The organism is Bradyrhizobium sp. CCBAU 11430 (genome assembly GCF_028128855.1).
GTDB classification, from domain to species: Bacteria; Pseudomonadota; Alphaproteobacteria; order Rhizobiales; family Xanthobacteraceae; genus Bradyrhizobium; species Bradyrhizobium ottawaense.
The window spans coordinates 1-55,276 of the sequence record NZ_LBJV01000069.1 but is presented as its reverse complement, the minus strand read 5'-3'; the positions used below and the strand labels follow the sequence as shown (position 1 = coordinate 55,276).

Annotated in this window: 54 protein-coding genes and 2 tRNA genes; 34 read left to right on the top strand and 22 right to left on the bottom strand. The window is 65.2% G+C overall.

The genetic code is table 11. The annotated features are described in order from the left end of the window. Positions 1 to 100 precede the first annotated feature (100 nt). Entirely contained in the window at positions 101 to 1,270 is a 1,170-nt protein-coding gene (locus XI04_RS28645) for a DNA topoisomerase IB (RefSeq protein ID WP_028139326.1), read from the top strand. Between the two features lie 108 nt (positions 1,271 to 1,378). Here XI04_RS28645 and XI04_RS28640 read toward each other — a convergent pair whose 3' ends face one another. Next, positions 1,379 to 1,834, bottom strand: coding sequence for an SRPBCC family protein (locus XI04_RS28640; protein ID WP_028139325.1), 456 nt, complete (start codon positions 1,832 to 1,834; stop codon positions 1,379 to 1,381). Between the two features lie 101 nt (positions 1,835 to 1,935). Between XI04_RS28640 and XI04_RS28635 the strand changes: the two genes are divergently transcribed. Further along, positions 1,936 to 3,015 (top strand): adenylate/guanylate cyclase domain-containing protein, encoded by a 1,080-nt coding sequence (locus tag XI04_RS28635; RefSeq protein WP_028139324.1) that lies wholly within the window; start codon positions 1,936 to 1,938, stop codon positions 3,013 to 3,015. Between the two features lie 218 nt (positions 3,016 to 3,233). Here the strand turns inward: XI04_RS28635 and XI04_RS28630 are convergent, their stop codons facing one another. The 3 genes from XI04_RS28630 to tsaD form a co-directional block, all read right to left on the bottom strand. Further along, on the bottom strand, positions 3,234 to 3,647 hold the full coding sequence (locus XI04_RS28630) for an EVE domain-containing protein (RefSeq protein ID WP_028139323.1): 414 nt from the start codon (positions 3,645 to 3,647) through the stop codon (positions 3,234 to 3,236). A 117-nt stretch (positions 3,648 to 3,764) separates the two neighbouring features. Next, on the bottom strand, positions 3,765 to 4,745 hold the full coding sequence (locus XI04_RS28625) for an NAD(P)H-dependent glycerol-3-phosphate dehydrogenase (protein ID WP_271610602.1): 981 nt from the start codon (positions 4,743 to 4,745) through the stop codon (positions 3,765 to 3,767). A gap of 2 nt (positions 4,746 to 4,747) precedes the next feature. Beyond that, positions 4,748 to 5,821, bottom strand: coding sequence for a tRNA (adenosine(37)-N6)-threonylcarbamoyltransferase complex transferase subunit TsaD (tsaD, locus tag XI04_RS28620; protein ID WP_271610603.1), 1,074 nt, complete (start codon positions 5,819 to 5,821; stop codon positions 4,748 to 4,750). Between the two features lie 150 nt (positions 5,822 to 5,971). On the opposite strand from tsaD, the gene XI04_RS28615 reads away from it, so the two are divergent. The 6 genes from XI04_RS28615 to XI04_RS28590 all read left to right on the top strand — a co-directional run bounded on the left by XI04_RS28615 (position 5,972) and on the right by XI04_RS28590 (position 12,240). Then, positions 5,972 to 6,718, top strand: a complete 747-nt coding sequence (locus XI04_RS28615; protein ID WP_038972985.1) for a uroporphyrinogen-III synthase — start codon at positions 5,972 to 5,974, stop codon at positions 6,716 to 6,718. Positions 6,719 to 6,783: 65 nt separating this feature from the next. Next, a complete protein-coding gene (locus XI04_RS28610; protein ID WP_271610604.1) occupies positions 6,784 to 8,019 on the top strand; it encodes a COG4223 family protein in 1,236 nt (411 codons plus the stop codon). Positions 8,020 to 8,055: 36 nt separating this feature from the next. Further along, entirely contained in the window at positions 8,056 to 9,816 is a 1,761-nt protein-coding gene (locus XI04_RS28605) for a heme biosynthesis protein HemY (protein WP_271610605.1), read from the top strand. A 96-nt stretch (positions 9,817 to 9,912) separates the two neighbouring features. After that, a tRNA-Thr gene (locus XI04_RS28600) sits at positions 9,913 to 9,988 on the top strand. 104 nt (positions 9,989 to 10,092) lie between these two features. Further along, complete coding sequence (locus XI04_RS28595) at positions 10,093 to 11,739, top strand: hypothetical protein (RefSeq protein ID WP_271610606.1); 1,647 nt, start codon at positions 10,093 to 10,095, stop codon at positions 11,737 to 11,739. A gap of 108 nt (positions 11,740 to 11,847) precedes the next feature. Beyond that, positions 11,848 to 12,240, top strand: coding sequence for a hypothetical protein (locus XI04_RS28590; RefSeq protein WP_038950923.1), 393 nt, complete (start codon positions 11,848 to 11,850; stop codon positions 12,238 to 12,240). Between the two features lie 74 nt (positions 12,241 to 12,314). Here the strand turns inward: XI04_RS28590 and XI04_RS28585 are convergent, their stop codons facing one another. Next, positions 12,315 to 13,370 (bottom strand): polysaccharide deacetylase family protein, encoded by a 1,056-nt coding sequence (locus XI04_RS28585; RefSeq protein ID WP_271610607.1) that lies wholly within the window; start codon positions 13,368 to 13,370, stop codon positions 12,315 to 12,317. 253 nt (positions 13,371 to 13,623) lie between these two features. Here XI04_RS28585 and XI04_RS28580 point away from each other — a divergent pair, with 253 nt between their 5' ends. Both XI04_RS28580 and XI04_RS28575 read left to right on the top strand, forming a co-directional pair. After that, complete coding sequence (locus tag XI04_RS28580) at positions 13,624 to 13,947, top strand: hypothetical protein (RefSeq protein ID WP_038972981.1); 324 nt, start codon at positions 13,624 to 13,626, stop codon at positions 13,945 to 13,947. Positions 13,948 to 14,116: 169 nt separating this feature from the next. Continuing rightward, positions 14,117 to 14,332: a hypothetical protein gene (locus XI04_RS28575; protein WP_028139313.1), complete on the top strand. Its 216-nt coding sequence runs from the start codon at positions 14,117 to 14,119 to the stop codon at positions 14,330 to 14,332. 32 nt (positions 14,333 to 14,364) lie between these two features. Here XI04_RS28575 and XI04_RS28570 read toward each other — a convergent pair whose 3' ends face one another. After that, positions 14,365 to 16,053 carry an MFS transporter gene (locus XI04_RS28570; RefSeq protein WP_271610608.1) on the bottom strand — a complete coding sequence of 563 codons (1,689 nt, stop codon included), beginning with the start codon at positions 16,051 to 16,053 and terminating at the stop codon, positions 14,365 to 14,367. Positions 16,054 to 16,199: 146 nt separating this feature from the next. On the opposite strand from XI04_RS28570, the gene XI04_RS28565 reads away from it, so the two are divergent. The 7 genes from XI04_RS28565 to XI04_RS28535 all read left to right on the top strand — a co-directional run bounded on the left by XI04_RS28565 (position 16,200) and on the right by XI04_RS28535 (position 24,002). Then, positions 16,200 to 17,573, top strand: a complete 1,374-nt coding sequence (locus XI04_RS28565) for a hydrolase (RefSeq protein ID WP_028139311.1) — start codon at positions 16,200 to 16,202, stop codon at positions 17,571 to 17,573. Between the two features lie 36 nt (positions 17,574 to 17,609). Next, on the top strand, positions 17,610 to 18,980 hold the full coding sequence (locus tag XI04_RS28560) for a cytochrome P450 (protein WP_028139310.1): 1,371 nt from the start codon (positions 17,610 to 17,612) through the stop codon (positions 18,978 to 18,980). Positions 18,981 to 19,028: 48 nt separating this feature from the next. Continuing rightward, positions 19,029 to 20,438, top strand: coding sequence for an adenylate/guanylate cyclase domain-containing protein (locus tag XI04_RS28555; protein ID WP_028139309.1), 1,410 nt, complete (start codon positions 19,029 to 19,031; stop codon positions 20,436 to 20,438). A 210-nt stretch (positions 20,439 to 20,648) separates the two neighbouring features. Next, positions 20,649 to 21,137: a tellurite resistance TerB family protein gene (locus XI04_RS28550; RefSeq protein ID WP_018318970.1), complete on the top strand. Its 489-nt coding sequence runs from the start codon at positions 20,649 to 20,651 to the stop codon at positions 21,135 to 21,137. Positions 21,138 to 21,362: 225 nt separating this feature from the next. Further along, the gene (locus XI04_RS28545; RefSeq protein ID WP_212428966.1) at positions 21,363 to 22,142 is read left to right on the top strand and encodes an SDR family NAD(P)-dependent oxidoreductase; all 780 of its coding nucleotides are present in this window, start codon (positions 21,363 to 21,365) and stop codon (positions 22,140 to 22,142) included. Between the two features lie 121 nt (positions 22,143 to 22,263). Further along, on the top strand, positions 22,264 to 23,058 hold the full coding sequence (locus XI04_RS28540) for a glutamine amidotransferase (RefSeq protein WP_028139307.1): 795 nt from the start codon (positions 22,264 to 22,266) through the stop codon (positions 23,056 to 23,058). Between the two features lie 131 nt (positions 23,059 to 23,189). After that, positions 23,190 to 24,002: an enoyl-CoA hydratase gene (locus XI04_RS28535; protein ID WP_028139306.1), complete on the top strand. Its 813-nt coding sequence runs from the start codon at positions 23,190 to 23,192 to the stop codon at positions 24,000 to 24,002. Positions 24,003 to 24,122: 120 nt separating this feature from the next. Here the strand turns inward: XI04_RS28535 and XI04_RS28530 are convergent. Then, positions 24,123 to 24,198: transfer RNA gene (locus XI04_RS28530), tRNA-Ala, on the bottom strand. Positions 24,199 to 24,402: 204 nt separating this feature from the next. Here XI04_RS28530 and XI04_RS28525 point away from each other — a divergent pair. The 3 genes from XI04_RS28525 to folD are packed head-to-tail and all read left to right on the top strand — an operon-like array spanning position 24,403 to position 25,948. Beyond that, a complete protein-coding gene (locus XI04_RS28525; protein WP_007598721.1) occupies positions 24,403 to 24,693 on the top strand; it encodes a YggT family protein in 291 nt (96 codons plus the stop codon). Positions 24,694 to 24,711: 18 nt separating this feature from the next. Next, positions 24,712 to 25,053, top strand: coding sequence for a DUF167 domain-containing protein (locus XI04_RS28520; protein WP_028139305.1), 342 nt, complete (start codon positions 24,712 to 24,714; stop codon positions 25,051 to 25,053). Between the two features lie 10 nt (positions 25,054 to 25,063). Continuing rightward, positions 25,064 to 25,948, top strand: a complete 885-nt coding sequence (folD, locus tag XI04_RS28515) for a bifunctional methylenetetrahydrofolate dehydrogenase/methenyltetrahydrofolate cyclohydrolase FolD (protein WP_028139304.1) — start codon at positions 25,064 to 25,066, stop codon at positions 25,946 to 25,948. A 154-nt stretch (positions 25,949 to 26,102) separates the two neighbouring features. On the opposite strand, the gene ppa is transcribed toward folD, so the two are convergent. Next, positions 26,103 to 26,642 carry an inorganic diphosphatase gene (gene ppa / locus XI04_RS28510; protein WP_038972974.1) on the bottom strand — a complete coding sequence of 180 codons (540 nt, stop codon included), beginning with the start codon at positions 26,640 to 26,642 and terminating at the stop codon, positions 26,103 to 26,105. Positions 26,643 to 26,817: 175 nt separating this feature from the next. Then, on the bottom strand, positions 26,818 to 27,327 hold the full coding sequence (locus XI04_RS28505; RefSeq protein WP_018318962.1) for a GNAT family N-acetyltransferase: 510 nt from the start codon (positions 27,325 to 27,327) through the stop codon (positions 26,818 to 26,820). Positions 27,328 to 27,594: 267 nt separating this feature from the next. Between XI04_RS28505 and XI04_RS28500 the strand changes: the two genes are divergently transcribed. The 4 genes from XI04_RS28500 to XI04_RS28485 are packed head-to-tail and all read left to right on the top strand — an operon-like array spanning position 27,595 to position 30,693. After that, a complete protein-coding gene (locus XI04_RS28500; protein ID WP_271610609.1) occupies positions 27,595 to 28,494 on the top strand; it encodes a dienelactone hydrolase family protein in 900 nt (299 codons plus the stop codon). After that, positions 28,491 to 28,958, top strand: a complete 468-nt coding sequence (locus XI04_RS28495; RefSeq protein WP_095424597.1) for a DUF2269 family protein — start codon at positions 28,491 to 28,493, stop codon at positions 28,956 to 28,958. Before XI04_RS28500 ends, XI04_RS28495 begins: the two co-directional genes overlap by 4 nt. Before the next feature lie 8 nt (positions 28,959 to 28,966). Next, the gene (locus XI04_RS28490; RefSeq protein WP_038950933.1) at positions 28,967 to 30,286 is read left to right on the top strand and encodes an SDR family oxidoreductase; all 1,320 of its coding nucleotides are present in this window, start codon (positions 28,967 to 28,969) and stop codon (positions 30,284 to 30,286) included. Continuing rightward, positions 30,286 to 30,693 (top strand): thiol-disulfide oxidoreductase DCC family protein, encoded by a 408-nt coding sequence (locus XI04_RS28485; RefSeq protein ID WP_038950934.1) that lies wholly within the window; start codon positions 30,286 to 30,288, stop codon positions 30,691 to 30,693. Before XI04_RS28490 ends, XI04_RS28485 begins: the two co-directional genes overlap by 1 nt. Before the next feature lie 178 nt (positions 30,694 to 30,871). On the opposite strand, the gene XI04_RS28480 is transcribed toward XI04_RS28485, so the two are convergent. The 7 genes from XI04_RS28480 to XI04_RS28450 form a co-directional block, all read right to left on the bottom strand. Beyond that, positions 30,872 to 32,119 carry a flavin monoamine oxidase family protein gene (locus tag XI04_RS28480; RefSeq protein ID WP_271610610.1) on the bottom strand — a complete coding sequence of 416 codons (1,248 nt, stop codon included), beginning with the start codon at positions 32,117 to 32,119 and terminating at the stop codon, positions 30,872 to 30,874. A gap of 156 nt (positions 32,120 to 32,275) precedes the next feature. After that, positions 32,276 to 34,102: a translational GTPase TypA gene (gene typA / locus XI04_RS28475; protein ID WP_038950936.1), complete on the bottom strand. Its 1,827-nt coding sequence runs from the start codon at positions 34,100 to 34,102 to the stop codon at positions 32,276 to 32,278. Positions 34,103 to 34,339: 237 nt separating this feature from the next. Further along, a complete protein-coding gene (locus XI04_RS28470) occupies positions 34,340 to 34,621 on the bottom strand; it encodes a hypothetical protein (RefSeq protein WP_095424601.1) in 282 nt (93 codons plus the stop codon). Further along, positions 34,618 to 34,845, bottom strand: a complete 228-nt coding sequence (locus XI04_RS28465) for a DUF308 domain-containing protein (protein ID WP_038950938.1) — start codon at positions 34,843 to 34,845, stop codon at positions 34,618 to 34,620. Before XI04_RS28465 ends, XI04_RS28470 begins: the two co-directional genes overlap by 4 nt. Continuing rightward, on the bottom strand, positions 34,842 to 36,287 hold the full coding sequence (locus XI04_RS28460; protein WP_271610611.1) for a radical SAM protein: 1,446 nt from the start codon (positions 36,285 to 36,287) through the stop codon (positions 34,842 to 34,844). The genes XI04_RS28465 and XI04_RS28460 overlap by 4 nt, the downstream gene beginning before the upstream one ends. After that, a complete protein-coding gene (locus tag XI04_RS28455) occupies positions 36,268 to 36,984 on the bottom strand; it encodes a prolipoprotein diacylglyceryl transferase family protein (RefSeq protein WP_038973633.1) in 717 nt (238 codons plus the stop codon). Before XI04_RS28455 ends, XI04_RS28460 begins: the two co-directional genes overlap by 20 nt. An 81-nt stretch (positions 36,985 to 37,065) precedes the next feature. Then, complete coding sequence (locus tag XI04_RS28450; RefSeq protein WP_028139294.1) at positions 37,066 to 37,830, bottom strand: Crp/Fnr family transcriptional regulator; 765 nt, start codon at positions 37,828 to 37,830, stop codon at positions 37,066 to 37,068. Between the two features lie 178 nt (positions 37,831 to 38,008). Here XI04_RS28450 and XI04_RS28445 point away from each other — a divergent pair, with 178 nt between their 5' ends. Then, positions 38,009 to 38,392, top strand: coding sequence for a response regulator (locus XI04_RS28445; protein WP_028139293.1), 384 nt, complete (start codon positions 38,009 to 38,011; stop codon positions 38,390 to 38,392). Between the two features lie 3 nt (positions 38,393 to 38,395). On the opposite strand, the gene XI04_RS28440 is transcribed toward XI04_RS28445, so the two are convergent. Continuing rightward, positions 38,396 to 39,937, bottom strand: a complete 1,542-nt coding sequence (locus XI04_RS28440; protein ID WP_271596355.1) for an alkaline phosphatase D family protein — start codon at positions 39,935 to 39,937, stop codon at positions 38,396 to 38,398. A 181-nt stretch (positions 39,938 to 40,118) separates the two neighbouring features. Beyond that, positions 40,119 to 41,564, bottom strand: coding sequence for a TAXI family TRAP transporter solute-binding subunit (locus XI04_RS28435; protein WP_028139291.1), 1,446 nt, complete (start codon positions 41,562 to 41,564; stop codon positions 40,119 to 40,121). Positions 41,565 to 41,717: 153 nt separating this feature from the next. On the opposite strand from XI04_RS28435, the gene XI04_RS28430 reads away from it, so the two are divergent. Continuing rightward, complete coding sequence (locus XI04_RS28430) at positions 41,718 to 42,008, top strand: 4a-hydroxytetrahydrobiopterin dehydratase (protein WP_271594458.1); 291 nt, start codon at positions 41,718 to 41,720, stop codon at positions 42,006 to 42,008. A 98-nt stretch (positions 42,009 to 42,106) separates the two neighbouring features. Beyond that, a complete protein-coding gene (locus XI04_RS28425) occupies positions 42,107 to 42,496 on the top strand; it encodes a YkvA family protein (RefSeq protein WP_028139289.1) in 390 nt (129 codons plus the stop codon). A 225-nt stretch (positions 42,497 to 42,721) separates the two neighbouring features. Here XI04_RS28425 and XI04_RS28420 read toward each other — a convergent pair whose 3' ends face one another. The 3 genes from XI04_RS28420 to XI04_RS28410 form a co-directional block, all read right to left on the bottom strand. Next, complete coding sequence (locus tag XI04_RS28420; RefSeq protein ID WP_038950943.1) at positions 42,722 to 43,882, bottom strand: TAXI family TRAP transporter solute-binding subunit; 1,161 nt, start codon at positions 43,880 to 43,882, stop codon at positions 42,722 to 42,724. An 18-nt stretch (positions 43,883 to 43,900) separates the two neighbouring features. Continuing rightward, the gene (locus XI04_RS28415) at positions 43,901 to 44,761 is read right to left on the bottom strand and encodes a hypothetical protein (protein WP_271610612.1); all 861 of its coding nucleotides are present in this window, start codon (positions 44,759 to 44,761) and stop codon (positions 43,901 to 43,903) included. A gap of 316 nt (positions 44,762 to 45,077) precedes the next feature. Then, entirely contained in the window at positions 45,078 to 46,052 is a 975-nt protein-coding gene (locus tag XI04_RS28410; RefSeq protein WP_038950945.1) for an NADPH:quinone oxidoreductase family protein, read from the bottom strand. A 219-nt stretch (positions 46,053 to 46,271) separates the two neighbouring features. Between XI04_RS28410 and XI04_RS28405 the strand changes: the two genes are divergently transcribed. The 7 genes from XI04_RS28405 (at position 46,272) to XI04_RS28375 (ending at position 54,158) form a co-directional block, all read left to right on the top strand. Next, positions 46,272 to 47,111 carry an SDR family oxidoreductase gene (locus XI04_RS28405; RefSeq protein ID WP_038973629.1) on the top strand — a complete coding sequence of 280 codons (840 nt, stop codon included), beginning with the start codon at positions 46,272 to 46,274 and terminating at the stop codon, positions 47,109 to 47,111. A gap of 117 nt (positions 47,112 to 47,228) precedes the next feature. Beyond that, positions 47,229 to 47,876 carry an invasion associated locus B family protein gene (locus tag XI04_RS28400; protein ID WP_028139284.1) on the top strand — a complete coding sequence of 216 codons (648 nt, stop codon included), beginning with the start codon at positions 47,229 to 47,231 and terminating at the stop codon, positions 47,874 to 47,876. Positions 47,877 to 48,067: 191 nt separating this feature from the next. Beyond that, the gene (gene rlmN, locus XI04_RS28395; protein ID WP_271623868.1) at positions 48,068 to 49,273 is read left to right on the top strand and encodes a 23S rRNA (adenine(2503)-C(2))-methyltransferase RlmN; all 1,206 of its coding nucleotides are present in this window, start codon (positions 48,068 to 48,070) and stop codon (positions 49,271 to 49,273) included. A 166-nt stretch (positions 49,274 to 49,439) separates the two neighbouring features. Then, positions 49,440 to 49,934, top strand: a complete 495-nt coding sequence (locus tag XI04_RS28390) for a hypothetical protein (protein WP_038973626.1) — start codon at positions 49,440 to 49,442, stop codon at positions 49,932 to 49,934. A 54-nt stretch (positions 49,935 to 49,988) separates the two neighbouring features. Beyond that, positions 49,989 to 50,765 (top strand): phosphatase PAP2 family protein, encoded by a 777-nt coding sequence (locus tag XI04_RS28385; RefSeq protein WP_028139281.1) that lies wholly within the window; start codon positions 49,989 to 49,991, stop codon positions 50,763 to 50,765. A gap of 93 nt (positions 50,766 to 50,858) precedes the next feature. After that, entirely contained in the window at positions 50,859 to 52,196 is a 1,338-nt protein-coding gene (argG, locus tag XI04_RS28380) for an argininosuccinate synthase (protein WP_028139280.1), read from the top strand. Positions 52,197 to 52,400: 204 nt separating this feature from the next. Further along, a complete protein-coding gene (locus XI04_RS28375; RefSeq protein WP_038973625.1) occupies positions 52,401 to 54,158 on the top strand; it encodes an alkaline phosphatase in 1,758 nt (585 codons plus the stop codon). 64 nt (positions 54,159 to 54,222) lie between these two features. Here XI04_RS28375 and XI04_RS28370 read toward each other — a convergent pair. After that, positions 54,223 to 55,276, bottom strand: a 1,054-nt coding sequence (locus XI04_RS28370) for an OmpA family protein (protein ID WP_271623867.1), incomplete at its 5' end; no start/stop codon positions are given.

The following is a 55,276-nucleotide window of genomic DNA, read 5'->3' as shown; positions in this document are numbered from 1 at the left end:
GAACACCCTAAATGGCCAACCCGGGTCCGAAGAGACCCTTCGGAACAAAAATCAGAACAGCGGCATTGACCGGTAACAGACAGGGCTAAGGCATAAGACTATGATGGATCAGCAGAATCTCGGGACGATACGGCCCGCTTCAGCCGATCCTGCGGCCATTGCACTGGCCAAAGCCCTCGGACAATGGCCGAAACCCGCCGCTTTCAGGCGTCCTAGCCCGAAGAAGGCCTTCGACACGGCGCCCGCGGCGACGGTCGAAGCGCTTGCCAAGGAGCTCGGCCTGCGGCTCGGCGACCAGAACGAGCTGACCATCCGCCGCATCCGGCGCGGCAAGGGCTATTCCTTCGTGCGTCCCAATGGCGCACATATCCGCGACGCCCGCACCATCCGCCGGCTGCACGCCATGGCGGTGCCGCCGGCCTATCGCGAGGTGCGCTACTCCGCCGATCCGAGCTTGCATCTCCAGGCCGTGGGCCGCGATGCCGCAGGCCGGCTGCAATATCGCTATCACGCCGATTGGGAGAAGGTCCGCGAGCACCGCAAGGCGCATCGTCTGGAAAAGCTCGTCGGCGCGCTGCCAAAGATCCGGCGCAAGGTCTCGGCGTTCCTGTCGGGCGACGAGCCGACGCGTGAATTCGCGCTCTCGGCCGTGATCGAGCTGATCGCGCGCACTGCGATCCGTCCCGGCAATGAATCCTATGCCCGCCTCAACGGCACCCGCGGCGCCACCACGCTGCTGAAGTCGAACGTCACCCTTGAGGACGACAGCTTCGTGCTGACCTTCAAGGCGAAGGGCGGCAAGGCGGTGCGCAAGGAGTGCGATGCGGCCAAGCTGGTGCGCGCCATCGGCATTTTGCAGGGCGTCCCCGGCAAGCGCATGTTCCAGTATCGCGATGCCTACGGCATCGTGCGCGCGGTCAACACCACGCAGGTGAACGCGTTCTTGCGCGAGATCGCCGGCATCAAGATTTCGCTGAAGGATTTCCGTACGCTGATGGCGTCTGCCGTCGTCGTGGAATCGCTGTCGCGAATCACGCCGGCGACCAGCCAGCGCGGCCGCAAGAAGCAGGTGCTGGACGCGATCCGCGCCGCAGCCGACAAGCTCTCCAACACGCCGGCGATCTGCCGCAAGAGCTACGTCCACGACACCATCGTCACCGCGTTCGAGGACGGCATCCTCGAGCGCTTCGCCGCGACCATGAAGGGCCAGCGCTCGCAGGCGAGGCGCGAGCAGCTTCTGGCGCAGGTGGTGGCGACAGCCGCGGTGTAACGACACTGCCGTAGGGTGGGCAAAGCGAAGCGTGCCCACCATTTCTGTTGCGGTGTTGGGGTAGATGGTGGGCACGGCGCAAGTGCGCCTTTGCCCACCCTACGAGAGCTACGACTTGGGCGAGACGCCGTTGTCGGGACCGGGATCGCCGCCTGCGGCTGCGGTCGTGAGCCGTTCCATATAATGCGCCCACCCCGTCGCGTGCGCGGCGGCCTGCGCTTCGCTTGGCAGGCCGCTATGGGTCATGCGCAGCAGCGTGCCGCCGTCGCGCTCGATCAGGTCGATCTCGATCAGGCTCGAGCCGGGCGGTACCTCCTGGCCGCCTTCCCATCCGAACGTGTAGGCCAGACGATGCACCGGCACGACCTCGCGGAAGGCGCCGCGGGCGACGCCGCTGCGGGGGCCGATGCCCTTGAGCAGATAAAGCCCGCCGGGATGCGGCTCCGTGGTGGCATCGGAGCCCATCCAGCTCAGGATTTTCTCGGGGTCGGTCAGATAGGCGAAAACGGTGGCACGTGGTGCCGCGATCTGGGTCTCGCGTCGCACTATGAACGGCTCGGTCATCGGCGATCATCCCTTCGCTGCCATTGGCACATGGCGGCGCCAAAGCGGCGCGTCAAGGATTGCCCGTGACAAGGGCGGCCCGCCTTGGCCATGATCGAGCCATGCAGCTCTCCCCGACCCTCGCCTGGCTTGTCGATGCCGCTTCGGATAGCGCCGGAGCTGATCGCCTGCTTGCGGAACTCGCCGCCCATCTGGTCGCCGACGGCGTGCCGCTTGCGGGGGGCGCCCTGACGCTGGAGGTGCCGCATCCGCTGATCGCGAAGCGGACCTGGTTGTGGCGTGCAGACAGCGGCCAGGTAATCGAAGCACTCGGCTTCGCGCCGGGCGGATTGGCGCCCGATCCGCCCAACGATGCCGGTCGCCGCTGGCTGCGCGACATCGCGCGCGGCGACGTCCACGAAGACATCGCCGGACGTCCAGATGGGCCGCAGCTTTGCTGGATCGGGCCGCGTCCGTTCACCGCGGACGACATCGGGCAATTGCGCCAGGCCGCGCGTTTTGCCGCGACGCCCCTCGCCGTGCTGGCCGCGCGCGCCACGTTGCGCGCGACGTTAGATGCCTATCTCGGCAAGCGGAGCGCGGAGCGGGTGCTGGCGGCACCTCTGCGCCGCGATCTCGGCGAGACCATTCAGGCCGCGCTGCTCTATGCCGACCTCCGCAACTTCACGACGTTGTCGGAAACCTCTCCGCCTGCGCAGGTCATCGCCGCGCTCGATGCCTGGTTCGATCGCATCGCCGGCGCTGTCCACGCCTTTGGCGGCGAGGTGCTGAAATTCATCGGCGACGGCGTGCTCGCGATCTTTCCGGTGGTCGAGGCATCGCCCCGCCGCGCGTGCGATGCCGCCCTGCGTGCCGCAGGCGCGGCCGAGGCCGGCATGGTCTATCTCAACAAGGAGCGCGGCGCTCAAGGGTTGTCGCCGCTGGCATTCGGTGCCGCACTTCATCTGGGCGAGATGCTGTGGGGCAATATCGGCGCCGCCAACCGGCTCGACTTCACGGCGATCGGTCCCGCCGTCAATCTCGCCAGCCGGCTCGAGGGATTGTGCAAGTCGCTGGGGCGGACCGTGCTGGTGTCGGGCGCGCTCGCCGCCGAGACGGACATGCCGCTGATCGCGCTCGGATCGCATTCGCTGCGCGGCATTGCTGCGCCATGCGAGGTGTTTGCGCTGCCGGAGATGTGAGCGCGGGTATTGCAGGTCGTTGTGCGATGGCCGTGCCAAACTCTCGGTGTCGTCCCGGCGAGGGCCGGGACCCATAACCACCAAATTATATTGTAGCACGCGCTGGTAACCCCGAGTCCTCGCAAAACGATTGCTGCGGAGTATGGGTCCCGGATCTACGCGCGCCTAAGAGCGCGCTTGTCCGGGACGACGGCGGAGAATTAAGGCCGCACCTGCGGCTAAACCCCGCCCATCTTGCAGACGAGCTTCCACTCCTCCGCCGTCACCGGCTGCACCGACAGGCGCGAATATTTCACCAGCGCCATGTCGGCGAGCTTCTTCTCGGCCTTGATCGTCGCCATCGTCACCGGCGTCTTCAACGGCTTGTCGGCCTTGATATCGACGCAGACGAATTTCTCGGTCTTGTCGGTCGGATCGGGATAGGCCTCCTTGATGATCTCCGCGATGCCGACGATCTCCTTGCCCTCGTTGGAATGATAGAAGAATGCCTTGTCGCCCTTCTTCATGGCGACGAGGTTCTGGCGCGCGGTGTAATTGCGCACGCCGGTCCAGGCCTCGCCCTTGGCGCCCTTTTCCACCTGCTGGTCCCAGGACCACACCGACGGTTCGGATTTCACCAGCCAGTAGTTCATCGCGCGCGCCCTATCCATTCCTCATGGCCGGGCTTGTCCCGGCCATCCACGTCTCTGCCATCAATTCAATATCAAGACGTGGATGCCCGCGACAAGCGCGGGCATGACGAGAAGACGTCATTCCTCTGCCTTGAAGGGGCGCGTCATCAGTGCCGAGATTGCGGCGTCGATCGTGCTCCGGCCGCTCAGGATCGACGCGACGGCTTCTGATACCGGCATCTCGACGTTTTGCGAAGCTGCGAGTTCGATCAGCACCGGCGCGGTGAACTCGCCCTCGGCAAGCCTGCCCGCAGGCGGCTGCTCGCCGCGGCCCAAAGCAAGGCCAAGGATGAAATTGCGCGATTGCGGGCTCGAGCAGGTCAGGATCAAATCGCCGAGGCCGGACAGGCCGGTGATCGTTTCGCTGCGTGCGCCGAGCGCGCGGCCGAGGCGCGTCAGCTCGGCAAAGCCGCGGGTCGTCAGCGCGGCCTGGGCGGAGGCCCCCAGCTTGCGCCCGACCGCGATGCCGACTGCGATCGCCAGCACGTTCTTGGCTGCGCCGCCGATCTCGACGCCGCGGATGTCCGTGGAGTGATAGGGACGGAACGTCGGTGAGCCCAGGGCCTGCACCAACGCGCTCGCCAACGTCTCATCGCCTGCCGCCAGCGTCACCGCCGTCGGCAAGCCGCGCGCGACATCGTCGGCAAAGCTCGGACCCGACAGGATCGCGGGCTGGACGTGCGGCGCGGCCTCCGCGATCACGTCGGTCATGAATTTATGGGTGCCGTGCTCGATGCCCTTGGCGCAGGCGACGATCGGCACCGGCCCTGTCAGATGCGAGGCCAGCATGTTGACGGCGCCACGCAAATGCTGCGCCGGTGTTGCGATCAGCAACATGTCGGCGCGTGCGGTAAGCGCCAGATCGCTGGTCACGACGATCTCCGGCGCGATCTGTACGCCGGGCAGTCGCGGATTGTCGCGTGTCGAGGCGATCCGCGCGGCATGCTCGGCATTGCGTGCCCAGAGCGTGACGCTCCGTCCCGCCCGCGCCGCCACGGTCGCCAGCGCCGTGCCCCAGGCGCCCGCCCCGATCACCGCGACAGATTGGAACGTGGTCATGGCTAGAATCCCGCCCGGGTCTTGCCGTAGCCGGTCGGCGCCGTCGCGTTGGCGTCGAGCAACCAGCGCGCGCGGGGCTGCGCTTCCATCGTGTCGGTCAGGCCGAGTGCGAGTCGTTCGGCGCCGGCCCAGGCGATCATCGCGCCGTTGTCGGTGCAGAGCGCGGGCGGCGGCATGATCAGTTGCGTCCCGGCTTGCTGTGCGACCTCATCGAGGGCGCCGCGGATCGCCTGATTGGCCGCGACGCCGCCGGCCGCGACCAGGGCACGCGGTGCGCCGAATTTTTCGCGGAACAGTCTGAGGCCGACGCTCAGCCGGTCGGCGGTCGAATCCAGCACGGCGGCCTGAAAGCTCGCGCAGAGATCGCTGACGTCCTGCGGCGTGATCTCGACCAGCCGGCTCGCTTCAGTGCGGACTGCCGTCTTCAATCCCGACAGCGAGAAATTGGCGTCGGGGCGTCCCTGCATCGGCCGCGGAAACGCAAATCGCGTGGCATCGCCGCCTGCCGCCGCGCGCTCGACCTGCGGGCCGCCGGGATAGGGCAGGCCCAACATCTTGGCGACCTTGTCGAAGGCCTCGCCGATCGCGTCGTCGACGGTGGTGCCAAGCCGTACATACTGGCCGACGCCGGTGACCGCGACGATCTGGGTATGGCCGCCCGAGGCGAGGAACAGGCAGTAGGGAAATTCGATTCCGTCGGTGAGGCGCGGCGTCAGCGCATGCGCCTCCAGATGGTTCACCGCAACCAGCGGCGTGTCGTGCACCATCGCGATCGCCTTTGCGGTGGTGAGCCCGACGATGACGCCGCCGATCAAGCCCGGCCCCGCCGCGGCCGCGACGCCGCCAAGCTGGGCGAAGCCGACGCCGGCCTCCTGCATCGCGCGCTCGATGATGCCGTCGAGCAGATCGACATGGGCACGGGCGGCGATCTCCGGCACCACGCCGCCGAAGCGGGCGTGCTCCTCGATCTGCGACCGCACGATGTTGGACAGGATCCTGCCGCTGCCGTCAGGCGCGCGCTCGACCAGCGCCGCGGCTGTCTCGTCGCAGGTTGTTTCGATGCCCAGTACCAGCATTGGCGAATTGTTATCCAATTTGCGCCCTTGCGCTCATCCGTAAAGCAGAGTTCTGGTACGTCCGGTAGCATTCCGGGGCCAGATTGCGCAATCGCCACGCGCGGCTTCCTCACGAATGCGTGGCCGCCAATCGGTTCGGGAACACCAGCGATGTCCATTCTTGTCACACGGCCGCATCCCGACAATGAGGCGACGGCGGAAAATCTGCGCGCGCGGGGGCTTGCGGTGCTGCTTGCGCCGGTGCTCAAGTTCGAGCCGGTCGCCTTCCATGACGAGAGTGAAGCTCCCTACGGTGCCATCCTCGTCACATCGGCCAACGCGATCCGTGCCGTCGCGCCACAATTGCAGGATCTTGGTCTGTTGGAGTTGCCGTTGTTTGCGGTCGGTGAGCATACGGCTGCTGCGGCGCGCGACGCCGGCTTTGCCGAGGTGATCGTCGCCGGCGGCGATGCCGCGTCCTTGCGCGACAAGGTGATGCAGAGCGCACGCGACAAGGTGCTGAAGAAAAAGAGCACGCTGCTGTATCTCGCAGGCGCGGATCTGTCGCGCGACCTCGGCGGCGAGCTCGGTGCGGAGGGGTTTAGCGTGGTCACACAGACGACCTATCGCATGGCGCCGGTCAAGCATTTGCCGCGCGAGGTCTGCGAGGGCTTTGCCGCTCACGGCGTCGAGGCGGTGCTGCACTACTCCCGGCGCAGCGCCCGGGCGTTCCTGGATGCGGCCAGGGACGAAGGCGTCGAAATCTCGGCGCTGGCTATACCGCAATGCTGCCTGTCCGAGACTGTTGCCAGCGTGCTGCGCGATGCCGGCGCGTCGCAGGTTCTGGTGGCTGCGACACCGGACGAAAATGCCTTATTTACCACCTTGGAGCGTGCGTTGCGCACCCGTTTGGCGTAAGAGGTCGAGCCGAATCCGACGTAATCGGGTCCGTCCCGCGTATGGAAGTGTGAGGAACCGTCACGATGGCCGACGACAAGCCTGAAGACTCAGGATTGGCTCCTGAGTCCGGCCGTGCCAAGCGCACTCCGCCCACCATCGACCTCGAAGCCACCGAAGTCTCGACCCAGCCGCAGGAGGCGGCGGTCGAGCCGGAGGCTCACCTGGAGCCCGAGCGAGCCGCGCACGAGCAGACCAGGGTCGAGGAAGCCAAGTCCGAAGAGATCGAGTCCGAAGAGACCAAGTCCCAGCCGCAGTCTGAACGCGCTGAGGAACAGCCTTCCGTCGCGTCCGCGCCGATGTCGCCCTGGGTCATCGCGCCGTTCTCCGGCGCTGTCGCAGCGGCGGTCGTGATCGCGGTCGGCTGGTTGCTGGGCTGGCCCGCCGTACAGGCGCCGCCGGCCGCCCCGCAAGTCACGAGCGCGACGGTCGATGCGCTGAGCGGTCGCGTTGCGGCAGTCGAAGCCAAGGCCGGCAAGCCCGCCGCCGATCCCGCCATGGCGGCGCGGATCGACGCGCTGGAGAAATCCGCAACCGGCTTGCGCAGCGACGTCGCCAATCTGCGTGCGCAGTCCGACAAGACCGCGAGCACATTGAACGATGCGAAATCGGCGCCGCAAACTGCCGCGCCCGACCTTGCCGCTCTGAGCGACCGCATCGCCCAGCTCGAGCGCGCCAGCAAGACCGAACGTGCCGAGCTTGCGCAGCAGGGCGAGAAGATCGCCGATGCGAAGAGGATGGACGACAAGCCGCTGCGTCATGTGGTGGCGGCGGCCCTGCTCGACGTCGCCGTTCGTCACGGCGATGCTTACGAGTCGCAATTGGCCGCAGCGCGGGCGATGGCGGCAAAGCCCGATGCGCTGAAGCCGCTCGACGCCTTTGCCGCGTCCGGCATCCCGACGCCGGTGGCGCTGAGCCGCGAGCTGCTCAATATCGTGCCGAAGCTGTCGCCGCCGGCGGAAGCCCAGACCAGCGGCACGGGCATCGTCGAGCGTCTCCAGGCAGGAGCCTCAAAGCTCGTCCGCATCGAGCGCACCGACGGGGTCGGCAACGATCGCGGCGCCATCGTCGCACGGGTGACGGCAGCGGCGCTGCGCAATGATTTCGTGGAAGCGCGGCGCGAGCTCAAGACGCTGGCCGAGGCCGATCGTGCGCCGGCGCAGGCCTGGCTCGACAAGGCCGATGCCCGCGACGCTGCGCTCGCCGCTTCCCGCAAGTTCGCCGACGATGCCATGGCGGATCTCGTCAAGCCTGCTCAATAAAGCTTCGCGCAACAATCAGCGCGTATAGGGATCGCCATGCTTCGCATCGTCCTCTTCCTTGTCCTGATCGCGCTGGCGGCGGCCGGCGCGGCCTGGGTTGCCGACCAGCCCGGCGATCTCGTCCTGACCGCGGGCAGTTTCCGCGCCTCGACCACGCTTCCCAAATTCGTGTTCCTGCTTGGCCTGTTTGCCGCGGCCGTCGTGCTGGTCTGGAGCATCGTGACGACGATCTGGCGCACGCCGGGGCGTCTGCGCCGCCGCCGCCATGACAAGCGCCACGCGCGGGGCCGCCACGCCATCACCCACGGTCTGCTTGCGATCGGTCATGGTGACACCGCGCTCGCCCGCCGGCACGCGGAAACGGCGCGGCGACATGCCCCGAATGATCCGCTCGCGCTGCTCCTGCATGCGCAGTCAGCGCAGCTCGAAGGCAATCGCGACGAGGCGCAGCGCGTCTTCCGCGCCATGGCCGAGCGCGAGGACACGCGCCTGCTTGGCCTGCGCGGCCTGTTCATCGAAGCGCAGCGCGCCGACGATGCGGTCGGCGCCGTGATGATCGCGGAGGAAGCGATCAAGCTGTCGCCGTCCTCGACCTGGGCCTCGCATGCGGTGCTCGGCTTCCGCTGCGCGCGTGGCGACTGGAGCGGTGCGCTTGCGATCCTCGATTCGAATCTGTCTGCGGGGCAGATCGACAAGCAGACCTATCGCCGGCAGCGCGGCGTCCTGCTCACTGCACGCGCGCTGGAATTGGCAACCATGGACCGCGACGTCGCGCGCGAGAGCGTGATGGAGGCGATCAAGCTGGCGCCGACGCTGGTGCCGGCGGCGGTGCTCGCCGCAAAATTCGAGAGCGAGGCGCATCAGGTGCGCCGCGCCATGAAGCTGGTCGAGGCCGCCTGGATCGCCAATCCGCATCCCGATCTCGCCGATGCCTATGCCCACGTGAAGCTAGGCGATACCGCGTGGCACCGCTTGCAGCGGGTCGAGACGCTTGCGGCCAAGACGTCGGCCGACAAGCCCGGTCATGTCGAGGGCCAGCTCGCGATCGCGCGCGCCGCGATCGATGCCTCCGAGTTCGCTCGCGCGCGCGAGGTGCTCGCGCCTTATGTCAAGGATCCGACCCAGCGCGTCGCGCTGCTGATGGCCGAGATCGAGCGCACCGAGCACGGCGATGGCGGTCGCGCCCGCGCCTGGACCCTGCGCGCGGTGCGCGCCCGTCACGATCCGGCCTGGACTGCGGACGGCTACGTCAGCGACCGTTGGCGCCCGGTCTCCCCGGTCACCGGCCGGCTCGATGCGTTCCAGTGGCAGACCCCGGTCGCGAGCCTGCCTTCGGACAAGGGGACCACGATCGAATCCTCGGCCTTCGAGGAGGCCATGCTGGCGGCCCCGCCGCCGAAGCGGGTGACGGTGGCTCCCAGCGAAGGCCCGGCGGAACCGCCCGTGGCGGCACCAGCATCGGCACCAGCATCGGCACCGGCGTCAGTGCCGGCCGCGCAGGACAATTTGCCCCCGATGGGCAAGGACGAGCCGGCCGTTGCGACCGCCGAACCGGTCCAGCCGGCCCCCGAGCCCGCCGAATCACCGCCGCCCGCGGCGACCCCCGTGTTCCGGAGCCACGCCGACCTCGGCAAACCCGCGCCAGCGCCGATTCCTGCGGTCATCCCGATCGTCCGGGCCCCCGACGATCCCGGGATCGATGACGAGGGTCCGAGCGATGAATTTACGGAACAAATCGGTACACCCAAGGCCCAGGCCGGCGGCTGGCGCGGATTCTGGTCCCGCTGGGGCGCGTGAGCCGCATTTCGAATCCGGCTTGTCCTTGCCAATTCGGGCCATGCCCGATATCAGGGGCGCGCGTATCGGGGCCGGCATTTGGCCCCGGCAGGGTTCGCCGCAATAGCTCAGTTGGTAGAGCACGTCATTCGTAATGACGGGGTCGGGGGTTCGAATCCCTCTTGCGGCACCAGCACCTCAGGTTGTCCAGCCCGAAGAGATGGGTAACGCATCGTACCTAAGAGATGGGTGACAACCTCGTGCCGGCCGGGTGTGGGCAATGGGGCAGGCAGGGGCATGGCGAACGGAACGGGGTCCGCGGATCGGAGCGACTGGGTCCGGCTGCCCGGCCTCGTCATCCTTGCGGCGTTGATCACCGCCATCGTCGCCTCCAAATCGCTCGACGCGTCGCGGCTGCACAGCCGGTTGTCCGTTCCGCCGCTCTATGACGACGTCGCCTATTTCGGCGACGCGGTCAGATGGGTGAATGCCTTCGGAAGCCGCGGCGTCGCCGGCAGCGTCTGGGATTTGCTGCATCACCATGCGCCGTTTTCGACGCTGGTGGCGGCCACCGGTTTTTGGTCGTTTCCCGGAAGCTATCTCGGTCCTTATCTCGTTCATGCCGTGATCGTCTTCGGCTTCCTGCTCGGGATCATCTGGCTGGTTCGGCGACGGCCGGTCCTCGAGATCGCATCGTGTCTGATCGCAGCGGTGTGCGTGCCAGTGCTGTGGCACACGATCACGGAAGCGCGTCCCGATCTGCCCTCGGGACTTGCCATCGGTCTTGCCGCCGGTGCCATCGTCTACCGCGGCGTGCTCCGGCGCAGCGCCCGGTCGCTGGCTGGCCTCGGGGTCGCCTGTGCACTCGCCGCCTGCATCAAGCCGACGTCGTTCCCGGCTGCGCTCGCTCTGCTCGGCAGTGCGTTCGCGATCCGGCTGGTCGTCGATTGCATCCAGGCCGGCGGATTGCGCTTGTCGATCAGGACTGCGCTCGGCTCGCTCGTGTGGTTCGTGCTGCCGTTGATCGCGACCACGGCCGTGCTGATCGGACCCGCCTTGGTCGAGACCGTCACCTACATTCTCAACGTGTTCGTCGGCCAGCGCGACCTCTGGACGACGGGCGAAGGTTTCTGGCCCGGACTGCTACGCTTCTCCATCGGTGGAGAGGGACAGTTCGGCCTGCACTATTGGCTCGCCATCGGGTTGGCCTTGATGCTGCTGCGCTTCGTGCTCGCTGCGATCCAGGGCCGGGCTGCGGTGCTGGATGCCGTCGTTCTGCTCGCGACCGTGCTGATTGCCTATGCCATTCCGTCCGTTGCCGAGATCAAGACCTACTTTTTCGGCGCAATGTTCTACGGCGTGTTCATCGTCGCGATGGTCCTCAATGGCTGCGCCAGCATGGCGTCCATGGAATCGCTGCTCGCGGGCACAGCCCTTGCGACGGATATCCGTCGCCATCTGCTGACGGCGGGCCGGGTGCTTGCGCTCGCAATGGCGTTCGCGCTGTTCGTCAAGCACGTCGTGATTGGTCAGCTCAGCGTGGCGACGCCGCTGAGCGCGCAGCAGCAGGACAGCATCCGAGCATCGACCGAGCGTCTCTGGTCGCTTCTGCGCGACGTCAAACCGCCGCCCTCGGGGCCGCTTTACGTCGGCTTTTCGAGTCCCTACCCGGTCACGCCCGCGACCATTCAGTTGTATGCGGCGCAGGCGCGGATGAATCTCGTCGTCCGTGGCGAGATGCTGCATCGAACGGGAGCGGCCACCGCAGACGCGCTTCTGCAGTCGAACATCCTCGTCGTCTCGAGTTCGATCCAGCACACGCTGGTCGGACCGCGGGTCGGCGATGATCTCATCGCCCGCATGGACGCGGAAAAGGGCGTCTGCCTGCTCGACAGCATGAGCTTTCCGGATGTGACGCTGCGGGTCTATCGGCGGGCGTGTTGATCGCAGCCGGCCGGTTCGAAATTGCTCCGCGATTGTGTGAGGCCAATCACTTAACCCAGGACACCTTCCCCGTAATGTCCCGGGTACGCCAACACGGGGAGGTTTCACATGCGCAAGATCATTCTGGTTGCCGCCATGGTCCTGGCTTCTGCTTCTGCCCAGGCAGACGGCTCCCGCAGCCTGTCACTGTCCGCGGCGGGCGCTCAGGCCCCTGCTCCACAAACGACGCCGACCGCCGCCACGGCGCAGGTGAGCGAAGTCGCGCCAGCCGCGGAGGCGCCGAAATATTCCGATCGTCCGCCGGCAGTGTCGCTCTCTGCGCCGGCCGCCACGGTCACGCCGGCGGCTCCCGCGGTGACCACGCCCACGACCACCTCGGCGCCGGTCGCGACAACCAAGCCCGCCACCAAGAAAACGGCAAGGGCGGACCAGCCGAAGTCCAAGCGCTGGACCGAGCGCCGCATCATCAGCGAGCTGCACCGCCACGGCATCTATTGGTAAGCCGTTCGCCAAAAGCAAATGGCCGGGCAAAAAGCCCGGCCATGACGCTAGACTTTGGATCGGATCGCTGGCGTTTACTGCGACACCGTCTGCACCACGCTTCCGATCGGACGCGTGTTCGTGCTCGCGGTCGGCACCTTCATGTCCTTCATGATGGCTTCGTCATATTCCGGCAGCGTCTGCAGCGTCGACTTGGCCTTCATCTGCACGACCTTGTAGCCGCCGGCCTTCAAACGCGCGAGCAGCGTCGGCAGGGCCAGTCCGGTATTCTTCTGGAAATCGTGCATCAGGATGATGCCCTTGCCGAGCTTGTCGAGCCGGGTCATCACCGTCTCGATGATCTTTTCCGGCGTCGCGCCCTTGCGGAAGTCGAAGGAGTCGACGTCGGTCGAGAACATCGCGACGTTGCGGGTGCCGAAATAGCCCACGATCGCCGGATTATGCTGGAGCTGCGGAAAGCGGAAGAACGGCGCGGGGTTGGCACCCAGCGCGAACCTCACCGCGCTGATGCCCTTTTCGACCTCGTCCTTGGCCATCTGCTCCGTCATCTTCTTGCCGTTCAGATTGACGTGCGACCAAGTATGCGTGCCAACCGTATGGCCCTGGGCCAGCACCTGGCGCAGGATCTCCGGATGATAGGTCGCATGCTTGCCGACCGAGAAGAACAGGCCCTTGGTGCATTCATCCGCCAGCGCCTTCAGCACATTCGGCGTGTTCACCGGCCAGGGACCGTCGTCGAAGGTCAGCACGACTTCCTTGTCGGTGAGGAAGTCGAATTGCTTGAAATGATCGAAGCCGAAGCCGGGGCCGCCGGTGGTGTCGATCTCGACCACGCGGGCGACGCCCAGCGCGTTCGGATTGGTGCAGGTCGATTTCTGCTGAACCGGCATGGCCGGGGCGGGCGCGGGTGCCTGAGCAACTGTCGTCGGCTTGGCCGCGATCGTTGCGGTGGTCTCGACGTCATCCCTGGCGGCGAGCTTCGCCGGTGCCGGCAATTGATCGGCGGCACGGGCGGCAATTGTCTTGGGAGCGGCCTGATCGGCGCGCGAGGAATAATAAAACCAACCGCCGGCGGCGATCACGACCGCCGCAACTACACTGGCCAACATCAGGCCCAACGCATTACGCATCGCTATTCTTTCCAATTACGCAACCAAACCGGCGGAATTTCCCGCGCGACGAGCCATTAATGCGAAGTAACAGTTAACGTGACACCAACACGACGGCGGTTGTGGAGGAATTTCAGGGCGGTGCGCCAAAGTGACCGACGTCACAGTCGGGGTGCGGCCCGTGACCATCATCACAGTGGAAACTGTTTTGCTGGAGCATCGTAGCTCCCATCAACAACGGGCACCGTTGCGACGGCGCCAATGGGAGCTTCAAATGACCAAATCTCCTAACACCAAGTCTCTTAACACCAAGTCCTTCTCTGCCAGTCTCCGCGACATCAGCCTGGCGCTCGGCCTTGCCGCCATTGTCTCGCTCGTCTCGACGACCTCGAGCTTCGCCTTCTCGGCCGAGGCGCAGCAGCAGTGCACCGGCGACGCCTTCCGCCTGTGCTCGTCGGAAATCCCCAACATCCCGAAGATCACGGCCTGTATGATGAAGCATCGCTCGGACCTGAGCGTCGGCTGCCGCGCGGTGATGGACAAGGATCTCGCCAAGGGCGCGTCGCGCAAGGTCGCTGACGCCCAGGACAAGCAGTAAGAGCACGCAACACCGTCTCGTTGCGTCGGTTAGCTCCCCTCGCGATACGCCCCGGCGTCAAGCCGGGGCGACGCGGCGGCGTCATGCGGCCGCCAATAAAGCCGTTGCGGCTGAGGGATCGTCGCACTAGCTTCGCCCGCACATTCTTCCGGGTAAGAGGCATTACGCGATGACCAGATTTCTTTTCATTCTTCTCTTGCTGCTCGGCGCGTCGGTCGCATCCGCGCAGCAGCAGCCGGGCCACGATGCCTGCGCGCGCGATGTCACCCGCTTCTGCCGCGCCGTGATGAACAATGGCGATGGCGCTGTGCTCGCCTGCCTCAAGCAGAACCGCACCAAGCTGAGCAAAGGCTGCGACAAGGTGCTGACCGAGCACGGGCAGTAGTGATTCCCGTGGCCCGGATGGAGCGAAGAAACCTACGTGCTGCTCCCCGCCGCGGTCGCGACCACCGGCAGCACCTCGGCGCTCGCACGATCTGGCGTCTCATCCTTCCAGCGCACCGAGCCGAACGGACGCTCCAGCATGCGGCGGATCCGCACCGGCTCGGGACCGATATGGAAATCGATCGCCCGCTGATGCAGCGCGCGTTCGGACTGCGTCGAGCGGTTGCGCTGGCGCAGATAGTCGAACCAGGTCGGGCAATGATAGCGCTCGGTCCACAATTCGGGGTCGGCGATGTCGCGGGCGATCGACCAGCCATAGGCGCCGTTACGTTGCCGTGAGAGCTGCACGTCCTGCATCACGTTGTGGAACGCGCGCGCGTTCTCCTGTGACACGCGGTATTCGATCTCGACCACCAGAGGTCCGCTGCGCCCCGTCAGGGACAGTTTCACCTCGGGATCGGCCAGCACGTCGGCATCCTCGTTGCGGGCACCGACGCGCGGCATCGTCAGCCAGATCCCGAGCAGCGGCGAGATCAGCATCAGGCCGGCGGCGGTCAACAATGCGACCTCGACGCCGGCATAGTCGGTGAGATGGCCCCAGCCCCAAGCGCCGATGGCGATGCCGCCGGAGATCGAGGCCTGGAATGCCGCGAGCGAGCGACCGGCGACCCAGCGCGGCGCCGAGAGCTGCACGCCGATATTGAACAGCGCGATCGCGGCCATCCAGACCGCGCCGGCCAGCACCAGCGCAGTTGCCGTCAGCACCGGCTCCGTGCTCAGGGCAAGGGCAGCCATCGCGAACGCCATCGAGATGGTGCAGGCGCGGATCGCGGCCTCGCCGCTCATGCGCTTGCGCAATTCGTGGATGTTGAGCGCGCCGACCACGGCGCCCATGCCGAAGGCCCCCAGCATGATGCCGTAGGTCTGCGCACCGCCATGCAGGAGGTCGCGCGCGACCAGCGGCATCAGCGCCATGATGGCGCCGCCGATCAGGCCCATCACCAGCGTGCGCAACAGCACGATCTTGATCGGCGGCGAATTGGTGATGTAGCGGAAGCCGGAGACCATGGCGCGGTTGAGCTTTTCCCGCGGCAGGCGCGAGGGCTCGGTGTTGCGCCGCCACAGCAGCAGCACCACCAGCAGCGGCAGATAGAGGATCGCGTTGCAGGCAAACGCCGCTACCGCGCCGAGCGCCGCGACGATGACGCCACCGACTGCGGGCCCAAAACTGCGGGCGATGTTGTAGCTGATGCCGTTCAGCGCGACGGCCGAAGGCAGCGCATCGGGCGGCACCTGTTCGTTGACCGAAGACTGCCACGCCGGGCCGAACAGCGCGTTGCCGCTGCCCACCACGAAGCAGAAGGCGAGCAGCGTCTCCGGGCTGATGAGATTGAACCCGGCCAGCACCGTCAGCGCGGTTGCGCCGGTGAGTGCAATCATCAACGAGACCAGGGTGACGATGCGGCGGTCATACATGTCGGCGATGGCGCCGGCCGGCATCGAGATCAGCATGATCGGCAGCATCAAGGCGGTCTGCACCAGCGCCACCTTGTCCGCCGAGGCCGCCATCTGCGTCATCGCCCAGGCTGCACCCACGCCCTGGATCAGGAGGCCGAGATTGGAGAGCAGGCTGGCGAGCCAGATGCGCCGGAACACGGTGTACCGCAGAGGCGCGGTGATGCCGTCGGCGGCGATTCTCTGGCGGTTCGTCTGCTCGGTCATATCCCCTTCCAAACGTGCTGGCAGAATGGTCTTGGAGTGATCTTGGGCGATTCCGGCAAATTCAGTGATGCCTGCGAAAGTCCTTCGCTGTCCAGTGGTTAGGCCGCTATAAGCGGTGCAAAGAGTTGGGTTGCCGGGAGGAACATATGAAGCTGTCGCGACGGACGATCCTGCAGGGGGCAGGCAGCTTGCCTTTCGCAGTTGCGAGCTTGCGGACGGGCGCATGGGCCCAGACCGCGCCCGCCGCGGCGCCTGGCACCGAGGTGCCGCCGATCCTGTTCGTCCACGGCAATGGCGACTACGACGCGCTCTGGATGACGACCTTGTGGCGGATGGAGTCCAACGGCATCGCGCGCGATCGCATGATGGCGATCAACTTCACCGATCCCAATGCGCGCAGCGACGACACGGTCGAGCAGGCGAACCGTTCCTCGACCGAGGACCAGCGCCGCGAGCTCGCCGCTGCCATTGCCGAGTTGAAGCGCCGCACGGGCGCCTCGCGCGTGGCGCTGGTCGGCAGCTCGCGCGGCGGCTATGCGATCCGCAATGTCATCAAGAACGGCGGCGCCAGCGATGTCAGCCATGCCGTCCTGTGCGGCACACCCAATCACGGCGTGTTCGCGACCGACGACCAGCCCAACAACGAGTTCAACGGCCGTGGCGTATTCCTGCGCGGCCTGAACGAGGGCGAGAGCGAGGTGACGCCGGGTGTCGCCTTCCTCACCTTGCGCAGCGACGGCATGGACAAATACGCCCAGGCCGACGGTCGCTTTATCGGCAAGCCGGGCACGCCGACCGGCGTCACCAATGAAGGGCCGGAGCTGAAGGGCGCCACCAATCTCGTGCTCGGCGCACTCGATCATCGCGAAGTGGCGTTCCATCCGCGCGCCTTCCGCGAGATCTACAAATTCATCGCGGGACGCGAGCCCGCGCGAATTGCGATCGTCCCGGAGCCAAGCGTTCGGCTCAGCGGCCTCATCACGGGGACGCCCGGCGGCGTGCCGACCAATCGCCCGGTGGCGGGCGCAACCGTCGATGTCTTCCGCGTCGACCCTGAAACCGGAGAGCGCAAGGGCGGTGCGCTGCACAGCGCGAAGACCGGCGCCGACGGCCGCTGGGGGCCAGCGCAGGTCGATCCCGCCTGGTCGCTCGAATTCGTCCTGGCATCGCCCGAGATGCCGACGACGCATATCTACCGCTCGCCGTTCCCACGCTCATCCGACGTCGTGCATTTGCGCGCCGCGCGCCCGCTGGGGCCGGCCGACAAGGACGCAGGAGCTGTCGTGATCATGTCGCGGCCGAGGGGCTATTTCGGCCTGCCGCGGGACGTGGTGCTGTTCGACGGCAAGGAGCCGGCCGACGTCAAGCCGGGCGTGCCCACGGATGCGGCAGCAACCCTGCGGCTTCCCGCCAGCGAGGTTGGGCGTAACATCGTGGCCGAGTTCGGCGAAGAACGAATTGTGGCGCGCGCCTGGCCGGCCCAGGAGAACAGGATTGCGGTCGCCGAGCTGACTTATTAGCTATTTTGCCTGCGTCACATCTCTCGGGAGAGAGCCATGAATATCGCCAGCGTGCGTAGGCCCATCATCCCCCCGGCTCCCCCGCGTGCGCCCGACGACATGTCGTTCTTCGGCCGGCTTGCCGTGATCCGGCGCAACATGATCGCGACGTGGGGGCAGCCTGCTTACGAGGAAGAGGTCATCAAGGGCCGCTTCTTCCTTCGCAACAGCTTCATCCTGAATCAGCCGGATGCGATCCGGCACGTCCTGCTCAACAATTACGAGAACTATACGCGCACGCCGGCGGGCATCCGCATGCTGCGCCCGGTGCTCGGCGACGGGCTTCTGATCGCGGAAGGACACTCCTGGACGTTCCAGCGCCGGACGCTCGCGCCGGCCTTCACGCCGCGCGCCACCGCCAACCTCGTGCCGCACATGACGGCGGTGCTCGACGAGACCATCGCGAAGCTCGATACGCAGACGGGCGCGCCGGTCGATCTGCGCGAAATCATGCAGCGCATGACGCTGGAGATCGCGGGGCGCACGATGTTCTCGTTCGGCATGGACCGGCATGGCGCGACCCTGCGCAATTTCATTATGGAGTATGCGTCCCGGCTGGGACGGCCCTACTTCCTCGACATGCTGCTGCCGGTGTCGTGGCCGAGCCCGATGGATTTTGCCCGCGCCCGTTTCCGCAAGCGCTGGACCGAGTTCGTCGCGATGCTGATCGCCGAGCGGCGCGCTGCCGGCAAGAAGGACGGCGCGCCGCCGCGCGATCTGTTCGATCTCATGGACGCGGCGCGCGATCCGGAAACCGGCAAGGGCTTTTCCGACGAGCAGCTCGTCGACGAGGTCGCGACCATGATCCTGGCGGGTCACGAGACCACCGCAACGGCGTTGTTCTGGGCGCTCTATCTGCTCGCGCTCGATCCGGAGACGCAGGAGGAGGTGGCGTCCGAGACAAGCGGCGAGCATCTCGACAGCATGGCCGACATCGATCGCCAGAAATTCACCCGCGCGGTGATCGACGAGACCATGCGGCTCTATCCTCCCGCCTTCCTGGTCGCGCGCGCCGCACGCGAAAAGGACAATGCGGCAGGCGTCGAGATCAGCAAGGGCGACATCATCATGATCGCGCCCTGGCTTCTGCACCGTCACGAGAAGCTGTGGGATCAGCCGAACGCGTTCATTCCAAAGCGCTTCATGTCGACGGAGGCGCCCGATCGCTTCGCCTATCTGCCGTTCGGCGCAGGTCCGCGCGTCTGCATTGGCGCGCCGTTTGCGCAAGCCGAATCCGTGCTGGCGCTGGCTCGGCTGATCGGCGCGTTCCGTGTCGAGCTCGCCGATCAGGCGAATCCCGTGATCCCGCTCGGCGTCGTCACGACCCAGCCGGACCACTCACCTATGTTCCGTATCACCCGTCGGTGACAGGCGATTGCCTGGCCGATGGCGTGATTCAACCAGCAGAGTCCCGCCATGAGCGACATCCAGGCCCAGTTCTCCGTTCTGAAGCAGACCGCTGACACGAAGGTGGTCGATGCGATTGCGCGTCTGATCGAGGACGGCGAAGATCACGAGCTCAACCGCGTCAATGTCCTCGATTTCGCCTCGCAACATGCCGTCGACGAAGAGCACGCGATCTCGGCCTTCCTGCACGCGGCGCGGCTCGGGTTGTTCGATCTCGGCTGGAACGTGCTGTGTCCGGGCTGCGGCGGCGTGCTCGGCGCGCACACCACGTTGAAGGCGCTCAAGCCCGACGACTATCACTGCGCGCTCTGCGCTTGCGGCTACAAGGCCTCCGTCGACGATCAGGTCGAGGTGTCCTTCACCGTGAATCCGCGCGTGCGGCGCATCGCGGCGCACGACCCCGACACGCTGCCGGTGTGGGAGTATTTCAAGCAGGTGTTCTGGAGCTCCGGCGTCGACTTCAACAAGGACTCATTCGCGACGCTGGCGAACGAGGTGACGCTGGATACGATGGAGTTGCCGGCCGGCGAGAAGGCGACCATGTCGCTGCAGCTGCCTGGTGACTTCGTCATCATCTTCGAACCGGTCACGCACGCCGCCCATTTCATCGACGTCCAGGGCGAGCCGACCAGGGATCGCCAGCAGCTCGCCATCATGTACAACAAGGTGCAGGCCCCGACGGGGACCACGACCATGCGGCCGGGTCCGCTGCGGCTATCGCTGGAGAACCAGGCCGGCGTGCGCGTGCTGCCGTCGGTGTTCATCGCGGCCGAGGCGCTCCATCATCTAATCGGCAAGCGCAAGCCGTTCCTCACCGCCAAGCGGATGCTGTCGAACCAGACCTTTCGGGATGTGTTCAAGGCGGACAATCTCAGTCTCGACCAGCGGCTCCAGATCACGTCGCTGACCTTCCTGTTCACCGATCTGAAGGGCTCGACGGCGCTCTACGAGCGCGTCGGCGACCTCGCCGCCTTCGATCTGGTGCGCGCGCATTTCCATGCGCTGCTCGAGATCATCTCCTCCGAGAAGGGCGCGGTGGTGAAGACGATCGGCGATGCCGTGATGGCGACCTTCGTCCGCCCCGAGCATGCCATCGTCGCGGGCCTGCGGATGCGTGCGGCGATGGACCAGCTCAACAAGCGGCGCGGCACTGATGATCTCATCGTCAAGATCGGCATCCATGAAGGTCCCTGCCTCGCGGTGATGCTCAACGAGCGGCAGGATTATTTTGGCCAAACGGTCAACATCGCCGCCCGCGTGCAGAGCCTGTCGACCGCGCAGGAGATCCACATCACCGGCCCGGTGCTCGATGCGCCCGCGGTTGCAGAGGTGCTGGAGCAGCGCGCGATCAAGCCGATCCAGAAACAGGCGGCGCTGCGCGGCATCGCCGACAAGATGGTGGTGTACGAGATCCCGTGAGCCTCAGGCGGTCATTCCGGGGCGATGCGCAGCATCGAACCCGGAATCTCGAGAGTTCGTGCTCTGCGCGCACACGGAATGACCGTGAACAGATTGCCGAAACGTAATGCAGCGCGCGGAACTGACGCACGTTGCGCCGGTTGAGTTTCCTGCTCATATAATGCTGGTAACGGCCGCGCCTCGCGGCTGTATCGATTTCGGTAGGATCTTATGCTCGACGGCCTGCGCCAATTCATCGCCGACATTGTCGCCCCCAATGACCAGAACCGCACGTTCGGCGACAGCGATTATCGGTTGGCGGCCACCGCGCTGCTGGTCCACGTAATCTCGCTCGACGGCCAGCCGAGCGCGGCCGAGCAGCGCAAGCTGCACAGCCTGATCGAAAGCCATTTTAAGCTCGATCGCGGCACTGCGGATCGTCTGATTGCGGACGCCACCCAGGTCGAGGGCGAGGCGGTGGACCTCTATCACTTCACCAGCGTCATCATGCGCTCGCTCGACGAGGAGGGTCGCAAGCGCATCGTCCGGATGATGTGGGAGCTGGTCTATGCCGACGGCCAGGTCTCCGAATTCGAAGACAACGTCGTCTGGCGCGCCTCCGACCTGCTCGGGATTTCCCAGCGCGACCGGATCGACCTGAAGCATACGGTGGCCGAGCGCGCCGGTGGTCAGGTGACGGACAGCGCCGTCGGCGGCTGATCCGCGCAAACCGGCGGATGGCCGGTTGTGCGGATCACATGACGAAACTTTAATGTAGCTGCCGGCCGTCCGGCTCCGGATTCGTCCGTAAAAACCCGGCTTTCCTGCTCCTCTTGACGCCCGCTCAGGCGGCCATGCGGCCGACGCCGCTTGCCTGTCGCGCACGGCTTATGCTCTCGTTCCGTCATTGCGGGGCCAAAAACTTCAATTCAAGAGACTTCGATCGTGGCTGAGCGGGTAACGTTGATCACCGGTGCTTCGGCGGGCATAGGTGCGGAGCTGGCGCGCGTGTTTGCCGCCAATGGACATCGCCTCGCATTGACGGCGCGGCGCGCGGATCGATTGGAGGCGCTCGCGAACGAGCTCGCCGCCAAAGGCGGCAAGAAGCCGATCATGATCGCCTGCGATCTCCAGGACCTGGACGCCGGCGAGACGATCGCGGCGGCGCTGGCCGCTGAAGGCGTCGAGCTCGACCACCTCGTCAACAATGCTGGTTTCGGCGTGTTCGGCGACGCCATCGAGCGCGATCGCGACGAGCAGATCGGGATTGTCGATGTCAACGTGCGGGCTCTGACCGATTTGTCGCTGCGCTTCGCCGATCAACTCATCAGGAACAAGGGCGGTCTTCTCAATGTCGGCTCGGTCGCGGGCTTCCTGCCCGGCCCCGGCATGGCCGTCTATTACGCGTCCAAGGCCTACGTGATTTCCTTCACCGAAGCGCTGCGGGCCGAGCTCGCGCCGCGCGGCGTTCGGGTCACCGTGCTTTGCCCGGGTCCCGTGCCCACCGAATTCCAGGCGCGCGCCGGCGTCGGCTCCGGACATGATACGGCCCTTCTCAATGTTTCAGCCGCCGCTGTCGCGCAGGAGGCCTATCGTGGCTTGATGGCCAACAAACGGGCAGTGCTGCCTGGTCTGGGCATCAAGATTGTGCCATTTGCCCTGCGCTTCTTCCCGCGGGGCTTCATCCTGGCCGCCACCAGCCGATTCCAGAGGCAGAGGCATTAGATCTCGAAGCTCCCGTATTGGCCCGGAGCTTGCTTCGGTTTCGTTGTGTGCGCGAACTCACACGAAATTAACGATCGCTTAGTTATGCTGGCGGTCTGAACCGATAGCATTCGCAAAGGCCATGTCGTTACGGACGGACAGGTTTGGTAGCGCAGAGGTGGTGCCCTTCCCGAGGAGGACGCCAGGCGCCGTCGCCTCCGAAACCCAATTGCCGGTTCTGATCATCCTGCACCAGGAATCCTCGACGCCGGGCCGTGTCGGCAATGCGCTGCGTGCGCTTGGCCATCGTCTCGACATCCGCCGTCCCCGCTTCGGCGATCCCCTGCCCGAGACGCTCGATCAGCATGCCGGCGCCGTGGTCTTTGGCGGTCCGATGAGCGCCAATGATTCCGACGACTATATTCGCCGCGAGATCGACTGGATCGAAATTCCGCTCCGCGAGCAGCGGCCGTTCCTCGGCATCTGCCTTGGTGCCCAGATGCTGGCGATGCAGCTCGGCGCCCGCGTCGCGCCGCATGCCGATGCGCTGACCCAGATCGGCTACTACCCGATCCGGCCCACAGCCGCGGGCCACGCGCTCTGCCCGGCCTGGCCGGCCCAGGTCTATCACTGGCATCGCGAGGGATTCGAGCTGCCTGTCGGCGCCGAGCTGCTCGCAGAAGGCGACGATTTTCCGGTGCAGGCGTTCCGCGCCGGCAATGCCTTCGGCGTGCAGTTTCATCCTGACGTGACCTACGCGATGATGCATCGCTGGACCACGCGCGGCTATGACGGCTTCAGTGCGCCCGGTGCGCGGCAGCGACATCATCATTTCGCCGATCGTGCCGTATACGATGTCGCAGAGCGTGCCTGGCTCGACCATTTCATCGACGGCTGGCTGACGCGCCGGCCGGTGCTGGCGCAAGCCGCCGAGTAATCGCGTGCTCGCGCAGGTTCTCGCAGGTTCTTGGCGCAGGTCCTTGGCGCAAGTCTCTGCCTCTTTCCTGGATATGCTAGGCTCACCGCCAACGAGCGCGCGAACGCGCCGGAAAGCAAAGGGAGAGCGTCATGGCCTACGAGCACATTCTCTATGAGGTGAGCGACAAGATCGCGACCATCACGCTCAACCGTCCCGATCGCATGAATGCGTGGACGCCGACCATGGAGCGCGACGTGCGCCATGCGATGGAAGCGTCAAACGCCGATGACGATGTCCGCGTCATCGTGCTGACCGGCGCGGGCCGCGCCTTCTGCGCCGGCGCCGACATGGATGCGCTGAAGGGGCTCGACCCCGATGACGTCCGGCGCGCGTCGAACCTGCCGCCGTTCGACATGAACCGGCGTCCGGACTGGCAGACGCGCTACGGGTTCTATCCGTCGATCAAGAAGCCTGTGATCGCCATGCTCAACGGCGCCACGGCCGGCATTGGGCTGGTGCACGCGCTCTATTGCGACCTGCGCTTTGCCGCCGACAACACGGTGTTCACGACGGCCTTCGCGCGGCGCGGCCTGATTGCCGAGCACGGCATCAGCTGGATGCTGCCGCGCATCGTCGGTCACGCCAACGCGATGGATCTGCTGCTCTCGGCGAGGCGCGTGCCGAGCGACGAGGCGTTGCGGATCGGCCTGGTGAACCGGCTCTGCCCGCCTGACAAGCTCCGCGAGGAGACCTATGCCTATGCGCGCGATCTCGCCGATTTCGTCTCGCCGAGCGCGATGGCCGTGATCAAGCGCCAGCTCTACGAGGTGCCGTTCCAGACGCTGGCGGAGGCAACGATCGAAGCCAACCGGGAGATGATGGTGGCGCTCGCCGGCAGCGATTTCCGGGAAGGCGTGGCGAGCTTCATGGAGAAGCGGCCGCCGAGGTTTACGGGGAGGTAGGGGGATTTCGGAGGGAGCCCGCCTTCGCCCTGCGGGCTTCGGCGAGGCAGCCTTCGCTCACTTCGCTGCGAGAGACTTCCCAAGGCTTGCCTAACCGTAGCTCGCGAAGCGAGCGAAGGCTGGTGGAGCCAGGCGGGATCGAACCGCCGACCTCGTCATTGCGAACGACGCGCTCTCCCAGCTGAGCTATGGCCCCTTTGTTGGCCGCTCTGGTAAACGCGACCGACAACCGGGCGCCATTTAAGTCCCCGCCAAGGTCAAGTCAAGGACGGGTGTCACCCGGTTTTAGCCATTCGGGGCGCGGACTTCCCTTGTTTGGGCGGGGGGGAACCGATATCTAGCAAAAGGCGTCAATCCCGACCGCAGCCAACGTTTTCAAAAGCCAGAGGCTTCAAAAGCCATGCGTGCCGTTCTCGACATCGTCATCATCGTGCTCGACCTCTACGTCTGGCTGCTGATCGCCTCCGCGATCCTGTCCTGGCTGATCGCCTTCAACGTCGTGAACACGCGCAACCAGTTCGTGTCGGCGGTGGCCGAGTTCCTGTACCGGATCACCGAGCCGGTGCTGGCGCCGATTCGCAACTTCCTACCCAGTCTCGGCGGTCTCGACATCTCGCCGATCATCCTGATCCTGCTCATCATGTTCATCGAGCGGGTGATCCTGTACTACATCTACCCGAACGTGATCTGAGCGGGCTGGAGCCCTTGGTTGCGAACGAAAGTTTGTAAGGAACCCTGGCGTTACTCGGCCGCAGGAATCAGCATCGCGCTGCGGGTGACGCCGCGCGGCGGTCGCGACGGCATCGACGGAATCGAGCAGCTGGCCGACGGCCGCAGCGTGCTCAAGGTGCGGGTGCGCGCCATCGCCGATGGCGGCGAGGCCAACAAGGCCGTTTTGGTCCTGCTGGCGAAATCGCTGGGCGTCCCCAAGGCCGGCGTAAAGCTCCTGTCCGGAGCTACCTCGCGGCTGAAGCAGATCGCGGTCGACGGCGATCCGGCACGGCTCGGCGAAGCCCTGCGCCAGCTCGTCTCGGCCCAATCGAAAGACTGAGGGAACTGACATGACCGCCAAGATTATCGATGGAAAAGTCATCGCCGCGGAACTTCGGGCCCGCGTCGCCGACGAGGTCGCCCGCGTCAGGCGCGAGCACAATCTGGTGCCGGGACTGGCGGTCGTGCTGGTCGGCAGCGACCCCGCCAGCGAGGTTTATGTCCGCTCCAAGCACACCCAGACCCAGGCCGCTGGCATGGCCTCGTTCGAGCACAAGCTGCCGGCCGACGTCTCGCAGGCGGAGCTTCTGGCGCTGGTCGCAAAGCTCAACCGCGATCCGGCCGTGCACGGCATTCTGGTGCAACTGCCGCTGCCGAAGGGGCTGAACACCGAAGCGGTCGTCAACGCCATCGACCCTGCCAAGGACGTCGACGGGCTGCATCCGAACAATGCCGGCCGGCTCGCCGGTGGTTTCGAAGCGCTGTCGCCCTGCACGCCGCTCGGCTGCATCATCCTGACCAAGAGCGTGCACGCCTCGCTGGAAGGCATGAACGCCATCGTCATCGGCCGCTCCAATCTGGTCGGCCGCCCGCTGGTGCAATTGCTGCTGAACGAGAACGCCACGGTGACGATCGCGCATTCGCGCTCGCGCGACCTGCCCGGCCTCGTGAAGCAGGCCGATCTCGTCTATGCCGCGGTCGGAAGACCTGAGATGGTGCGCGGCGACTGGCTCAAGCCGGGTGCGACCGTGATCGACGTTGGCATCAACCGCATACCCAAAGAAAACGGCAAGACGCGCCTCGTCGGCGACGTCGCCTATCAGGAAGCGCTTGGTGTTGCTGGCGCGATTACGCCGGTGCCGGGCGGCGTCGGTCAGATGACGGTGGCGTGCCTGCTGGTCAACACGCTGCGCGCGGCCTGTGCGATCGCCGAGCTACCGAAGCCGGCGGTGTAGCCAAACTCTCGTGCCCCGGACGCAGCGCAGCGTGAAACGATGCGCTGCAGAGCCGGGGCCTAGCGGCAGCATGGGTCCCGGCCCTGCGACGCGTCACACCGGACGATGCTACGCATCGCCGGGACATGCCGCATCGCGTCCGGGACACCAAAGCTCAGCCCTTCTTCTTCTTCTTCTCGCGATCCATGCCTTCGAGGATCAGCTTGTGCGCGTCCTCCGGACCGCCCCAGCGCAGGATCTTGACCCATTTGCCCTTCTCGAGATCCTTGTAGTGCTCGAAGAAGTGCTGGATCTGCTGCAGCGTGATGTCGGGCAGGTCGGAGTACGACTTCACCTTGTCGTAGCGCTGCGTCAGCTTCGACGACGGCACCGCCAGAATCTTCTCGTCGCCGCCGGCTTCGTCTTCCATGAACAGCACGCCGACCGGGCGCACGCTCATGACCGCGCCGGGAATGATAGCGCGGGTGTTGATGATCAGGACGTCGCAGGGGTCGCCGTCATCCGACAAGGTGTGCGGGATGAAGCCGTAGTTACCGGGGTAACGCATCGGCGTGTAGAGGAAGCGGTCGACCACCAGCGTGCCGGCCTCCTTGTCCATCTCGTATTTGATCGGTTCGCCGCCCACGGGGACTTCGATGAGGACGTTGACTTCGTGAGGTACGTTCTTCCCGATCGAGATCGCATCGATACGCATTCAAGGCTCCGTTATTGCCGAGGATAAATCGCGCCCGGCAGCGATTTGGCGCTGTCATACGCGGGCTTGGCCCGCTGATCCATCGCGTTTTTGTGAAATAATGAATCCGGAAATCACCGGCTCAAAGGCAACGGTATCGACGGAAGGGAAACGCTGCCGCTGAGCTTTCAGCAGCTCAATTGGTCCAAGCGAAGGCAACCTTGTCGAGCGACTTCGGCCCGAACCGCTCCGAGGAGCGGGCCACCATACGGCCCCCCAGCGCCCGGTAGAACTCGGTCGCCGGGTCGTTGTCCGAGAGCGCCCAGACCACCATGCTCTTCAGCCCGCTCTGCATCAGGTCGCGGCGGGCGGAGGCGAACAGGCGGCGGCCGAAGCCGAGGCCCTGGAATTCGGGGCGCAGGTACAGCTCGTAGATCTCGCCGTCGAAATGCAGGCTGCGGGCGCGGTTGCGGCCGTAATTGGCGTAGCCCGCGATCTTGTCGCCGAACACCAGCACGCTGACGCGGCTGCCCTTGCGGATCGCGCTGTCCCACCATTGCGGGCCGCGGCGGTTGATGAGCTTTTCCAGCTCGGCGCCGGGAATGATGCCCTGATAGGCGGAGCGCCAGGCTTCGTCATGAGTAGACGCCACCGCAGTTGCATCTGCAGCTTTGGCCGGCCGGACCTCGATCAGGGTTGTGCTCATGGGCGCAATCAAACCAAGTCGCCGCGCCGGCGGCAAGACCTATCGTTAATTATCGGTTAACGTGTGGACTTTGTGCATCAGTATCTGAACCATGTTGTACCGAAAAAAGACAGGACGCCGACTCGAATGGCACCGGCGTGCCGTGTGTCGGTGCAAAACTCCCTCTGCGGCAACGAATGAAGGGCGAGGGCCACGCAGAAAGTCCGCCCATAGTGATTCGTTCCTACTAGTGTGGCTGTCGCTGTTCGTGCTCGCCCTCGGCCATTCATGCGGCTTCTCAACATCTTCGCGCTTCTGACTCTGCTGGCCTTGCTGACTGCGCCGCCTCTGTGCGCTCAGGTCACGTTTGGCCCATCGGGCGAGGAGGGCGAACCGTTTCGCCGACAAGAGTGGCGGGTGCCGTCGCCGGATACCGACATTGCTGCGCGTGCCCTGCTGTTTCGCCCTGCCGGGGCAGGTCCGTTCCGGCTGGCGGTCGTCGCACACGCCTCGACGCAGAATGGCTTGCGTCGAGCGCAAATGGCGCAGCCGGAATATCGTCCGCTCGCCGCCTATCTCGTCGGGCGCGGTTTTGCCGTGCTGGTGCCGGAGCGGCTGGGCCATGGCGCGACCGGCGGCCGCTATGTCGAGGACCAGGGCGGATGTGACGAGGCGGACTATGCGCGTTCGGGCCGTGCAACGGCCGAGGAAATCCGGCTCGCGCTGGAGTTCTTGCGAAAGCAGGATTTTATCCGCAAGGAGGCCGCCATCGTGATCGGCCATTCCGCCGGCGGCTGGGGTGCGCTGGCGCTGGCCGATGCCGATCCGAAGGCGATCGCCGCGATCACAGTATTTGCGCCAGGGCGCGGCGGCCATGCCAATGATGAGCCGAACCGGATCTGCGCGCCACACACGCTTCTTGCCGCCGCTGCAGAGTTCGGCAAGGGCGCGCGCATTCCTGTCACATGGCTCGTTGTAACCAATGACAGCTATTTTTCGCCGGCGTTTTCAAAGGGCCTGGCCGACGCATTTCGCGGCAGCGGCGGCAAAGTCGACTTCCACACCTTGCCGGCCGCCGGCAGCGAGGGGCACTGGATGATCGAAAGTGAGGCCGGCGTCAAAGCCGCGAGCGGGGAGCTCGTGGGTGCGCTGAATAAGGGCAGGCCAACCGCGACCAAGAAGCCATGACGCTGTATTTCCTGGTCAAATTTCTCCATGTGCTCGGCGCCATCGTCATCCTCGGCACCGGAACCGGCATCGCCTTCTTCATGCTGATGGCGCATCGCACCGACGATGCGGAGTTCATCGCGCGCACCGCTTCGGTCGTCGTCATCGCGGACGCAATCTTCACACTGTCGGCCGTGCTCCTCCAGCCGATCACGGGCGGCTTGCTGATGATGCTCTCGGCGACGTCGATCACCGAGCGCTGGCTGCTCGCCTCGCTCGTGTTGTATGCCGTCGCCGGCCTGTTCTGGATCCCTGTCGTCTTGATGCAGATCGAGATGCGCGATCTCGCGCGAAAGGCCGCGGAGCAGCACAAGGCGCTGCCACAACGATACTTCGTCCTGTTTCGCCGCTGGTTCGCGTTCGGCTTCCCCGGCTTCGGCGCGACGATGCTGATCCTCTGGCTGATGATTGCAAAGCCGTTTTGAGAGCCGTGATGAACCAGCGAACCATTCTGGTGCTCGGCGCCTCCGGCCTGATCGGCCGCTTCGTTACGGACGATCTTCGCTCGCGTGGCTTTCGCGCGCTTGGCGTGGCGCGCAGCCTGTCGCCGGCGCAGAAGACGAGCGCGCTAGATATCGAGCTGCCGATCCTCTCGTTCGACGCGCCTGCGTTCACACGGCTATTGCGCGAGCATGCGGTGGATGTCGTCGTAAACTGTCTCGGCGTGCTCCAGGACGGCCCCGGCAGCGACACAGGTGCCGTGCATCGCGATTTCGTCGCGCGCCTGCTTACGGCGATCACCGACAGCGGCCGCGCGATCCGGCTGGTGCACATCTCGATCCCCGGAGCGGCCGAAGCCGATCGCACCGCCTTCGCAACGACCAAGCGCGAGGCCGAGCGCCTGATCGCGGCCTCAGGCATTACGCACGCCATCCTGCGGCCCGGCTTCGTAATCGCACCGTCCGCTTATGGCGGCAGCGCCATGCTCCGCGCGCTCGCTGCCTTCCCACTCAACCTGCCCGACAAGGAGATGGCGACGTCGTTCCAGCCCGTTTCCATCGAGGATATTTCGGCCACCATCGCCTGGCTCACCGCGCGCGACATCGACGATGCCTCTGTAAAAGCCGCGAGCTGGGATCTGATGCAGGCTGAGCCGGTCACCATGGCCGGCGTCATCAAACAGTTCCGCCTTGCGTTCGGCACGGCCGGGTGGCCGCATGTCGCGATGCCGTCCTTCATGCTCGATCTTGGCGCTAAGATCGGCGATCTCGCCAATTATCTCGGCTGGATGCCGCCGATGCGCTCCACGGCCATCGCCGAGCTGCGCCGCGGCGTGCGAGGTGATCCCTCGGCATGGATCGCCGCCACGGGCATCGCACCGAAGACGCTGGTCGATATGATTGGTCGTCATCCCGCGACCGTCCAGGACAAATGGTTCGCGCGGCTATTCCTGGTCAAGGCGCTGATCTTCGCCAGCCTCGTCATGTTCTGGCTCGTCTCCGGCTTCATCGCGCTGTTCGTGTCCTACCGTGCCGCCGCCGGCATCCTGACGGCGCACGACTTCCCGGCCGCGCTGGTCGATCCCATCACCATCGGCACCAGCCTGATGGACATGAGCATTGGCGCGATGATTGCCTTTCGCCGCACCGCGGCGACCGGGCTCGTTGCTGGCATCGTCGCCTCGCTCGGCTATATGTTCGGTGCGGCGGTGCTGACGCCCGATCTCTGGATCGAACCGCTCGGCGCGCTGGTGAAGACGGGGCCGGCGATCGTGCTGATGTTAGTGGCGCTCTTGACGCTGGATAATCGCTGATGAGCAAATGGCCCGATGACGACGTGATCCTGTTCGACGGCGTCTGCGTCTTCTGCTCGCGCTGGGTCCGCTTCGTCGCGCAGCGCGACATGGCGAAGCGGTTTCGCTTCACGCCGATCCAGTCGGAGTATGGAGCCCGGCTCGCGCGGGCGTTCGGCATCGATCCCGATGATCCCGACACCAATGCCGTGGTTCATGGCGGTGAGGTGTACATGAAGTCGGATGCTGCACTGACGGTATTGTCTCTGCTTCCCCGCTGGAGTTGGGTGCGCGTGCTGTTCGCCGTAGCGAAGCCGCTGCGGGACCCCGTGTACAGCCTCATCGCGCGCAACCGCTATCGCATCTTGGGCAAGTATGACGCGTGTTTCGTGCCTGATGCAGATTTGCGGGCGCGAGTGATCGAGTGACGCGACAGCGGCGCCACAAGATTGGTGTCGTCCCGGCGAACGCCGGGACCCATAACCACAGGACGAAGTTTGGCGAAGACTGGAAGTTAGGGTCAATCCGCGGTACGCGCACCACGCGTGACTGAAAGATCACGCGGTATGGGTCCCGGCGTTCGCCGGGACGACATTGGTGGGGAGGTTAGCGCTTCCCGATTGCCGCCAGCACTTCCGTCGCCGCCCGTTCCCCGCTGTCCCGCGCCCCATGCGCGGTCGTGAAGAAGGTTGGCGATGTCGCCTCGCCGGCGAAGAACAGCCGGCCATCGACCGGCGCGGCCAGCACGGCGCGATCCCCGGCGTGGCCGGGCAGCGCATGCGAATAGGAGCCTCGCGCGAACGGATCATGTGCCCAGCGCGACTCGTACAGCGGCTTCAGCTTGCGGCGGATGTCGTTGCCGAGAAAGCCGGCGATCTCGTCGATGCTATGCGCGGCGATGGCGCCGTCGCCGGAATCTTCCAGCGCGCGGGCGAAGCTGCCGCCGAAGAAGCCTTCGATGCAGGGCTGACCGAACGGGCGGATATGGTAGGTGCCCATCGCGGTGCGCATGGTGGCGCCGCGCAAGTTTGCTTCCTTGGGAAAGGCTTCGGCGTCCTCGAGCGCGAGCGTCACCTTGTCGTCGACGCCGAGCGGCAGGCCCGCTGCCGCGTCGACCTTGGACCGTAACGGCGGCGAAAAGCGGATCGTCTCATCGGCGATGAGATTGGTCGGCACCGTGACGATCACCTTGTCCGCGGTCAGCGTCCCCTGCGAGGTTTCGAGGCGGACCCGCGGGCCGGAATGATCGATCAGCGCGACGTTGCAGTTCAACGCCACCGGGCAGGGCGCGCCATAGGCCGTCACAAGCGCGCCATAACCGCGGCGGACGCGCCAGTTGAGACCAGAATCCTCATAGGCGTCCCAGTCCAGCGTCGACATGTCCTCGAGTTCGCAGCCGTTGATATAGGTCGAGATCGCGTCGATCATGGGATTCCAGCGATTGTCCGCCTCGAGGCTCCGACTCGCAGGCTCATCCTTGCCCTTCTGCGCTGCTTCCCAGAGGCGCTCATAGAACGCGTCCATCGCGCGCATGAAATCGTCGCGCTCGCTTTGCGGAAACGCGTTGCCATAGGCGCGCTCGCGCCAGGGCGGCAGGTCCTTGTTGAGCTCGAAACCGAGCCGCTGCGCGATCGAAACGAAGGAGTTCTTGTCCGCCGAGTGCAGCCAGCCGCAGCCGACGTCGAAGGTCACGTCAGGTGAGGCCTGTACGGTCCAGGCGCGGCCGCCGAGCCTGTTCCGTGCCTCCAGCACGATCGCGGAGAGACCGGAGCCCGCAAGCGCGTGTGCAGCGCCGAGGCCGGCGGCACCGGCGCCGACGATCGCGACGTCCACGGAGGAGGGGAGGGAGGTCATGGGCGGGCTCTAGCACGTTCGTTGGGTGTGCTGAAGCCGGACGGGTAAACGCTTTTGTAGGGCGGGCAAAGGCGCTCTTGCGCCGTGCCCACCATCGTCCATAGGTGGGCACGCTTGCGCTTTGCCCACCCTACGGCACTACGGAGAACGGTGGCCTTACGCCACCGCTTCCTTGGCCTTCTCCGCGCGCTTGCGCTCGTTCGGGTCGAGGTGCTTCTTGCGCAGGCGGATCGACTTCGGGGTGACCTCGACGAGCTCGTCGTCCTCGATATAGGCGAGCGCCTTTTCCAGCGTCATGCGGATCGGCGGGGTCAGGCGCACGGCTTCGTCCTTCGAGGTCGTGCGGATGTTGGTGAGCTGCTTGCCCTTGAGCACGTTGATCTCGAGATCGTTGTCGCGGGTGTGCTCTCCGACGATCATGCCCTTGTAGACCTTCCAGCCGGGCTCGATCATCATCGGGCCGCGGTCTTCCAGCTTGAACATGGCGTAGGCCACCGCGTCGCCCTGGTCGTTTGAGATCAGGACGCCGTTGCGGCGGCCCTGGATCTCGCCCTTGTACGGGGCGTAGCCGTGGAACAGGCGGTTCATGATCGCGGTGCCGCGGGTGTCGGTGAGCAGCTCGCCCTGGTAGCCGATCAACCCACGGGTCGGCGCGTAGAACACCAGGCGCTGACGATTGCCGCCCGAGGGCTTCATCTCGATCAGCTCGGACTTGCGCTCGCTCATCTTCTGCACGACGACGCCGGAATGCTCCTCGTCGACGTCGATCACGACTTCCTCGATCGGCTCCAGGGTGGCGCCGGTGGCTTCGTCCTTCTGGAACACGACGCGCGGGCGCGACACCGAGAGCTCAAAACCCTCGCGGCGCATGGTCTCGATCAGGATCGCGAGCTGCAATTCGCCGCGGCCCGAGACTTCCATCGCGTCCTTGTCGGAGGCTTCGACGACGCGCAGCGCGACGTTGCCTTCGGCCTCGCGGAGCAGACGGTCGCGGATCATGCGGCTCGTCACCTTGTCGCCTTCAGTGCCGGCGAGCGGGGAGTTGTTGACGATGAACGACATCGACACGGTCGGCGGATCGATCGGCTGCGCCGGCAGCGGCACTTCGACGGTCGGATCGCAGAAGGTGTCGGCGACGGTGCCCTTGGTCAGGCCGGCAATGGCGACGATGTCGCCGGCTTCGGCTTCCTCGAGCGGCGTGCGCTCGAGACCGCGGAACGCCAGGATCTTGGTGATGCGCCCGGATTCGACCAGCTTGCCCTCGGCGTTGAGCACCTTGACCTGCTGGTTCGGCTTGAGGATGCCGGACGAGATGCGGCCGGTGATGATGCGGCCGAGATAGGGGTTGGCCTCCAGGATGGTGCCGATCATCCGGAACGGACCTTCCTCGACCTTCGGCGGCGCGACGTGACGCAGGATCAGGTCGAACAGCGGCTCCATGCCCTTGTCCTTCGGACCCTCCGGGCTGTCAGCCATCCAGCCCTGCTTGGCCGACCCGTAGAGGATCGGGAAGTCGAGCTGTTCCTCGCTGGCGTCGAGCGCGGCGAACAGGTCGAACACCTCGTTGATGACTTCGGTCGGGCGCGCGTCGGGGCGGTCGACCTTGTTGATGACGACGATTGGCTTGAGGCCGACCTTGAGCGCCTTGGAGACCACGAACTTGGTCTGCGGCAGCGGGCCTTCAGCGGCGTCCACCAGAACCAGGGCGCCGTCCACCATGTTCAGGATGCGCTCGACCTCGCCGCCGAAATCGGCGTGGCCGGGGGTGTCGACGATGTTGATGCGGGTGTCCTTCCACTGCACCGAGGCCGCCTTGGCCAGGATGGTGATGCCGCGCTCGCGCTCCAGGTCGTTGGAGTCCATGGCGCGATCGGTCACCTTCTGGTTCTCGCGGAACGTGCCGGACTGCTGGAGGAGTTTGTCGACCAGGGTCGTCTTGCCGTGGTCGACGTGAGCGATGATGGCGACGTTACGGAGGTTCATGAGTGAGCTTCTTTGGTTCGAACAATGGGTTAAGCGCGATCTCGCCGGTCGGACCGGGACCTCTTCTCGAAACAACGCTGGAAGACTGGAAACGGGGCGCTTTCCGCCCAAAAAGGAAGCCCGGCCATATCGACCGGGCAGCCTACGCGTTGCGGCGCAATATATGCAAAAACCGCCAAAAAACAATGCGTTCTTTGGGTCTTGGTTGACTGAATTTTGCCCGGGAATTCCCGGGGCTTAGCTGCCGTTCCGGGCCGGCGGGGCCTTTCGCCCCATGATGGCCGCCCAGATCAAGACGACGCCTCCGATGCCGATGACTAGTCCCAAAAACACCAGCGACGCGATGTCGGAGGGGATCTGGCCACCCTCGACCACCGACATTCCGCCGAACAAGAGCGCGCAGAGCCCCGGCAGCAGCATGAAGATGCCGGCGATCGCCATCAGCGCGGTCAGGCAGCCGCTGCGCTGTTGCTGGTTCTGCGGAGGCACTGCCGGTGGGCTGGGGCTGGAATCGCTCATGGTCTCTTTCTCGCTGCCCTGATCAGCATCACGCCGGCAAATGCCACCAGCAGTGCGAGGGCGAGGATGGGGGTAAAGCGGGTGTCGAAGTGGGACGACTGGGTCTGGTCGAAGGCAAAGATCAAAGCGCAGATGCCGGGCAGCAGCAGGATAACCCCAAACATCACCATGAGCGCGGTGACGCATCCGCTTCGCGACGGTGGAAGTGGAGGCGTCTCGCTCAACGAGGCATCTCCTCGCGCTGCGTAGCTTCCCGATAAGTGTCGCCGCGCAGCGCCGCGCGAATGCCGTCGATCTTGCCGTTGCGGTAGAACAGATTGTAGGTGTCGAACGGAATGATCGCGCCTTGCTCGGTCACGAAATGGATGCAGCTTCGCTTGACGTTGCCGACGCAGAAATTGAAGCGATCGAGAAACTGCACGATGGTGACGCGGAACACGTTCTCGTAAGAGAGCCCTTCCGGCACCTGAAAGCTCGGCAGGCAGCACAACAGCTCGCAGACGCGCTCGGAGGTGTTGAGCGGGCCCGACGACAGCGAGAACAGGTCGACGAATTTTTCCCGCAGCACCGGATATTTCTCCGGGCTGATGGTGTTGGGCATCACGGCGACAAGCTGCTCCTGCGGAATCAGCGAGGTCAGCGGCAGCACCTTCTCGCCGTTGCGCAGGCCGTAGCCGATCGAGATGCTTTCGGGGTTGCAGGGCAGCGGGATCATGTCCCTGTCGCCGAACACGCCGGTCTCGATCACGCGCTTGCGGATCTCCGACAGCATGATGCGATCGGTTTCCTTGTCGAAATTCTCGTTGCGGCCGGCGTCCTGCACCGGCTGCAGCGTGACGCCGCGAACGCATGTCCAGGTCAATGCATGGCGGACGATGTCGCCGATCTCGCCGTCGTTGACGCCGCGCTTGATGGTCGCGACCAGCGTGGTCGACACGCCAAAATGCTCGAGGTTCTCCAGCGCCTGCTGGCGAATCTTGCGCAGATCTGCGCCGCGCAGATCGATCAGCGCATCGCGCTGAAGCGAATCGAACTGGAGATAGACCTCCAGCCCGCGCCTGTTCTCGGCGAGCCGCGCCACGAAATCCCTTTCGCGCGCGATGCGCAGGCCGTTGGTGTTGATCATGACGTGGCGGATCGGACGGGCACGCACCGCGTCCAGTATGTCGAAGAAATCAGGATGCAGCGTCGGCTCGCCGCCGGAGATCTGCACGAGATCAGGCTCGCCTTCGCTTGCGACCAGCGCGTCGAGCATCTTCTCGACCGTCGCGAGCGGGGTGAATTTCGTTCGCGCCGGCGCGGATTCGGCGAAGCAGACCGGGCAGGTGAGGTTGCAGTGCTCGGTGATCTCGATCAGCGCCAGGCAGGAATGCTGCTCGTGGTCGGAACAAAGGCCGCAATCATAGGGACAGCCGAATTCGGTGCGCTGCTGGAATTGCAGCGGCCGGTCGCCGGGCTTGATGAAATCCTTGCACAGGCGCCAATAGGCGGCATCCGTCGACACCAGCGTCGACTGGACGCCGTGCTCCCTGCAGCGCTTTTCGTACCAGACCTCGTTGTCCAGGATCTGGATCTTGGTCGGCACCAGCTTCAGGCAGGTCTCGCAAAGAGATTGGGTCTGGCCCCAGAAAATATAGGGACGCGACTTACGCAACGGCGCGTTCATGCATGGGTCTCGCTTTGGGCGCCGTCGCCAGCATGACGCCGGCGTAGAGCAAAATGGACAGCGACAGCAGGTGAAACAGGGTGAAGGGGCCGATCAGCGTGCCGTAGGGCTTGAGGAATTCCCACGCGAAGCGTTGCGCTCCATAATAGGCGAGAACCAGGTAGAAACCATTGGTGATCACAAAGGCGTTCCGGTTCACGACGGCGAGCACATAGAACAGCGCGAATACGGCCATGGCCGCGCTCTCATAGAGCTGCACGGGATGGCGCAGCATGCCGTCGCCGAAATCATGGGCCCATGGCAGCGCCGTCGGCGTGCCATAAGTGAAGTCGTCGAGACCCGCGAAGTAGCAGCCGAGCCGGCCGATCGCGATGCCGAGCGCCAGCGGCAGCGCAAAACGGGCACCGGTTCGCGCGGCGATCCCCGCGGACCATTTGTAGAGCTCGATCGCCACGACGCCGCCGGCAATCGCGCCCTCCACCGAGCGCGCAATGCCGCTCTCGCCCGACAGCCACAGATTGGCGGAGCCGAATAGGTAGGCCCCGAGGCCCGCGCCGAACACCAGCGCGGCGATATAGGGCAGCTCAAAGGATTGCGCCGGAAACTGCAGGCGCTGCCGCGACAGCCAGTAGACGGCCGCCGCCGCCGCCAGCCACGCCAAGACGTCGAAGATGGTGTGTAGGAAAGCCCCGCTCATGCGGGGGATATTAGCCCAGGTTCCGGCCGTGCGGGATAGTGCGCCTGCTCGTTCTCCACGCCGGGGAAGCGAGGCGGATCGCTAGCTGGCCTCCCGCTCCTCGGTCGGATAGACGCCGCGCAGCACCTCCTCGAAGTGCATTTTCACCGCGTCGTTGCACAGGCAGGCGCGAAGCCTCAGGCCGTCGCGGTTGCGAACCAGGATCGATCCGCGCCTCGTGTCAAGAATCCGTTCCGCCTTGAACGATTGAAGCACGCGGCTGGCATAACTGCGACCAACGCCCAGCAGCGTCGCAAGCTGTTCGTGGGTCAGCGGCACGCTATCCTCGTCGCCGGTGCGCTCCATCGCCGCCAAGATCCATTTGGCGGTCCGCTGTTCGATCGAATGGATCGCATTGCAGGCGGTCGACTGGAAGATCTGCGCCAGCATGCAATCGGCGTAGCGGGCAAAGATGTTGCGCAGCGACGCCGAGCGCAGCTTGGCCGCTTCCAGCTTGGCGACATGAACGCGCGCAAACGGGCCGCCGAATTTCACGCAGATCCGGGTATAGGCCGGCAGGAATCCCTCGCTGACGATGCCGCCCACCGCGCCTTCGCGACCGACCAGGATGGTCTCGACGTCTCGGCCATCCTCGTTGGGCACGAGAAAGGTCGCGAGCGCGGGTCCGCAGGGGAAGTGGACGACCTGGACATCGTCACCGGGGCTGTAGAGCAGCTGGCTGGCGGCGGAGTTTTCGACGGTCACGTGCGGTGCGAGCAGGGCGTAGTCTGCCTGGTTCAAACGCCGCAACAAATTGTTGGCCGGACGGCTCTCGACCTCGGTCATCTTGCTGATACGCGCATCCATCGTGAACTCCCATCCTCCTCCCACCTTAACGAGTTCCGTGCATTCCCTGTGTGCACAAGTGGACAGACTGGAGAACGACAATGTGGTGGGTTTCGTTCCGGGAACCCTCCGATGCGCTGTGCGCAGGCATCGTGTCGCGGCAGTCCTGATCCGAACCCCCCACACACAAGATGCGATCATGACACCCGCACTTTCCAATGGCTCAAGCTGGCCGGCCGATGTTCTGATCGTCGAAGACGACCCGATCATCGCGATCGATTTCGAGGACCGTCTGCTCGGGTTTGGGGTGACCGGCGTGCGGACCGTCGGCTCGGTGACGCAGGCGCTCGGCGCCATCGCCAAGCGTGCGCCCGACTTCGCGCTGCTCGACGTCGAGTTGATCCGCGAGACGAGCTTTGCGGTCGCCGCGCGGCTGGCCGCGCTGAAGATCCCGTTCGTCTTCGTTACCGGCTATGGCGCCGAGGCGCGCATTCCGCCTGAATTCTCCGGCCAGCCGCGGTTGCAGAAGCCGTGCTCGAGCGACGCGCTGGAGGCGGCGCTGAAGGTGCGCGCCCTCGATTAGCGATCAGGCCTGCTTCGGATCGAGCGTGGTCGACCATAGCGCGACGTCGGCGCGGTCGCGCAAGGTCACCGTCATTTGGCCCGAGGCGCCGTCGATCTTGACGTGACCGAAGAACTGCATGCCGGCGGAGGGCGGCAGGTTCTGGCTGTCCTTGCCCGGCGCCTTGACGAAGCGCACCTCGGGCCCAAACGTGTTGTCGAGCGCGTTCGGACCGAACGTGCCGGCATGCAGCGGACCCGACACGAATTCCCAGAACGGCTCGAACTCCTGGAATTGTGCCTTGTTCGGATCGTAATAATGCGCGGCAGCGTAGTGCACGTCCGCCGTCAGCCACACCGTGTTGCTGATCGGCGCCATTTTGATGAAACGCAGCATGTCGGCAATCTCGAGCTCGCGGCCGCGCACCGGGCCGTCACCCTGCGCGACCGCTTCCGAGCCGCCCTTCGGCGTGTCCGACACGACGAGGCTGAGCGGCATGTCGGAGGCGATCACCTTCCAGGTCGCGCGCGAATTGAGCAGGCCGCGCTTGAGCCAGGCGATCTGGTCCGGGCCGAGGAAGTAGCTGGCGGGGCCGTAAGCGGTGTCCAGATTGGCGCCGTTCGGACCGCGATAGCTGCGCTCGTCGAGCACGAACACGTCGAGATGCGGGCCGTAGGAGATCTGGCGATAGACCCGGCCCGGCTCAACGATGCTCTCGCGCATCGGATACATCTCGTGGAAGGCGCGGCCCGCGCGGCCGGCGAGCAAGGCGATGTCGCGCTCCTTGTAGGCGGTCGGCAATTCCTTCGACAGCGACCAGTTGTTGGTCACCTCGTGGTCGTCCCATTGCACGAAGATCGGCACCTCGGCATTGAAGGCGCGGAGGTTTTCGTCGGTGAGATTGTATTTGTGCGCGGCGCGGTACTCGTCCAGCGTCTCGGCGACCTTGGCCTTCTCGGGGATGGTGACGTTCTTCCAAATCTTGCCGTCGGCGAGCTTCACCTCGGATTGAATCGGGCCGTCGGCGTAGATGGTGTCGCCCGAATGCAGGAAGAAATCCGGACGGTGCTTGCGCATCGCCGAGAAGGTGAACATGCCGTCGTCGTCGGGATTGATGCCCCAGCCCTGGCCGGCGACGTCTCCGCCCCAGACGAAGCTGACGTCGCGGCGGTCGGCCGGCGCGGTGCGGAAGCGGCCGACCACCGGCTCGCCCTCGATGGCGCTGTGGGAGAGATCGCGGAAGCGGACGCGGTAAAAGATGTCCTGGCTAGCAGGCAGGTTCTCGATCAGCATCTTCGCGGTGAAGTCGCTCTCGGGGAGCGCTGCGATCGTCGGTAGCGCGCGGGCATCCCTGAATGACTCTGTCGTCGCCACCTCGACCAGCATCTGCGCGGGCCGATCGGTGCGCGCCCACACCACGCCGCCGTCGACAGTGACGTCGCCCGACTGCACGCCATGAGTGACCATCGGCCGATCGGCCGCGCGCGAGAGATAGGGCATCGCCATCGTGCCGAGCGCACCGGCGCCGGTGGCAAGGAAGCGGCGGCGGGAGAATTTGATGTTCATGGGACGCGTCCGCTGGCTACTGTCTTGCGCTGTCATTCCGGAGCGCGCGAAGCGCGAATCCGGAATCTCGAGAATCCCCGGTACGCAATTGCGCACCTGCGGTCTGGTCCTTCGGACCATCCCGGAATGACCGTGGGAGCTATATTGAGACAATGTGACGCAGCGATAACGCGCGCAAGCGTTACGCGTTGCCGGCGGCCCTGAACTGGGCGCCGGCGCGCTGCAGGTTCTGCGGCAGGCTGAACAGCACCGCCTTGCGGTCGGCGACGGCGGCGTGGAACTGATCCAGCGCGATGTTGAAGGCGGTGAGCGCGGCTTCCTCGATCGCGCCGTGATCGAAGCAGCGCAGCGTGTCGCGCAGGATCTCGTCAGCCTCGGTCTGCATCTGGTCGAGCTCTTCGGTCGTCTCGCATCTGCGTGCGGCGGCGATCATGTCGAGCAGCCGTTCGCGCTGATGGTTGTTGTTGTCGCGCTCGTCCTTCTTCAGATAGCCGGCGAACCAGGCGCCGATCGAGCCCATGGCGGACAACGCCATCAGGCTCCACCAGATGTAGTCGCTGTATTTGTCGAGGAAGGTCTTTTCCTCGCCGTCGACGAAGGCGGCAGCGCCCGGATGCACCGGGATCACCGCATCCTTGTCGGTGTCGGGCGTTTCGATCTTCGCCGCCAGCGGGAATTCCGTCACCAGTTGCTGGCGCACGGCGAAGAGCTGGCGCGTGAACGCTGCGATGGTGGTTTCGGACACGCCTTTGCGCGCCACGACGTGGTGCGAGAAGCTGATGGTCTTGACCTCGTCATCCGGGCGGGCGGGCGAGCCGCCATAGGTGCCGGCGGGAATCTCGGACGCTTCGTAGACCGGGTGGTTCTGCGCGATCGCATCCGCGGACTCGATCGCGAGGAAGCTGGGCGCGCCGAAATCCTTGGTGGAGGCGGCGATCGCATCTGCCGTGATTTTGCTGTTGACCGGGCCGGCCGCGAGATAGACGTCGGCCTTCTGGGCCTTGATCGCTTCGGCGACCTCGTTGGCCGGGAATTGCACGATCTCGACCTTGGCGGGATCGACGTTGTATTGCTGGAGGATCACCTTGAGCAGATTGACGTTGGCCTGGGTGCGGCCGACCACGCCGACGCGATGGCCGGCGAGCTGCGAGATCTTGGTAATCTTCGCGCCCCGCTTCTTGCCTTTGCCCGGTACGGACCACAGCACCACGACGTTCTTGCGCAGGGTCGCGACCGCTTGCGCGTTCTTGGGCACGTCGAGGTCGCCGCGCACGATGGCGAGATCGACCTTGCCTTCCGCAAGCGCATTGGCGCTGGCGGTGGCGCCGTCGGTCTGGATCGGTCGCAGCCGCACCTGGCCCTTGCTCTGCGTGAAGGCCTGCGTCAGCGCCTGCACGACCTTGACGTCGTCGCTGTTGGCGGGACCGACCGCGATCTTCAACGTCACGGGCCGCATGGCGAAGTAGTAGCCGCCGACGAGTGCGCCGATGATGGCAAGCACGAGCGCAAGAGACACGAGCGCGGTCTTCCGCGCCGCGGATCGCGGCGAAGGCGGAGAGGGCGTTTCGGCCAGGTCCAATCCCCCGGTCATCGATCTCCCAAACAGGCGCTTCAGGCTCAGTTTCATCTTGGCCGGCGATTTACGCCCGTAATTGTAGCAAATTTCTTGTCCGGCGGGGTTACATCTCCGTCATGGTTAGCGGATGGCGGAAATCCCGTATGAACCCGGGCGTCAGCGGGGTGTTAGGGTAAAGTTCCCCTGAAGGACGGAGATAGGACCATGGCAGAACGGCTCTCGGCGGAGGCGCGCAGGCAGGCGCTGGGCGGACTACCCGGTTGGGGCGAGGTTCAGGGCCGGGATGCCATCGGTAAAACCTTTATCTTCAAGGATTTCAACGAGGCGTTCGGCTTCATGACCCGCGCCGCGCTGGCCGCCGAGAAGATGGATCACCACCCCGAATGGCGCAACGTCTACAAGACGGTGGAGGTGGTGCTGTCGACCCACGACGCCGGCGGCGTCACGGCGCTCGACATCGCGCTGGCCAAGACGATGAACGCGATCGCAGGCTGAGACCGGCCGACGTCTTGCAGTGATCGGCCACATCCCCATCTTGTGATCAGTCGGGATGCGGCGGTCCGCCGCCCGGGCTGAACGGGAGTTTGTCGAACATGGCTGCCGAACACAGCGTCGGTTTCGAGCCGGCCGATCGGCTCGCGGAAGATCGCGAGAGCGTGCGCCGCCGCTTCTGGCGCAAGCTGAAGCGTGTCGCCGCGCAGCTGCCGTTCGCGGAAGACCTGCTTGCTGCTTATTACTGCGCGTTCGACCGGCAGACCCCGCGCCACGTCCAGGCCGCGCTGTTAGGTGCGATCGCCTATTTCATCCTGCCGTTCGATTTCGTCGCCGACGTGATGCCGGTCCTCGGCTTCGCCGACGACGCCGCCGTGCTCGCCACCGCCATCCGCATGGTTTCCGGCCACATCACGAATGAGCATCGCGAAGCCGCGCGCGCTGTGCTGAAGCGCGGGGTGGGTGAGATGGAAGAAGGCGCGGCGCAGTAGGCGCGACCTGCCAACGCTGTCATTCCCCGCGACCCGGCTACGCCAAGGCTTCGCCGGGGTTGAGGTCCAGGGGCGCCGAAGCTTTAGCGAAGGCGGCAGGCGGGGAATCCAGTACACCGCGGCCCTCGGTTCAATCGTGACTGCCTCTGGAAGACTGGATCGCCCGCCCCAGCGCGCAAGTGCGTACAAGGCGGGCGATGACAGTGAGTGTGAGGATGAAACTCGCTACTTCTTCCCCGCCTCCACCCGCGCCTTCTCCGCGTCCCATGCCTGGAATTGCTTGAATAGCGTTTCCCTGTCCGCGTCGGACACGTTTGCGGCCGTGGGGCTCTGCTTCAGGAACGCCTCGAATCGTTGCCGTGTCACCGGCTCGACGCCGTGCTTGTCGAGCCATTGCTGCGCCACCGGCAATCTGTTCCACCCCGACAGGGGTGCCGCGAGCGAGACCTCCTTCCATTTGGGATGGAAAGGCGCGTTCTGGAGCGCCGGGAATTTCGTGAAGAACGCGTCCACGAACAGCGCGAGCTTGCGATAGCGCTCGGTGTTTGGCGCCCAGCTATAGGCCGCGAGCACCGCCGGCACCGCGATGGTGTCCACGCTCTCGCCCTCCTTGATCAGGTTCGGATAGTCCTTGGTCGTCAGCGTCGCCGGCAGATAGTCGCTCTGGAGCGGCTTTGCATAGTCAACCTTGGCAAGATGGAAGCGGCCGTCATTGTTGAAGGTCGAGACCGATTTGTACGGCTTGCCGCCGACCACGATGACGGCGTCGATCTCGCCAGCCTTCAATTTCTCCATCGCGATGCGCTGCTCGACATAGACGAAGTTCGCCTTGATCCCGAGCCGCTCGAACACCGTGAGCGCGGTGACGAAGGTGCCGCCATTGGGCAGGTCGACGCTGACCTTCTTGCCTTCGAGGTCTTTCAATGTCGCGATCGATTTCGGCGCGATCACCTGCATCTCTTCGTTGTAGAGCTTTGTCACATAGGTGAACTGCTTCTTGATGTCCTTGGCAAAACCCTTGCGCTCGAGATAGTCGAGCGTGTCGGCCCGCACGATGCCGAGATCGACGCCTTGCAGGAACAGGATGTCGGCAACGCTCTGCACCGAGCCGCGGCCGACGATCGGCAGCACGCGGATCTTGTTGCCGTCGTCGAGCACCGAGGCGAGGTCGGCGCCGAACTGCACGTAGGTGCCGCCGATCGTGCCGGTGATCAGCGTGACGGTGTTGGCATTCAGCGCCTGCTTGGTCGAGGTCGAGCCGAACTGGAAGATGGCCTTCAGGCCGTCCGAGACCTTGGCCGGATCGTATTCGGTCTGCTCGGCGCCGGCGGTGGAGGCATAGATCGTCATGATGGCGGCAAGTGCCATTCCAAAAGCGTTACGCATGATGTCCCCTGAAGAGTTCTAATTCTGAAACCGGACGAGGCGCTGGCGCGCCTCCGCCGATCCGAGTGATGCAGCCCGCTGGTACCAGTCACGTGCGGCGGATGCGTCGGCAATGACACTTCGCGCATCGCTGGTGCCGAGCACCGTGGGATCATAGGTCTGCGCCAGCAGAAGCGCGGCCGTTGCATCTTGCGCATTGGCCGCGCGTTCGAGCAGCAGCCGCGCTGCGGCGATGTCACCGATCCTCAACAGGCTCTTCGCGCGCGTCATCAACCCTGCCAGCGTGTCGGCGTCGAGCGTCCTGACCGGCTCAGGCAGTGCAGGCTGTGCCGCGACGGGCTCCGGTGCCTGCACTGGTGCTTGCACCGGTCCTTGCGCTTGCAGCGCAACCTGATAGGCGGTCGCTATCGCTTCGCGGCTTGGCACCAGCGGTGCAGGGAGGTCCCGTGAGTCGGCGCTCGCCAGCGTCGTGTTGGACACGTGGGCCGGATCCTTGAGCGGGGTCTGCGGCGTCGCCGGCGCATTGGCCGACGCCATGGCCATGTCCGGCGCGACCCCCACCCAGCTACCGGCATTGGCGGTCAAGAAGCCGCGAAAGTCGGATTGATACAGTACGGCCAGAACTGCCAGGGTGGACGCTGCCAGAACAGCGGCGAGAACACGCGGCACAATTCTGGAACGCAACTCCACCGGCGTATATTCGCTTGGGTCCGGCGCGCCGAGCGGATCGGACAGGAACAGCGGAATCGGATCGTCCTGCGAAAGATCGGCCCGTGCGGCGCGCGCACGGACAAAGGACGCGGTCGGCGGATGTGATGCGGCTCGATGGAAGTCGAGCGCACTCGACTCCTTCGACGGGCGGTACGCCGTCGTCTCCATGGTGATGCTCCCCATTACTAACGCAACGCAGGGGCATTCCCGGCTTCAGTCTTTTTATTGTTGTCCAGAAGTACCCCGCAAACTGGAGCCGGTAAATCGCCGTCTGAATCAGCCCAAAAAACGACGACGATTTGCGCGAATCGGGAGAGATTTGGGTTTGATTGCGGCGAGGCCGGGGAATGCACCGCAATTTTGGCGGGCATGGTTGAGGGAGCTTTACCAGGCGACGGTGCACGAAAGAGCTGGCGCAGCTTCAGCGACGCCAGCGATTCGAGCGGTGACGGTTGTGTATGTGGCGATGGCGATGCCTACATCCTCACGGATGCAAAATCACCTTGCCCATGGCCTGACGTCCCGCGAGCACCTTTAGTGCATCCGCCGTCTGCGCCAGCGGGAAAGTGCGGTCGACATGCGACGAGATCTTTCCTTCCGCGGTCCACTTCACGAGCTTCTCGAGATTGGCGCGGTTCTTCTCCGGATTCTGCCGCGTCCATGCGCCCCAGAACACGCCGCGGATGTCGCAGCCCTTCAAGAGCGCGAGGTTCAGCGGCATCTTCGGAATGTCGCCCGCGGCGAAACCGATCACGAGGAAGCGGCCTTCCCACGCGATCGAGCGCAGCGCCTGCTCGGCATAGGCACCACCAACCGGATCGAAGATGATGTCGACGCCCTTGCCGCCCGTGAGTTTTCGCAAGCCCTCCTTCAGATCTTCCTTGGCGTAGTTCAAGGTCAGCTCGGCGCCATGCGCCTTCGCGAATTCGAGCTTCTCGTCCGACGAAGCGCAGGCGATCACCTTCAATCCCATCAGCTTGCCGAGCTCGCAGGCGGCAAGGCCGGTGCCGCCGGCGGCGCCTAACACGGCAAGCGTCTCGCCCGGCTTCGGGCTGGCGCGATCTTCCAGCGCATGCAGCGCCGTCCCGTAGATGATGATGATGCCGGCCGCGCGGTCGTAGTCGAGATTGTCGGGGATCTTCACGATCGACGCCGCCGGCAGCGCGATCTTCTCGCGCGCGCCGTTGTGGCCGCAGGAAGCGACGACGCGATCGCCGACCTTCAGATCGGTCACGCCGGCGCCGATGCTCTCGATCACGCCCGCGACTTCCGCGGCCGGCGAGAACGGGAATGGCGGCTTGATCTGGTACTTGCCCTGAATCATCAGGATGTCGAAGAAGTTCAGCGCCGCCGCCTTGATCGCGATCACCGCTTCGCCGGGACCGGCCACCGGATCCGGCACTTCAGCCAGCACGAGATCGTCAGGCTGGCAATATTGCGAGCAGAGGATGGCTTTCATGGCGGCACCTTGGGCGTTTCGAGTGGAATTATAGTTTGGCCGTTTCTGCCGGATTTAGGCACGGGCGACAATCCGGTTTCTTTGCTGGATGCCATGTTCGGCCTATCCTCGTCATTGCGAGCGGAGCGAAGCAATCCAGACTATTTCCGCGGGACGGATTCCGGATTGCTTCGCTGCGCTCGCAACGACGGAGCAAGAAGAAAAGGGAGGATTCAAACGATGTTTGAAACAGGCCTGCTGAGGGACAAGCGCATCCTCGTCACCGGCGGCGGCTCGGGCCTCGGCGCCGCGATGGGGCGCCGTTTCCTTGCACTCGGCGCCGAGCTCGTGATCTGCGGCCGCAAGCTCGACCGGCTGGACGCAACCGCGAGCGAGATGCGCGACGAGACAGGTGGCAAGGTCACGACGATCGCCTGCGACATCCGCGACGGCGTGGCCGTCGACAGCATGATGGAGCAGATCTGGCGCGAGGCGCCGCTCGATATCCTCGTCAACAACGCCGCTGCGACGTTCATCGCACAGAGCGAGCATCTATCGTTCCGAGCCGCCGATGCGATCCTGGCGCCGACGCTGCATGGCGCGATGTATTGCACGCTCGCCGCCGGAAGGCGCTGGATCGAGGACAAGCATGGCGGCGTCGTGCTCTCGATCCTCTCGACCTCGACCATCACCGGCCGCGCCTTCACCGTGCCGTCGGCGATGGCGAAGTCGGCGCTGCTGGCGATGACCAAAAGTCTCGCCGTGGAATGGGGGCCGAAAGCCATCCGCACCGTCGCCATCGCGCCGGGTCCGTTCCCGACCGCGGGCGCGTCGGGGCAGCTACGCCCCGAAGGCCGTGACGAAGGCTGGACCGCGCGCAATCCGCTCGGCCGGACCGGGGAGCACAGCGAGCTTGCCGATCTCGCCAGCTTCCTGGTCTCGGACCGCGCCGGCTACATCAATGGCGAGATGGTCGTCATCGACGGTGGCGCGCATCTGCGCAGTTCCGGCGCCGAGGATTTATTGCGTTGGACCGAGACGCAATGGGCCGACCAGCGCGCCGCGCGATCCAAACCTTAAGGCGCCGCTGATACCGCTAACTGCCTTCCCAAATTGGACTTTCCCGGCTATCCCTGCCGGGGGACAAAGCGCGGCCGGGCCATCTTCCAGTCACAATATTGAGGGAACCACTCCAGCATGTGGCGGGTGCTATCTTTAGCTTTGATGATCGGCATGATGACGTGCGGGATCGCCGATCTTGCGCGGGCGCAGACGGCGCAACCGGCGCCGAAAGCCGCACCGAAGTCGGCGGCTCCGCCGGCCAATACGACTGCAAAGAGCGCGGCAAAGCCCGAGAGCAAGCCTGCGGCCCCGCCCGCGGCGGTTGCGGGTGGCGCGGAGCCGACCCTGATCGGCCAGTTCGGCACCTGGGGCGCTTATTCGGCGACGCCCAACGGCAAGAAGGTCTGCTTCGCGCTGGCAAAACCCTCGTCGTCGAAGACCAATCCGCCGAATCGGCCGCGCGATCCCGCTTATGCCTTCGTCTCGACCCGTCCGGCCGAGAAGGTGAACAACGAAGTCTCGGTCATGATCGGCTATGCGCTGAAGCCGGGCTCGGAATCGTCGGTCGAGGTCGGCGGCGCCGCCTTCGCCATGTACACGCAGGGCGACGGCCTCTGGATCAAGAACGCGGCCGAGGAGGAGCGGATGGTCGAAGCCATGCGCAAATCCGCCGAGCTGGTCGTCAAGGGGGTGTCGGCCAAGGGCACCGAGACGACCGACACGTTCTCGCTGAAAGGCCTCGCCCAGGCCCTGGACAAGATCGCCCAGGATTGCCGGCGGTAAGCCTCTCGGCTTAGTCCTTTAAGGCTAAGCGACAGCCACGGTCGCAATCGGCTGTTCCGGTTGCTATATAGGGCCGGTTCCAAGTTTTTCCGTCTTTCCGGGATGGTCCGAAGGACCAGACCCGGAATCTCGAGGTTCCGGGTTCGACGCTTCGCGCCGCCCCGGAACGACCACCTAGTCAGGTCCATTCAATGCAACCGACGACGACCGAGCCGCACAACGCAATCCTGGTGGAGAAGACGCCACTCGAGACCTATGTGCCGCCGGCGAGGCCCTCGCTGATCGGTCTGTCGCGCACGGAGCTTGCCGATCGCCTCGGCGAGATCGGCGTCACGCCGGCGCAGCGCAAGATGCGCGTGCAGCAGCTCTGGCACTGGCTCTATTTCCGCGGCGCTCAGAGCTTCGACGACATGACCTCGATCTCGAAGGGCATTCGCGCCGAACTCGCGCAGCATTTTACGGTCGACCGGCCCGAAGTCGTGGCCGAGCAGATCTCCAACGATGGCACCCGCAAATGGCTGCTGCGTCTGCCGAGCGGCGACAATGTCGAGCGCGCCCATGAAGTCGAGTGCGTCTACATTCCCGAGACCGATCGCGGCACGCTCTGCGTCTCCTCGCAGGTCGGCTGCACGCTGAACTGCTCGTTCTGCCACACCGGCACCCAGCGGCTGGTGCGCAATCTCACCGCGGGTGAGATCGTCGGACAGATCATGGTGGCGCGGGATCGATTGAATGATTGGGCCGATCGCGAGGACGGCCCGCGCCGCGTCACCAACATCGTGATGATGGGGATGGGCGAGCCGCTCTACAATTTCGACGCGGTGCGCGACGCGCTGCTGATCGTCGGCGACAATGAAGGCATCGGCATCTCCCGCCGCCGCATCACGCTGTCGACCTCGGGCGTGGTGCCGAACATCGTGCGCGCCGGCGAGGAGATCGGCGTCATGCTCGCGATCTCGCTGCACGCGGTGCGCGACGAGCTGCGCAACGAGCTGGTGCCGCTCAACCGCAAATATCCGATCAAGGAGCTGCTGCAGGCCTGTCGCGATTATCCCGGCGCCTCGAATGCGCGCCGCATCACCTTCGAATATGTGATGCTCAAGGGCGTCAACGATTCGCTCGACGATGCAAAATTGCTGGTGAAGCTGCTCAAGGGCATACACGCCAAGATCAACCTGATCCCGTTCAATCCCTGGCCCGGCACCGCGTACGAGTGTTCGGACTGGGACCAGATCGAAAAATTCTCCGAATACATCTTCAACGCCGGCTATTCCTCGCCGGTGCGCACGCCGCGCGGCCGCGACATCCTCGCCGCCTGCGGCCAGCTCAAGTCGGAGACCGAGAAGCTCAGCGCACGCGAACGCCAGGCGCTGCGCGCCATGGCGATGACGGATTGAGGATGACACCGTATTCGACGTTCGTCATGGCCGGGCTTGACCCGGCCATCTGCGTTTATGAGCTGTCATTCTGGGGCGCGCGTAGCGCGAACCCGGAATCTCGAGATTCCGGATTCGGTGCTGCGCACCGCTCCGGAATGACGATGACACGCAACAGGTCCATCAGATGTCCCTGATCGGCCGCCTCATCGTCATCTTCATCGGCTTCCTTGCCGCCTGCTTCGTCGGCGGCATGATCGTCGTCGTCGCGCTGCTGTTTCCGGAGTTCGCCGATCTCGGTGCCGGCCCCGTCGATCAGGGCACGATCGACATTTTGCTGGGCTTCGGCTTCATCTTCGTCTCCGGCTTTGCGCTGGTGCCGGCGGCGGTGATCGTTGCGATCACTGAGGCGCTCTACATCCGCAGCGCGCTCGCTTATGCCGTTGGCGGCGGCCTCGTCGGGCTTGGCTGCTATCTCGGCCTCGTTCCCTTTCACTCCGACACATTTCAGTTCGAAGGCATCGTGCGGCGCCATCTGGAGATCATGACCGGCGCCGGCATCGTCGCCGGCGTGGTCTACTGGCTGATCGCCGGCCGCAACGCCGGCGCCTGGCGCATCCCGCCGCCCCCGCGCCAGCCACCTCCGCCGCTGCCGTCGAATTCAAGGCCGGACGCGCGATGAGTCGTGCCGCTTCCGGGGTTTCCATCCCCGTCCCACTCCGCTAAACCGCGCGCCATGAACCGGACTGGACTCTTCATCGCCCTGGCGCTGTGGCTCGTGATCGGCGTTGTTTTCGGCCTCTATCCCGAGCTCGATCTCAAGCTCGCGTCGCTGTTCTTCGACCCCCAAACCAAAACCTTTCCGCTCAAGCTGAACGACTGGGCGGGCTTTGCGCGGGACGCCGCGATGTGGGTCGCCTGGGCCTTCGTGCTGCCGTCGCTTGTGGCGCTCGTGGTCAAGATGATCCGGCCCGACCGTCCCTTGATGGTGTCGGGGCGCGCGATCGTATTTCTGCTGGTCACCATCATCATGTCGGCCGGCATCCTCACCAACCTCACCTTCAAGACCTATTGGGGCCGCCCGCGCCCGGTGGTGGTGACGCAGTTCGCCGGCGACCAGCAGTTCGTGGCGTGGTGGGATCCGCGGGGCGATTGCGTGCGCAACTGCTCGTTCTTCTCGGGCGAGGGCGCGACCGCGTTCTGGACGCTGGCGCCGGCTGCGCTGGCGCCGCCGGCATGGCGCCCGCTCGCCTATGCCGGCGCGGTGGTGTTCGGCGCCGTCACCAGCGGGCTGCGCATGGCGTTTGGTGGCCATTTCTTCACGGATGTGGCGATCGCCGGTCTCGTCAGTTTCGTCGTGATCTGGTTTGCCTACGCGCTGATTTACCGCTGGCCACGGACCCGGTTTTCGGACGAGGCGGTCGACGCCGCCCTGACCCGGCTGAACATGCCCGCCTACCGGCTCCGCCGGCGCCTGTTCAGCGGCAAGACCGGTCCCGAACCCTCGGTTTAAGCCATTAAATGGGTGCCGAGCCCCGCGAAATTTGATATTCGCGCGGTCAACCCGTCCATGACATCAGCCCCTTGAGACCCGATTGGAAGCGCCATGACCACGATCCTGAAAAGCCTGCCCAAGGGTGAGAAAGTCGGCATCGCTTTTTCGGGCGGCCTCGATACCTCTGCGGCGCTGCTCTGGATGAAGCAGAAGGGCGCGCGCTGCTACGCCTACACCGCCAATCTCGGCCAGCCCGACGAGGCCGACTACAACGAGATCCCGCGCAAGGCGATGGAGTTCGGTGCCGAGAAGGCCCGGCTCGTCGATTGCCGCACGCAGTTGGTCCATGAAGGTATCGCCGCGATCCAGTCGGGCGCCTTCCATATCTCGACCGGCGGCATCACCTATTTCAATACCACCCCGCTCGGCCGCGCCGTCACCGGCACGATGCTGGTCGCGGCGATGAAGGAAGACGGCGTCAACATCTGGGGCGACGGCTCGACCTTCAAGGGCAACGACATCGAGCGCTTCTATCGCTACGGCCTGCTCACCAATCCCGGCCTGAAGATCTACAAGCCCTGGCTCGACCAGCAGTTCATCGACGAGCTCGGCGGTCGCGCCGAGATGTCGGCGTTCATGACCGCCCAGGGCTTTGCCTACAAGATGAGCGCCGAGAAAGCGTATTCGACCGACAGCAATCTGCTCGGCGCCACGCACGAAGCCAAGGACCTCGAGAGCCTCGACAGCGGCATCAAGATCGTCAACCCGATCATGGGCGTGCCGTTCTGGCGCGACGACTGCAACGTCAAGGCCGAGAAGGTCGTGGTGCGTTTCGAGGAAGGGCAGCCGACCGCGCTCAACGGCCAGACCTTCGCTGATCCCGTCGCGCTGTTCCTGGAGGCCAACGTCATCGGCGGCCGCCACGGCCTCGGCATGAGCGACCAGATCGAGAACCGCATCATCGAGGCCAAGAGCCGCGGCATCTATGAAGCGCCGGGCATGGCGCTCTTGCACATCGCCTATGAGCGCCTCGTCACCGGCATCCACAACGAGGACACCATCGAGCAGTACCGCATCAGCGGCATGCGTCTCGGTCGTCTGCTCTATCAGGGCCGCTGGTTCGACTCGCAAGCGTTGATGCTGCGTGAGACCGCGCAGCGCTGGGTCGCGCGCGCCGTCACCGGCGAGGTGACGCTGGAGCTGCGCCGCGGCAACGATTATTCGATCCTCAACACCGAGAGCCCGAACCTCACTTATGCGCCTGAAAGGCTCAGCATGGAGAAGGTCGAGGATGCCGCGTTCTCGCCCGCCGACCGGATCGGCCAGCTGACCATGCGCAATCTCGACATCGCCGATACCCGGACCAAGCTCGGTCTCTATTCGAAGACCGGTTTGCTGTCGGGCAGCGAAGGCTCGCAGATATTCAAGCTCGAGAACGACAAGGGCTAATGCCCTCGCTGCCGCAGGGTGGGCAAAGCGAAAGCGTGCCCACCATCTTTCCGCGACCGAGATAGTGGTGGGCACGGCGCTCACGCGCCTTTGCCCACCGGACGATTGCGCGTAGCCCGGATGGAGCTACGCGCTTAATGACGATGTCATGCTCGACCGTTACGATTCCGCTCCTGTTGGAAACGGAATCGCGGAGCATCGCGTATGGTCAAGAGATCGGCACTCGCCTCTCTCATCGTCCTCGTTGGGACATCGTCATTGTCGGCTCAGACGATCTATCCGATCGATCGTGCCGAGATCCTGACCGGCGCGCAGTTCGACTTCAAGGTCGAGTTTCCCGGGCCGGTCGATCCGGCCAAGTTGAAGGTGACGGTGAACGGCGCGGATTATGCGACCGCGTTCGGCCGTTCGGCGACCTTCATCGAGCGCGAGGACGGCAAGGAGCAGTCGGCGCTGATTCTGCGCGACGTCACGCTGACCACGCCGGGCAGCATTGCCGTGGATGTGAGCGACGGCACGCGCCAGCGCAGCGTCACGTGGACGGTCTACGACACGGGTCCGCGCAAGGCGAAGAACGTCATCCTGTTCATCGGTGATGGCATGTCGCCGGCGCATCGGGTCGCGGCCCGAATCCTGTCCAAGGGCATTGCGGAGGGCAAGAGCCGCGGGAAGCTCGCCATCGACGACATGCCTCATATGGCCCTGGTGGCGACCGCGGGCTCGGACTCGATCATCACGGACTCCGCGAACTCGGCCAGCGCCTATGCGACCGGGCACAAGAGTGCCGTCAACGCTCTCGGCGTCTATGCGGACCGCACTGCAAGCCCGTTCGACGATCCCCGGGTCGAAACCATCACGAGCCTCGCCAGGAGGCGGCTCGGCATGGCGATCGGCATCGTCACCAACACCGAGATCGAAGACGCAACGCCGGCGGCGATGGTCGCGCATACGCGCCGGCGCGCGGCCTATGACGAGATCGTCGAGCAGTTGTTCGCGGCCAGGCCGGATGTGGTGATGGGCGGCGGCAGCGCGAATTTCCTGCCGAAATCTGCCGCCGGCTCCAAGCGCAAGGACGAGACCGACTACATCGCGAAGTTTCGTGACGCAGGCTACCAGGTGGCGACCACCGCGAGCGAGCTCAGCGCTTCTGCCGCAAAGCCGGAGACGGGCAAGCTGCTCGGCCTGTTCGCCACGGGCAACATGGACGGTGCGCTTGACCGCAAATTCCTGAGAGGTGGCGGCGTGAAGAAGTTTCCCGAGCAGCCTGACTTGACCGAGCAGGTGCAGGCAGCGCTGGACATCCTTGCGAAGAGCGAGGCCGGCTTCTTCCTGATGGTCGAATCCGGACTGATCGACAAATATGCGCATGTCCTCGACATGGAACGGGCCGTCTACGACACGATCATGCTCGACAATGCGGTGCGCCAGACCCGCGAATGGGCGCGTGCGCGGGGCGATGATACCCTCATCCTGGTGCTCGCGGACCACAATCATCCCAACGGCCTTGTCGGCACGATCAACGACGACATGAGCGCCACGCCTAACGTTTCCCTGCGCGAGCGCGTCGGCGTCTACGAGCAGGCCGGATTTCCCAATTATCCGGCGCCCGATGCGGATGGCTATCCGTCACGCGTCGATGTCAGCCGCCGGCTCGCGATCTTCTCGGCCAGCCTGCCGGACCACTACGAGACGTTCCGCCCGAAGCTCGATAATCCCAACGAGCCCACCGTCAAGGCGGGCGACGACGGGACCTTCAAGGCCAACGACAAATACAAGGACGTCCCAGGCGCGGTGCTGCGCCCGGGCAATCTGTCGGCAATGATCGGCGCCAGCGTGCATTCGGGTGAGGACGTCATCCTCACCGCGACCGGGCCGGGCAGCGATGGTGTGCGCGGCTCGATGGACAATACCGAAGTCTTTCGCCTCATGGTCGACGCGTTGGGGCTGGCCGCTCGGCGGTAGCGGCGATGCTGTCCAAACAAAAATGGCCGGAATTGCTCCCGGCCATTTGCGTTTGTGCTTGCCGTTACCGCGGCGGCGCGGTGCCGGCCGGAGGCGGCGGCAGCGAGGCTTGGCCGCCGTTGAGCAGCGGCGTGATGTTGCGGATGGTTACCCGACGGTTGATCGCGCTCGGCCCCTGCGTCTGCTCCTTCAGGTACTGCTCGCCGTAGCCCTGCGACGTCAGGTTCTCGGCGGGCACACCAAACTGCTGCGTCAGCAATTCGGCCGCGGACTGCGCACGGCGGTCCGACAATGAGAGATTGTCGACCTCGTTGCCGACCGCGTCGGTGTGTCCCTCGATCAGGAACACCTCGCGCGGATTGCGCTGGATCGCCTGGTTGAGGCCGTCGGCGATCACCTGCAGCCGGGCCGCCTGGTCCGGCGGGATGGTCCACGATCCCGTCTCGAAGATGATCGTGTTGACGTCGATGCTCGGCATCTGCATGCGAACATTGGGGCTGTAGCGGATCTCGTCGAGCGAGTAACGCCGATCGATCCGCTGCACCGGCGGTGCAACCATCGTCTGGTAGATCACGTCCGGCGACGCTTCCTGGGCGTCGACGATGTAGCGATCATAGGGAATGTTCACGACCGGCGGCGGCGCGTCGACATAGAAGCCGCCGACTGCCCGCGGATCGCGGTAGGTGTTGTCGATGATGACGAGTTCGCCCCCGCGGGGGTCCCTGCGGATTCGCCGCCGCAGCGAACCGTCCGCACCGACCACGGTGATGATCTCGCTGCCGTCGGGACGGACCACGACGGTGCGGGTTTCACCGCCGACAGTGTCGGTGCGGATGTCACGGGCGCCATAGCGGAAGCGATAGAGGTCGTTGCCGCGGACGTAAGCCTGCCCGCCCGGATCGCGGATGATGATGCGGTCCGGCTCGGTGTAGACGGTGCGGCCGCCTTCGACGACCTCGCGTCGCTGGCTGTGCATGTCGGCAATGGTGGCGCCGACCACGGCGCCGGCCACCACGCCTGCACCGATCGCGAGCGGGGTCAGGTCGCGCTGCTGCGGGCGCGGCGGAGGCGGCAAGGGCGCGGCGATCGTCGGCGCGGCCCGGAAGGCGGGCGCGACC

What these genes read in the sequence shown, in the direction of transcription:
- XI04_RS28645 (WP_028139326.1), top strand. Translation starts at nt 101, where the DNA reads ATGATGGATCAGCAGAATCTCGGGACGATACGGCCCGCTTCAGCCGAT.
- XI04_RS28640 (WP_028139325.1), bottom strand. Translation starts at nt 1,834, where the DNA reads ATGACCGAGCCGTTCATAGTGCGACGCGAGACCCAGATCGCGGCACCA.
- XI04_RS28635 (WP_028139324.1), top strand. Translation starts at nt 1,936, where the DNA reads ATGCAGCTCTCCCCGACCCTCGCCTGGCTTGTCGATGCCGCTTCGGAT.
- XI04_RS28630 (WP_028139323.1), bottom strand. Translation starts at nt 3,647, where the DNA reads ATGAACTACTGGCTGGTGAAATCCGAACCGTCGGTGTGGTCCTGGGAC.
- XI04_RS28625 (WP_271610602.1), bottom strand. Translation starts at nt 4,745, where the DNA reads ATGACCACGTTCCAATCTGTCGCGGTGATCGGGGCGGGCGCCTGGGGC.
- tsaD (WP_271610603.1), bottom strand. Translation starts at nt 5,821, where the DNA reads ATGCTGGTACTGGGCATCGAAACAACCTGCGACGAGACAGCCGCGGCG.
- XI04_RS28615 (WP_038972985.1), top strand. Translation starts at nt 5,972, where the DNA reads ATGTCCATTCTTGTCACACGGCCGCATCCCGACAATGAGGCGACGGCG.
- XI04_RS28610 (WP_271610604.1), top strand. Translation starts at nt 6,784, where the DNA reads ATGGCCGACGACAAGCCTGAAGACTCAGGATTGGCTCCTGAGTCCGGC.
- XI04_RS28605 (WP_271610605.1), top strand. Translation starts at nt 8,056, where the DNA reads ATGCTTCGCATCGTCCTCTTCCTTGTCCTGATCGCGCTGGCGGCGGCC.
- XI04_RS28595 (WP_271610606.1), top strand. Translation starts at nt 10,093, where the DNA reads ATGGCGAACGGAACGGGGTCCGCGGATCGGAGCGACTGGGTCCGGCTG.
- XI04_RS28590 (WP_038950923.1), top strand. Translation starts at nt 11,848, where the DNA reads ATGCGCAAGATCATTCTGGTTGCCGCCATGGTCCTGGCTTCTGCTTCT.
- XI04_RS28585 (WP_271610607.1), bottom strand. Translation starts at nt 13,370, where the DNA reads ATGCGTAATGCGTTGGGCCTGATGTTGGCCAGTGTAGTTGCGGCGGTC.
- XI04_RS28580 (WP_038972981.1), top strand. Translation starts at nt 13,624, where the DNA reads ATGACCAAATCTCCTAACACCAAGTCTCTTAACACCAAGTCCTTCTCT.
- XI04_RS28575 (WP_028139313.1), top strand. Translation starts at nt 14,117, where the DNA reads ATGACCAGATTTCTTTTCATTCTTCTCTTGCTGCTCGGCGCGTCGGTC.
- XI04_RS28570 (WP_271610608.1), bottom strand. Translation starts at nt 16,053, where the DNA reads ATGACCGAGCAGACGAACCGCCAGAGAATCGCCGCCGACGGCATCACC.
- XI04_RS28565 (WP_028139311.1), top strand. Translation starts at nt 16,200, where the DNA reads ATGAAGCTGTCGCGACGGACGATCCTGCAGGGGGCAGGCAGCTTGCCT.
- XI04_RS28560 (WP_028139310.1), top strand. Translation starts at nt 17,610, where the DNA reads ATGAATATCGCCAGCGTGCGTAGGCCCATCATCCCCCCGGCTCCCCCG.
- XI04_RS28555 (WP_028139309.1), top strand. Translation starts at nt 19,029, where the DNA reads ATGAGCGACATCCAGGCCCAGTTCTCCGTTCTGAAGCAGACCGCTGAC.
- XI04_RS28550 (WP_018318970.1), top strand. Translation starts at nt 20,649, where the DNA reads ATGCTCGACGGCCTGCGCCAATTCATCGCCGACATTGTCGCCCCCAAT.
- XI04_RS28540 (WP_028139307.1), top strand. Translation starts at nt 22,264, where the DNA reads ATGTCGTTACGGACGGACAGGTTTGGTAGCGCAGAGGTGGTGCCCTTC.
- XI04_RS28535 (WP_028139306.1), top strand. Translation starts at nt 23,190, where the DNA reads ATGGCCTACGAGCACATTCTCTATGAGGTGAGCGACAAGATCGCGACC.
- XI04_RS28525 (WP_007598721.1), top strand. Translation starts at nt 24,403, where the DNA reads ATGCGTGCCGTTCTCGACATCGTCATCATCGTGCTCGACCTCTACGTC.
- folD (WP_028139304.1), top strand. Translation starts at nt 25,064, where the DNA reads ATGACCGCCAAGATTATCGATGGAAAAGTCATCGCCGCGGAACTTCGG.
- ppa (WP_038972974.1), bottom strand. Translation starts at nt 26,642, where the DNA reads ATGCGTATCGATGCGATCTCGATCGGGAAGAACGTACCTCACGAAGTC.
- XI04_RS28505 (WP_018318962.1), bottom strand. Translation starts at nt 27,327, where the DNA reads ATGAGCACAACCCTGATCGAGGTCCGGCCGGCCAAAGCTGCAGATGCA.
- XI04_RS28500 (WP_271610609.1), top strand. Translation starts at nt 27,595, where the DNA reads ATGCGGCTTCTCAACATCTTCGCGCTTCTGACTCTGCTGGCCTTGCTG.
- XI04_RS28495 (WP_095424597.1), top strand. Translation starts at nt 28,491, where the DNA reads ATGACGCTGTATTTCCTGGTCAAATTTCTCCATGTGCTCGGCGCCATC.
- XI04_RS28490 (WP_038950933.1), top strand. Translation starts at nt 28,967, where the DNA reads ATGAACCAGCGAACCATTCTGGTGCTCGGCGCCTCCGGCCTGATCGGC.
- XI04_RS28485 (WP_038950934.1), top strand. Translation starts at nt 30,286, where the DNA reads ATGAGCAAATGGCCCGATGACGACGTGATCCTGTTCGACGGCGTCTGC.
- XI04_RS28480 (WP_271610610.1), bottom strand. Translation starts at nt 32,119, where the DNA reads ATGACCTCCCTCCCCTCCTCCGTGGACGTCGCGATCGTCGGCGCCGGT.
- typA (WP_038950936.1), bottom strand. Translation starts at nt 34,102, where the DNA reads ATGAACCTCCGTAACGTCGCCATCATCGCTCACGTCGACCACGGCAAG.
- XI04_RS28470 (WP_095424601.1), bottom strand. Translation starts at nt 34,621, where the DNA reads ATGAGCGATTCCAGCCCCAGCCCACCGGCAGTGCCTCCGCAGAACCAG.
- XI04_RS28460 (WP_271610611.1), bottom strand. Translation starts at nt 36,287, where the DNA reads ATGAACGCGCCGTTGCGTAAGTCGCGTCCCTATATTTTCTGGGGCCAG.
- XI04_RS28455 (WP_038973633.1), bottom strand. Translation starts at nt 36,984, where the DNA reads ATGAGCGGGGCTTTCCTACACACCATCTTCGACGTCTTGGCGTGGCTG.
- XI04_RS28450 (WP_028139294.1), bottom strand. Translation starts at nt 37,830, where the DNA reads ATGGATGCGCGTATCAGCAAGATGACCGAGGTCGAGAGCCGTCCGGCC.
- XI04_RS28445 (WP_028139293.1), top strand. Translation starts at nt 38,009, where the DNA reads ATGACACCCGCACTTTCCAATGGCTCAAGCTGGCCGGCCGATGTTCTG.
- XI04_RS28440 (WP_271596355.1), bottom strand. Translation starts at nt 39,937, where the DNA reads ATGAACATCAAATTCTCCCGCCGCCGCTTCCTTGCCACCGGCGCCGGT.
- XI04_RS28435 (WP_028139291.1), bottom strand. Translation starts at nt 41,564, where the DNA reads ATGAAACTGAGCCTGAAGCGCCTGTTTGGGAGATCGATGACCGGGGGA.
- XI04_RS28430 (WP_271594458.1), top strand. Translation starts at nt 41,718, where the DNA reads ATGGCAGAACGGCTCTCGGCGGAGGCGCGCAGGCAGGCGCTGGGCGGA.
- XI04_RS28425 (WP_028139289.1), top strand. Translation starts at nt 42,107, where the DNA reads ATGGCTGCCGAACACAGCGTCGGTTTCGAGCCGGCCGATCGGCTCGCG.
- XI04_RS28420 (WP_038950943.1), bottom strand. Translation starts at nt 43,882, where the DNA reads ATGCGTAACGCTTTTGGAATGGCACTTGCCGCCATCATGACGATCTAT.
- XI04_RS28415 (WP_271610612.1), bottom strand. Translation starts at nt 44,761, where the DNA reads ATGGAGACGACGGCGTACCGCCCGTCGAAGGAGTCGAGTGCGCTCGAC.
- XI04_RS28410 (WP_038950945.1), bottom strand. Translation starts at nt 46,052, where the DNA reads ATGAAAGCCATCCTCTGCTCGCAATATTGCCAGCCTGACGATCTCGTG.
- XI04_RS28405 (WP_038973629.1), top strand. Translation starts at nt 46,272, where the DNA reads ATGTTTGAAACAGGCCTGCTGAGGGACAAGCGCATCCTCGTCACCGGC.
- XI04_RS28400 (WP_028139284.1), top strand. Translation starts at nt 47,229, where the DNA reads ATGTGGCGGGTGCTATCTTTAGCTTTGATGATCGGCATGATGACGTGC.
- rlmN (WP_271623868.1), top strand. Translation starts at nt 48,068, where the DNA reads ATGCAACCGACGACGACCGAGCCGCACAACGCAATCCTGGTGGAGAAG.
- XI04_RS28390 (WP_038973626.1), top strand. Translation starts at nt 49,440, where the DNA reads ATGTCCCTGATCGGCCGCCTCATCGTCATCTTCATCGGCTTCCTTGCC.
- XI04_RS28385 (WP_028139281.1), top strand. Translation starts at nt 49,989, where the DNA reads ATGAACCGGACTGGACTCTTCATCGCCCTGGCGCTGTGGCTCGTGATC.
- argG (WP_028139280.1), top strand. Translation starts at nt 50,859, where the DNA reads ATGACCACGATCCTGAAAAGCCTGCCCAAGGGTGAGAAAGTCGGCATC.
- XI04_RS28375 (WP_038973625.1), top strand. Translation starts at nt 52,401, where the DNA reads ATGGTCAAGAGATCGGCACTCGCCTCTCTCATCGTCCTCGTTGGGACA.